The 57475-nt window shown below is 56.0% G+C and carries 56 protein-coding genes (1 of these 56 cut by a window edge); 31 read left to right on the top strand and 25 right to left on the bottom strand.

Annotated features, from left to right (window positions below):
* Positions 1-879, bottom strand: partial view of a YcjX family GTP-binding protein gene (locus H7848_RS10115; RefSeq protein ID WP_208350780.1) — the 5' portion only. It extends 540 nt beyond the left edge of the window; the window shows 879 of its 1419 coding nt (coding positions 1-879); it begins with the start codon at positions 877-879; the stop codon falls past the left edge of the window.
* A 109-nt stretch (positions 880-988) separates the two neighbouring features.
* Complete coding sequence (locus H7848_RS10110) at positions 989-1591, bottom strand: SRPBCC family protein (protein ID WP_208350778.1); 603 nt, start codon at positions 1589-1591, stop codon at positions 989-991.
* 122 nt (positions 1592-1713) lie between these two features.
* On the opposite strand from H7848_RS10110, the gene H7848_RS10105 reads away from it, so the two are divergent.
* From H7848_RS10105 to H7848_RS10075, 7 genes are all read left to right on the top strand, one after another.
* Complete coding sequence (locus H7848_RS10105) at positions 1714-2169, top strand: MarR family winged helix-turn-helix transcriptional regulator (RefSeq protein ID WP_208350776.1); 456 nt, start codon at positions 1714-1716, stop codon at positions 2167-2169.
* 302 nt (positions 2170-2471) lie between these two features.
* The gene (locus H7848_RS10100) at positions 2472-3032 is read left to right on the top strand and encodes a F0F1 ATP synthase subunit delta (protein ID WP_208350774.1); all 561 of its coding nucleotides are present in this window, start codon (positions 2472-2474) and stop codon (positions 3030-3032) included.
* On the top strand, positions 3032-4570 hold the full coding sequence (atpA, locus tag H7848_RS10095) for a F0F1 ATP synthase subunit alpha (protein ID WP_208350770.1): 1539 nt from the start codon (positions 3032-3034) through the stop codon (positions 4568-4570). The genes H7848_RS10100 and atpA overlap by 1 nt, the downstream gene beginning before the upstream one ends.
* 12 nt (positions 4571-4582) lie before the next feature.
* Positions 4583-5452, top strand: coding sequence for a F0F1 ATP synthase subunit gamma (locus H7848_RS10090; protein ID WP_208350769.1), 870 nt, complete (start codon positions 4583-4585; stop codon positions 5450-5452).
* Entirely contained in the window at positions 5453-5926 is a 474-nt protein-coding gene (locus H7848_RS10085; protein WP_208350767.1) for a DUF2939 domain-containing protein, read from the top strand.
* 16 nt (positions 5927-5942) lie between these two features.
* Positions 5943-7367 (top strand): F0F1 ATP synthase subunit beta, encoded by a 1425-nt coding sequence (gene atpD, locus H7848_RS10080; protein WP_208350766.1) that lies wholly within the window; start codon positions 5943-5945, stop codon positions 7365-7367.
* Positions 7368-7370: 3 nt separating this feature from the next.
* Positions 7371-7778, top strand: a complete 408-nt coding sequence (locus H7848_RS10075; RefSeq protein ID WP_208350765.1) for a F0F1 ATP synthase subunit epsilon — start codon at positions 7371-7373, stop codon at positions 7776-7778.
* Between the two features lie 48 nt (positions 7779-7826).
* Here H7848_RS10075 and H7848_RS10070 read toward each other — a convergent pair whose 3' ends face one another.
* Complete coding sequence (locus tag H7848_RS10070; protein ID WP_208350764.1) at positions 7827-8837, bottom strand: ribose-phosphate pyrophosphokinase; 1011 nt, start codon at positions 8835-8837, stop codon at positions 7827-7829.
* Positions 8838-8946: 109 nt separating this feature from the next.
* Between H7848_RS10070 and H7848_RS10065 the strand changes: the two genes are divergently transcribed.
* Entirely contained in the window at positions 8947-9546 is a 600-nt protein-coding gene (locus tag H7848_RS10065; protein WP_208350763.1) for a 2-hydroxychromene-2-carboxylate isomerase, read from the top strand.
* Positions 9546-10337 carry an alpha/beta fold hydrolase gene (locus tag H7848_RS10060; protein ID WP_208350760.1) on the top strand — a complete coding sequence of 264 codons (792 nt, stop codon included), beginning with the start codon at positions 9546-9548 and terminating at the stop codon, positions 10335-10337. Before H7848_RS10065 ends, H7848_RS10060 begins: the two co-directional genes overlap by 1 nt.
* Before the next feature lie 930 nt (positions 10338-11267).
* On the opposite strand, the gene H7848_RS10055 is transcribed toward H7848_RS10060, so the two are convergent.
* Positions 11268-11834 (bottom strand): GcrA family cell cycle regulator, encoded by a 567-nt coding sequence (locus tag H7848_RS10055; protein WP_208350759.1) that lies wholly within the window; start codon positions 11832-11834, stop codon positions 11268-11270.
* 109 nt (positions 11835-11943) lie between these two features.
* Between H7848_RS10055 and H7848_RS10050 the strand changes: the two genes are divergently transcribed.
* Positions 11944-12747, top strand: coding sequence for an ABC transporter permease (locus H7848_RS10050; protein WP_208350757.1), 804 nt, complete (start codon positions 11944-11946; stop codon positions 12745-12747).
* Here the strand turns inward: H7848_RS10050 and H7848_RS10045 are convergent.
* The gene (locus H7848_RS10045; protein ID WP_336512084.1) at positions 12719-13537 is read right to left on the bottom strand and encodes a DMT family transporter; all 819 of its coding nucleotides are present in this window, start codon (positions 13535-13537) and stop codon (positions 12719-12721) included. The genes H7848_RS10050 and H7848_RS10045 overlap by 29 nt on opposite strands.
* A gap of 313 nt (positions 13538-13850) precedes the next feature.
* On the opposite strand from H7848_RS10045, the gene H7848_RS10040 reads away from it, so the two are divergent.
* The 5 genes from H7848_RS10040 (at position 13851) to H7848_RS10020 (ending at position 18905) form a co-directional block, all read left to right on the top strand.
* Positions 13851-15029 (top strand): aspartate aminotransferase family protein, encoded by a 1179-nt coding sequence (locus tag H7848_RS10040; RefSeq protein WP_208350752.1) that lies wholly within the window; start codon positions 13851-13853, stop codon positions 15027-15029.
* A gap of 79 nt (positions 15030-15108) precedes the next feature.
* Positions 15109-16035 carry an ornithine carbamoyltransferase gene (gene argF, locus H7848_RS10035; RefSeq protein WP_208350750.1) on the top strand — a complete coding sequence of 309 codons (927 nt, stop codon included), beginning with the start codon at positions 15109-15111 and terminating at the stop codon, positions 16033-16035.
* Positions 16036-16118: 83 nt separating this feature from the next.
* A complete protein-coding gene (locus tag H7848_RS10030) occupies positions 16119-16772 on the top strand; it encodes a protein-L-isoaspartate O-methyltransferase family protein (protein ID WP_208350748.1) in 654 nt (217 codons plus the stop codon).
* An 87-nt stretch (positions 16773-16859) separates the two neighbouring features.
* On the top strand, positions 16860-18272 hold the full coding sequence (locus H7848_RS10025; protein ID WP_208350745.1) for a TolC family outer membrane protein: 1413 nt from the start codon (positions 16860-16862) through the stop codon (positions 18270-18272).
* A 72-nt stretch (positions 18273-18344) separates the two neighbouring features.
* Positions 18345-18905: a hypothetical protein gene (locus tag H7848_RS10020; protein WP_208350916.1), complete on the top strand. Its 561-nt coding sequence runs from the start codon at positions 18345-18347 to the stop codon at positions 18903-18905.
* On the opposite strand, the gene H7848_RS10015 is transcribed toward H7848_RS10020, so the two are convergent.
* Together H7848_RS10015 and H7848_RS10010 are read right to left on the bottom strand one after the other, a co-directional pair.
* A complete protein-coding gene (locus tag H7848_RS10015; RefSeq protein ID WP_208350744.1) occupies positions 18902-20353 on the bottom strand; it encodes a cobyric acid synthase in 1452 nt (483 codons plus the stop codon). The genes H7848_RS10020 and H7848_RS10015 overlap by 4 nt on opposite strands.
* Positions 20354-20452: 99 nt before the next feature.
* Positions 20453-20782 carry a DUF6280 family protein gene (locus tag H7848_RS10010; RefSeq protein ID WP_208350743.1) on the bottom strand — a complete coding sequence of 110 codons (330 nt, stop codon included), beginning with the start codon at positions 20780-20782 and terminating at the stop codon, positions 20453-20455.
* A gap of 210 nt (positions 20783-20992) precedes the next feature.
* Between H7848_RS10010 and efp the strand changes: the two genes are divergently transcribed.
* Both efp and H7848_RS10000 read left to right on the top strand, forming a co-directional pair.
* Positions 20993-21556, top strand: coding sequence for an elongation factor P (gene efp / locus H7848_RS10005; protein WP_208350742.1), 564 nt, complete (start codon positions 20993-20995; stop codon positions 21554-21556).
* 156 nt (positions 21557-21712) lie between these two features.
* The gene (locus H7848_RS10000; RefSeq protein WP_208350741.1) at positions 21713-22366 is read left to right on the top strand and encodes a peroxiredoxin; all 654 of its coding nucleotides are present in this window, start codon (positions 21713-21715) and stop codon (positions 22364-22366) included.
* A gap of 37 nt (positions 22367-22403) precedes the next feature.
* Here the strand turns inward: H7848_RS10000 and H7848_RS09995 are convergent, their stop codons facing one another.
* The 5 genes from H7848_RS09995 to H7848_RS09975 all read right to left on the bottom strand — a co-directional run bounded on the left by H7848_RS09995 (position 22404) and on the right by H7848_RS09975 (position 29955).
* On the bottom strand, positions 22404-23948 hold the full coding sequence (locus H7848_RS09995) for a Ppx/GppA family phosphatase (protein ID WP_208350739.1): 1545 nt from the start codon (positions 23946-23948) through the stop codon (positions 22404-22406).
* A gap of 161 nt (positions 23949-24109) precedes the next feature.
* Entirely contained in the window at positions 24110-25633 is a 1524-nt protein-coding gene (locus H7848_RS09990) for a putative bifunctional diguanylate cyclase/phosphodiesterase (RefSeq protein ID WP_208350737.1), read from the bottom strand.
* A gap of 298 nt (positions 25634-25931) precedes the next feature.
* Positions 25932-28103, bottom strand: a complete 2172-nt coding sequence (locus tag H7848_RS09985; RefSeq protein ID WP_208350735.1) for an RNA degradosome polyphosphate kinase — start codon at positions 28101-28103, stop codon at positions 25932-25934.
* 42 nt (positions 28104-28145) lie between these two features.
* Positions 28146-28832, bottom strand: coding sequence for a P-loop NTPase family protein (locus H7848_RS09980; protein ID WP_208350733.1), 687 nt, complete (start codon positions 28830-28832; stop codon positions 28146-28148).
* Positions 28825-29955 (bottom strand): AI-2E family transporter, encoded by a 1131-nt coding sequence (locus H7848_RS09975; RefSeq protein WP_208350731.1) that lies wholly within the window; start codon positions 29953-29955, stop codon positions 28825-28827. Before H7848_RS09975 ends, H7848_RS09980 begins: the two co-directional genes overlap by 8 nt.
* Positions 29956-30433: 478 nt before the next feature.
* On the opposite strand from H7848_RS09975, the gene proS reads away from it, so the two are divergent.
* Genes proS through H7848_RS09955 form a run of 4 tightly spaced genes read left to right on the top strand, consistent with a single transcriptional unit; the run spans position 30434 to position 33898 of the window.
* Entirely contained in the window at positions 30434-31771 is a 1338-nt protein-coding gene (proS, locus tag H7848_RS09970; RefSeq protein ID WP_208350729.1) for a proline--tRNA ligase, read from the top strand.
* A 7-nt stretch (positions 31772-31778) separates the two neighbouring features.
* Positions 31779-32267, top strand: coding sequence for a DUF2937 family protein (locus tag H7848_RS09965; protein WP_208350727.1), 489 nt, complete (start codon positions 31779-31781; stop codon positions 32265-32267).
* A 32-nt stretch (positions 32268-32299) separates the two neighbouring features.
* A complete protein-coding gene (locus H7848_RS09960) occupies positions 32300-33328 on the top strand; it encodes an SMI1/KNR4 family protein (RefSeq protein ID WP_208350725.1) in 1029 nt (342 codons plus the stop codon).
* Positions 33329-33331: 3 nt separating this feature from the next.
* Entirely contained in the window at positions 33332-33898 is a 567-nt protein-coding gene (locus H7848_RS09955) for a peroxiredoxin (protein WP_208350723.1), read from the top strand.
* A 390-nt stretch (positions 33899-34288) separates the two neighbouring features.
* Here H7848_RS09955 and truB read toward each other — a convergent pair whose 3' ends face one another.
* Genes truB through rbfA form a run of 3 tightly spaced genes read right to left on the bottom strand, consistent with a single transcriptional unit; the run spans position 34289 to position 36369 of the window.
* Positions 34289-35206: a tRNA pseudouridine(55) synthase TruB gene (gene truB, locus H7848_RS09950; protein WP_208350721.1), complete on the bottom strand. Its 918-nt coding sequence runs from the start codon at positions 35204-35206 to the stop codon at positions 34289-34291.
* Between the two features lie 47 nt (positions 35207-35253).
* A complete protein-coding gene (locus H7848_RS09945; protein ID WP_208350719.1) occupies positions 35254-35970 on the bottom strand; it encodes a phosphodiester glycosidase family protein in 717 nt (238 codons plus the stop codon).
* Between the two features lie 3 nt (positions 35971-35973).
* On the bottom strand, positions 35974-36369 hold the full coding sequence (gene rbfA / locus H7848_RS09940; RefSeq protein ID WP_208350716.1) for a 30S ribosome-binding factor RbfA: 396 nt from the start codon (positions 36367-36369) through the stop codon (positions 35974-35976).
* A gap of 99 nt (positions 36370-36468) precedes the next feature.
* On the opposite strand from rbfA, the gene dapB reads away from it, so the two are divergent.
* Positions 36469-37278: a 4-hydroxy-tetrahydrodipicolinate reductase gene (dapB, locus tag H7848_RS09935; protein ID WP_208350715.1), complete on the top strand. Its 810-nt coding sequence runs from the start codon at positions 36469-36471 to the stop codon at positions 37276-37278.
* Between the two features lie 88 nt (positions 37279-37366).
* A complete protein-coding gene (locus H7848_RS09930; protein ID WP_208350714.1) occupies positions 37367-37723 on the top strand; it encodes a dihydrodipicolinate reductase in 357 nt (118 codons plus the stop codon).
* Between the two features lie 201 nt (positions 37724-37924).
* On the opposite strand, the gene H7848_RS09925 is transcribed toward H7848_RS09930, so the two are convergent.
* Complete coding sequence (locus H7848_RS09925; RefSeq protein WP_208350712.1) at positions 37925-40219, bottom strand: Hint domain-containing protein; 2295 nt, start codon at positions 40217-40219, stop codon at positions 37925-37927.
* 148 nt (positions 40220-40367) lie between these two features.
* A complete protein-coding gene (locus H7848_RS09920) occupies positions 40368-41333 on the bottom strand; it encodes an alpha/beta hydrolase (RefSeq protein ID WP_208350711.1) in 966 nt (321 codons plus the stop codon).
* 161 nt (positions 41334-41494) lie between these two features.
* Between H7848_RS09920 and ttcA the strand changes: the two genes are divergently transcribed.
* The 5 genes from ttcA to yihA all read left to right on the top strand — a co-directional run bounded on the left by ttcA (position 41495) and on the right by yihA (position 47329).
* On the top strand, positions 41495-42346 hold the full coding sequence (ttcA, locus tag H7848_RS09915) for a tRNA 2-thiocytidine(32) synthetase TtcA (protein ID WP_208350709.1): 852 nt from the start codon (positions 41495-41497) through the stop codon (positions 42344-42346).
* A gap of 84 nt (positions 42347-42430) precedes the next feature.
* Entirely contained in the window at positions 42431-43954 is a 1524-nt protein-coding gene (locus H7848_RS09910; RefSeq protein ID WP_208350707.1) for a putative bifunctional diguanylate cyclase/phosphodiesterase, read from the top strand.
* Positions 43955-44121: 167 nt separating this feature from the next.
* Positions 44122-45936 carry a membrane protein insertase YidC gene (gene yidC, locus H7848_RS09905; RefSeq protein WP_208350706.1) on the top strand — a complete coding sequence of 605 codons (1815 nt, stop codon included), beginning with the start codon at positions 44122-44124 and terminating at the stop codon, positions 45934-45936.
* Positions 45936-46679, top strand: a complete 744-nt coding sequence (locus tag H7848_RS09900) for an MOSC domain-containing protein (RefSeq protein WP_336512083.1) — start codon at positions 45936-45938, stop codon at positions 46677-46679. Before yidC ends, H7848_RS09900 begins: the two co-directional genes overlap by 1 nt.
* Complete coding sequence (gene yihA, locus H7848_RS09895) at positions 46679-47329, top strand: ribosome biogenesis GTP-binding protein YihA/YsxC (protein ID WP_208350705.1); 651 nt, start codon at positions 46679-46681, stop codon at positions 47327-47329. Before H7848_RS09900 ends, yihA begins: the two co-directional genes overlap by 1 nt.
* A gap of 90 nt (positions 47330-47419) precedes the next feature.
* Here yihA and H7848_RS09890 read toward each other — a convergent pair whose 3' ends face one another.
* Positions 47420-47848 carry a hypothetical protein gene (locus H7848_RS09890; RefSeq protein WP_208350703.1) on the bottom strand — a complete coding sequence of 143 codons (429 nt, stop codon included), beginning with the start codon at positions 47846-47848 and terminating at the stop codon, positions 47420-47422.
* Between the two features lie 153 nt (positions 47849-48001).
* Between H7848_RS09890 and H7848_RS09885 the strand changes: the two genes are divergently transcribed.
* Positions 48002-48283, top strand: a complete 282-nt coding sequence (locus H7848_RS09885; protein ID WP_208350702.1) for a hypothetical protein — start codon at positions 48002-48004, stop codon at positions 48281-48283.
* Between the two features lie 16 nt (positions 48284-48299).
* A complete protein-coding gene (locus tag H7848_RS09880; RefSeq protein ID WP_237072685.1) occupies positions 48300-48959 on the top strand; it encodes a winged helix-turn-helix domain-containing protein in 660 nt (219 codons plus the stop codon).
* A gap of 54 nt (positions 48960-49013) precedes the next feature.
* Here the strand turns inward: H7848_RS09880 and H7848_RS09875 are convergent, their stop codons facing one another.
* From H7848_RS09875 to H7848_RS09860, 4 genes are all read right to left on the bottom strand, one after another.
* A complete protein-coding gene (locus H7848_RS09875; RefSeq protein WP_208350698.1) occupies positions 49014-49259 on the bottom strand; it encodes a hypothetical protein in 246 nt (81 codons plus the stop codon).
* A gap of 93 nt (positions 49260-49352) precedes the next feature.
* Entirely contained in the window at positions 49353-50045 is a 693-nt protein-coding gene (locus H7848_RS09870) for a YjbF family lipoprotein (RefSeq protein ID WP_208350697.1), read from the bottom strand.
* Positions 50042-52180 (bottom strand): YjbH domain-containing protein, encoded by a 2139-nt coding sequence (locus H7848_RS09865; protein WP_208350695.1) that lies wholly within the window; start codon positions 52178-52180, stop codon positions 50042-50044. The genes H7848_RS09870 and H7848_RS09865 overlap by 4 nt, the downstream gene beginning before the upstream one ends.
* A 67-nt stretch (positions 52181-52247) precedes the next feature.
* Positions 52248-53837, bottom strand: coding sequence for a polysaccharide biosynthesis protein (locus H7848_RS09860; RefSeq protein ID WP_208350694.1), 1590 nt, complete (start codon positions 53835-53837; stop codon positions 52248-52250).
* Between the two features lie 929 nt (positions 53838-54766).
* Here H7848_RS09860 and H7848_RS09855 point away from each other — a divergent pair.
* Positions 54767-55024: a pyocin activator PrtN family protein gene (locus H7848_RS09855; RefSeq protein WP_208350692.1), complete on the top strand. Its 258-nt coding sequence runs from the start codon at positions 54767-54769 to the stop codon at positions 55022-55024.
* A 78-nt stretch (positions 55025-55102) separates the two neighbouring features.
* Here H7848_RS09855 and H7848_RS09850 read toward each other — a convergent pair whose 3' ends face one another.
* From H7848_RS09850 to H7848_RS09840, 3 genes are all read right to left on the bottom strand, one after another.
* Positions 55103-55474, bottom strand: a complete 372-nt coding sequence (locus H7848_RS09850) for a hypothetical protein (protein ID WP_208350691.1) — start codon at positions 55472-55474, stop codon at positions 55103-55105.
* Positions 55474-55875, bottom strand: a complete 402-nt coding sequence (locus tag H7848_RS09845; RefSeq protein WP_208350689.1) for a hypothetical protein — start codon at positions 55873-55875, stop codon at positions 55474-55476. The genes H7848_RS09850 and H7848_RS09845 overlap by 1 nt, the downstream gene beginning before the upstream one ends.
* Before the next feature lie 167 nt (positions 55876-56042).
* Positions 56043-57224 carry a MobA/MobL family protein gene (locus tag H7848_RS09840; protein WP_208350687.1) on the bottom strand — a complete coding sequence of 394 codons (1182 nt, stop codon included), beginning with the start codon at positions 57222-57224 and terminating at the stop codon, positions 56043-56045.
* Between the last annotated feature and the right edge of the window lie 251 nt (positions 57225-57475).

Genomic DNA, 57475 nt, shown 5'->3' with positions numbered 1-57475 from the left:
TTGCGGACCTTTGTGAATTGCGCCAAGGGCATCGACCAGAACCACCTGCCGATCGATCCGCGCGAAGTGATCCCGGAAAAAGGGCTTCACGATCCGGGATTTATACGCCTCGAACCGGCGATCCATTTCGCGCCACAGACTTTTGCGCGGGGCGCTGTCCAGCGGGTCAAGGGGGGCGAAAGTTAGCGCGGGCGATCCCTCCATTTCGCCGGGCAGCAGGAAACGTCCGGGGGTGCAGTCATAAAACCCCTCGGCCCGTGCGGTGCGCAGATACTGCGTGAAACTGTGCGCCAGTGATTGCGCGACGGGTTCTTCCAGCGACTGGGTTCCATCGATACCGGACTGCAGTTTCAGATAGCTTTGCGCGGCATCCCGGTTTGCGATGCGGTCTAGAACGTCGGCCGACCATTCGCTATAGGTCTTGTCCAGCAACGCCAGATCCAACAGCCATTCGCCCGGATAATCGACGATATCCAGATGTACGGTACGCGGCCCCGACATCGTACCGATCAACCCGCGCGGCTGGACCTTCAGCGACAAGCGCAGCTGGCTGACGGTGCGGGTGCTGTCGGGCCATTTGGGCGTGGGTGCCGTTAGATCACCAAGATGCGCCTCATAGTCAAAGCGGGGCACGGTGTCGTCGGGCTGCGGCTGCAGATAGGCGGTCTGAATGCTGCCACTGGCCGCGCCGATCAACTGAGGCATCCGCCCGCGATCCAGCAGATTGGCCACAAGCGAGGTGATAAAAACCGTTTTCCCGGAACGCGATAGCCCCGTCACGCCAAGCCTGATCGAGGTGGGCTGAAAGGGCGATGTGACTGTATCAGTGACATTATTGATGCCGCGCAGAACCCCGTCGGCAATATCCGAGATAATCAATGACTGCCCCTTCGTCATGGTTTCAGGGCAAGATAAGGGGTTGCCGGGTGGAATGAAAGATGCCGTCGTATGATGCAGAGCCGAAGCGTGATATCCGGTCAGCTTTGTATCAATTAAGTTCAGCTTCTGCCGCTCTGGCCATCTGGTTCATCGTGTTTTCCATGAACGGCACGATGCGATTTTCCATGAATGTACTTGCGATCGGTCTGGTGAGGATGGATGTCGGTGCGATGCCATAGCTCCAACTGATCCGGGTTTGATCCGGTGTCAGTGCGGTGTATTCGATCCGACCTTCGATGTGATCGACAATGTACCGGGACGCAGCCGTGAAACCAAAAACCTGGTAATGGAACAGATCGGGATCACGATTTTCGATGATACGATCTATGGCGGTATGTCCGTTGTCCAGATTAGCATATCTGGTCGCGCCATTTTCGCCCCATATTCCCGCGATTGGCGTTGTTGAAACGACAGATGGCAAACCTTCGGTGGCGGTCATGAAACTGGTCAGACGACGATTTTCCAACCACTGCTTTGTCATAAGTTGCGGCGCGTTTATGATGCGAGTTGTGGTATGACGAATATACTGATCAGACGGCAGCATTTCAGGCGGGTGGCCGGGATCCGGTGCATCAATGCTGGCGATGAAAGCTGCCAAAGGTGTCGTGACAGCGAAAAGGATGATCATTGTGATGATGAACTTTTTTCTCATGCTAGGCTTTTCCCCGATATTGCTGCATCGTTGCGTTCGACCGATAGGTTTTAGAATTTAGAATGAATATCACGCTATTTAGAACGAATTTCGTTCTACTCAAGAGCCACTGTTGGAATGGAATGACGAAATCAACTGACACATCAGCACTCAGCCCCGAAGAACGTATGGCCGAAGCCGTCAGGGTCTTGTTGCGGGCCATCTATGTAGGCCAACAGGAAAAGGACACAGAAGAAACGCGGCTGAAACTTTCGGTCCTGGAACGGCAGCTTTTGGGCCTACTGCTGATCACGCCGGGTCTTATGTCGAAAGAGCTGGCCGCATATTTCGGGGTTCAAACAACCACCATGAAATCCATCATAGATCGGCTTATCCAGAATGGAATGATCCTAAAGCAGCCACACCCGACTGATAAAAGGGCAATCGCTGTTTTTCTGACGGACCAAGGCAAAGAGGTCATCGAAGGCATTCGCGCAAAAGACGTTGAAAACTGTAAGAATATCCTGAGCGGATTGGATGATGCGCGACAACTTCAGTTTATCGACGATCTTGAAATGATGGCGCAGCGGTTCGGCTGATAAGGGTCTTTTTCGGCATCGGGCAAACATTTCGTGTTGCATCGCCAGAATCACCGAAGCCAAATCCGCAAAAACCAAAGTTTTTCTGTCATAAATTTTGTGCAAAACGGTCGCACCTTGGCGAAAGGTCAGTGTTTCCTATGTTCTGAGGGAAACAAGTTACCAAGATGGGTGGTTGCGGGGTGCGAAAGGCTCTGCTACATGCCTCCTGATTTTGATGCCCCGCTTCAAGATGGGGTGCAGCATGCCTGACTTGTCCGGTCCACGCGGGCGACAGGGCCAAAGATATCGGAAGGGTGGACGTGTCCGAACCAGGTTCGATCTCAACTGGCATCGCAAGCCGCTATGCCACTGCCGTTTTTGAACTGGCGAAAGCCGATAAAGCTGTTGCGTCTTTGGAAAAAGACATAGATGCCCTGTCCGAGACTCTGTCAGACAGCGCAGACTTCCGCGATCTGATCCATTCGCCGATCTATTCGCGCGAAGATCAGGGCGCCGCGATTGCGGAATTGGCCAAGAAGATGGCTCTGTCAGAGCTGGTCAGCAACACGCTGGGCCTGATGGCCGCCAAGCGTCGTTTGTTCGTTCTGCCTCAGCTTTTGCAGCAACTGCGTGATCTGATTGCCGAGGACAAGGGCGAAGTTTCGGCCGAGGTCGCATCGGCCAAGGCCCTGACCAAGGCGCAGTCAGACAAGCTGGCCAAGGTGCTGAAAGCCACCGTTGGCAAAGATGTGAATATCAAAGCGACCGTTGATGAAAGTCTTATCGGCGGTCTTGTCGTTAAAGTGGGCTCGAAAATGATTGATACGTCGATCAAATCCAAGCTCAGTGCACTCCAGAACACCATGAAAGAGGTCGGATAATGGGTATCCAAGCAGCCGAAATCTCTGCGATCCTCAAGGACCAGATTAAGAACTTCGGACAAGAAGCCGAGGTGGCCGAGGTTGGCCGCGTCCTTAGCGTAGGCGACGGGATTGCCCGTGTATATGGTCTGGACAATGTGCAGGCCGGCGAGATGGTCGAATTCCCCGGCAATATCATGGGGATGGCGCTGAACCTGGAAACCGACAACGTCGGTGTGGTTATCTTTGGGTCGGACCGCGACATTAAAGAAGGTGACACGGTCAAGCGGACGAATTCGATTGTGGACGTCCCTGCCGGTGAAGCGCTGCTGGGTCGTGTTGTTGACGCGTTGGGCAACCCGCTGGACGGCAAGGGTGAAATCAAGACGAAAGAACGTCGCGTGGCCGACGTCAAAGCGCCCGGCATCATCCCCCGGAAATCGGTACACGAACCGATGGCGACCGGCCTGAAGTCTGTGGATGCGATGATCCCGATTGGCCGCGGTCAGCGCGAACTGATCATCGGTGACCGTCAGACCGGTAAGACCGCCGTGGCGCTGGACACGATCCTGAACCAGAAGTCCTACAATGACGCCGCGGGCGACGACGAAAGCAAGAAGCTTTATTGCGTTTATGTAGCGGTTGGTCAGAAACGTTCGACCGTTGCGCAGTTGGTGAAAAAGCTGGAAGAAACCGGCGCGATTGACTATTCCATCGTGATCGCCGCCACCGCGTCCGAACCTGCACCGATGCAGTTCCTGGCGCCTTATGCGGCCACCGCGATGGCCGAGTATTTCCGCGACAATGGTAAGCATGCGCTGATCGTCTATGATGATCTGTCGAAACAGGCCGTCGCCTATCGTCAGATGTCGCTGCTGCTGCGCCGCCCACCGGGTCGTGAGGCCTATCCGGGTGACGTTTTCTATCTGCACTCGCGCCTGCTGGAACGTTCGGCCAAGCTGAACGAAGACAACGGCGCAGGATCGCTGACCGCGCTGCCGATCATCGAAACCCAGGGCGGCGACGTGTCGGCCTTTATTCCCACGAACGTGATTTCGATCACCGACGGCCAGATTTTCCTGGAAACCGAACTGTTCTATCAGGGTATCCGCCCCGCTGTGAACACCGGTCTGTCGGTATCCCGTGTGGGATCGGCCGCGCAAACCAACGCGATGAAATCTGTGGCGGGCCCGGTGAAACTGGAACTGGCGCAGTATCGCGAAATGGCGGCTTTTGCGCAGTTCGGATCGGACCTCGATGCAGCCACGCAGCGCCTGCTGAACCGCGGCGCGCGTCTGACGGAACTGATGAAACAGCCCCAGTATTCACCGCTGACCAACGCCGAAATCGTCTGCGTGATCTATGCGGGCACCAACGGATATCTGGACAACATCGCGGTGAAAGATGTGGGCCGCTTCGAAGACGGTCTGCTGAACCACCTGCGCAGCAAGCATCAGGATTTGCTGGACTGGATCACGAACGAAGACCCCAAGGTCAAGGGCGATGCCGCCGACAAGATCAAAGGTGCGCTTGACGAATACGCCGCCGATTTCGCGTAAGGGGTCCCGGCCATGCCAAGTCTTAAGGACCTGAAAAACCGGATCGAGAGTGTCAAAAGCACACGCAAGATCACCAAGGCCATGCAGATGGTCGCGGCCGCAAAGCTGCGCCGCGCCCAGGATGCCGCCGAACAGGCGCGCCCCTATGCCGAACGCTTCAACGCCGTGCTCAGCGGCCTTGCGCAGTCGGTTGGCGGGTCTGACACGGCGCCGCGTCTGCTGGCGGGAACGGGTAAGGATGATGTGCATCTGCTGGTCGTCATGACCGCCGAACGCGGTCTGTGCGGCGGGTTTAATTCGTCGATTGCCCGCCTGGCCAAGACCCGCGCCGATGAATTGCTGGCCGCAGGCAAAACGGTCAAGATCATCACTGTCGGTAAAAAGGGTCGTGAGATCCTGAAAAGAAGCCACAGCGATCATTTCATCGATCATGTTGATCTGACCGAAGTCAAGAAAATCGGCTATGCCAACGCCCAGGACATCGCAAAAGATGTGCTGACCCGCTTTGACGCCGAAGAATTCGATGTGGCCACGATTTTCTTCAATCGCTTCCAGTCGGTGATCAGTCAGGTGCCCACCGAACAGCAGATCATTCCCGCCGTCTTTGAAGAAGGCGAAGGCGTCAGCGCGCTTTATGACTATGAACCCAGTGAGGAGGCCATTCTGGCCGATTTGCTGCCACGTGGTGTTGCGACGCAAATATTCGCGGCATTGCTGGAAAATGCAGCGTCTGAACAGGGCGCGCGGATGTCAGCGATGGACAACGCAACGCGCAACGCGGGCGAAATGATCGACAAGCTGACCATCCAGTTCAACCGCTCGCGCCAAGCCGTGATCACGAACGAACTGATCGAAATTATCTCGGGTGCGGAGGCGCTCTAGGTGCGCAAGCTGCTGTTCATAGCATGTCTGGGCGCACTCGCCTATGCCGCTTTGCCGTATTGGAGCGCTTATACGCTGGCAAATGGCGTGAAAGAGGGCGACCAGGCCGTGCTGGAACGGCAGGTCGACTGGGACCGTGTGCGCGATGCCCTAAGCGACGATCTGACGGCGACGATGGCCGGATCAGACCCCTTGGCCGGTGCCCTGGGCGGCGCGATGGTCGAAGGCATGGTCGACAGTTTCGTCAACCCCGCCAACGCGGTCGAGGTGATCAGACAATCAGACGTGAACGATCCGATCAATCATGTCGCCTGGGCGTTTTTCACCACGCCCAACGAATTCAAAGTGACGCTGTCTGAGTCCGAGACAGGTGGCGAAACGGCGGCCGATCTTTATTTTGAACGACAAGGGCTGCAATGGCAGCTTGTCCGTATAAAACTGCCCGATGATGTGTTATCGGGCCTAAGAAGCTAGAACCGGAGAAACGACAATGGCAAACGCAAAAGGTAAAATCACCCAGGTGATTGGCGCCGTTGTGGACGTGCAGTTCGGAGATCATCTGCCCGAGATCCTGAACGCGCTGACCACCGACAATAACGGCAAGACACTGGTTCTGGAAGTGGCGCAGCACTTGGGCGAAAGCACGGTGCGCGCGATTGCGATGGACGCCACCGAAGGTTTGGTGCGCGGGCAAGAGGTGACAGATACCGAAGGCCCGATCAGCGTGCCGGTGGGTGACGCAACGCTTGGCCGGATCATGAATGTCGTGGGCGAGCCGATTGATGAAAAGGGTCCAATCGGTGCACAGGAAACGCGCCCAATTCACGCCGAAGCCCCTGATTTCGCGGCGCAAGCAACGTCGTCTGACATTCTTGTCACAGGCATCAAGGTCATCGACCTGCTGGCGCCTTATTCCAAGGGTGGTAAAATTGGCCTGTTTGGTGGTGCCGGTGTGGGCAAGACGGTTCTGATTCAGGAACTGATCAACAACATCGCCAAAGTGCACTCGGGCTATTCCGTGTTCGCTGGTGTGGGCGAACGAACCCGTGAAGGCAACGACCTTTACTATGAATTCATCGAATCCGGTGTGATCAATGCCGATGACCTGACCAAGTCCAAAGTGGCGCTGGTCTACGGCCAGATGAACGAACCCCCCGGCGCACGGATGCGGGTTGCCTTGTCTGGTCTGACAATGGCGGAACAGTTCCGCGACCAGTCCGGCACAGATGTTTTGTTCTTTGTTGACAACATCTTCCGCTTTACTCAGGCGGGGTCTGAGGTGTCAGCGCTGTTGGGCCGCATCCCATCGGCGGTGGGCTATCAGCCGACGCTGGCAACTGACATGGGCCAGATGCAGGAACGGATCACATCGACTAAGAACGGCTCGATCACATCGGTTCAGGCGATTTATGTGCCTGCGGATGACTTGACCGACCCGGCACCGGCGACATCCTTTGCGCACCTTGATGCGACCACGGTTCTTAGCCGTGCGATTTCGGAACTTGGCATTTATCCTGCGGTGGACCCGTTGGATTCGACCAGCCGTATCCTGGATCCCGGTGTTGTCGGCGACGAACACTATCAGGTGGCCCGTGATGTTCAGGGCATCTTGCAGCGCTATAAATCACTGCAGGATATCATCGCGATCCTTGGCATGGACGAACTGAGCGAGGAAGACAAACTGACCGTGGCCCGCGCCCGGAAAATCCAGCGCTTCCTGTCGCAGCCGTTTGACGTGGCCGAAGTCTTTACCGGGTCGCCCGGCGTTCAGGTGCCACTGGAAGACACGATCGCGTCGTTCAAGGCAGTTGTCGCCGGTGAATACGACCACCTGCCCGAAGCCGCATTCTATATGGTCGGCGGCATCGAAGACGTGAAAGCCAAAGCCGAAAAAATGGCAGCAGAGGCGGCCTAAGCCATGGCAAACACAATGCAATTTGATCTGGTCAGTCCTGAACGAAGCCTTGCTTCGCTTCAGGCGACCGAGGTGCAGATACCCGCGGCCGAAGGTTATATGACCGCCATGCCCGACCATGCGCCGACCATCACGTCGCTGAAACCCGGTGTGCTGCGTGTGGTCAGCGACAGCGGCAGTCAGGACTACATTGTCACCGGCGGTTTCGCCGAAATCTCGGGCGAGGCGACGTCGGTCCTGGCCGAACGCGCCATTCCCCGGGATGAATTCACCGCAGATGAGCTGACGGCCTTGGTCAACGACGCCCGCAAAGCCCAAGAAAACGCCCCCGACGACGCCGTTGAAGCCGCCACAAAACTGGTCGCCGACCTGGTCGCAGTCGGGGATGAGATCGGGATATCGGTTAGATAAGGTCACGATAGCCTTATAAACTGCCCCGCTTTTGGCGGGGCTTTTTATTTAGCTATAAAACCCCTCGTAAATCGGGGTCAGGGTTTCGGTTTCGAACAGTGAACTGACCGACGTGCCGTTCCAGATGTTCAGGATGGCCTGGGCCAGCATTGGTGCGGTTGGCAGGATGCGAATGTTGGGGGCGGCTTTGACGGATTCGGTGGCTTCGATTGAATCGGTGATCACCAGGCTTTTCATCACAGACTTCGTAATGCGTCCCACTGCGGGGCCTGACAGAACGCCGTGGGTGATATAGCTGTGCACCTCGGTCGCGCCCGCATCTGACAGAACTTCGGCCGCCTTGCACAGCGTGCCGGCCGTATCACAGATGTCATCAACGATGATGCAGGTCTGGCCCTCGACCTCACCAATCACGGTCATTTCGGCCACTTCACCGGGTTTATTGCGGCGCTTGTCGACAATGGCCAGACCGCAGCCGATCCGCTGCGCCAGTTCACGCGCGCGGGCCACGCCGCCCACGTCGGGCGATACCACGGTCACCTTGTCAAGGTCAGAAAACTGCGCCTGAATATCCAACGCAAAGATGGGCGAGGCGTAAAGGTTATCCACCGGAATATCGAAAAAGCCCTGTATCTGCGCCGCGTGTAAATCCATTGTTAGGATACGCTCAATCCCGGCCTCAACCAGCATATTCGCCACCAGCTTGGCAGAAATCGGGGTGCGCGCCTTGGTGCGGCGATCCTGGCGGGCATACCCGAAATAGGGGATCACAGCCGTGATCCGCGCGGCAGACGACCGGCGCAACGCATCCGAGATAATCAGCAGCTCCATCAGATTGTCATTCGCCGGGTTCGACGTGGGCTGGATGATAAACATATCCTCGCCCCGCACATTTTCGAACACTTCAACGAAAATCTCACCATCATTGAACCGTTCAACCCGGGCATCGACCAACCCCACGTTGATGCCGCGATGCATCGACATACGACGTGCGACGGCGTTGGCCAGTGTCCGGTTGGCATTACCGGAAATCAGTTTCGGCTCAAGGATGGTTGGCATTTTCTTCGGTGTCCCCAGGGCTGTTCCGTTTGCAACGGATTCGTGACGTTGACACCGCTTAGCATGCGTCTAACGTGGCGCAAAGATTTTGCCACGTGGGAGGTAAACGATGGCACATATAGACTACTTTTTTGCAACGATCTCACCTTTCACCTATCTGGCGGGCACCAAGCTGGAAGATATGGCGAAAAAGCACGGCGCCACGATCACCTATAAGCCTATGGATATCATGGGGCTTTTTGCCCGCACCGGGGGCATCCCGCCCAAGGATCGGCACCCCAACCGTCAGGAATACCGCAAGCAGGACCTGGTGCGCCGGGCCAAACTGCTGGACATGCCGCTGAACATTCAGCCCGCCCACTGGCCCACGAATCCTGCGCCATCATCCTATGCGATCATTGCGGCCCAGGCTTCTGGCAGCGGCGATGTGGGCGCGCTTGTGCATGCACTGACCCGCGCCTGCTGGTCTGAGGAAAAAGACATCGCGCAAGATGACGTAATCCGCGATTGCCTGACAGCTGCCGGGTTCGACGCAAGCCTGGCCGACAGCGGTATGCTGCAGGGGGCCGAAACCTATGCCGCCAATCTGGAAGAGGCCGTGAACCGCGGTGCCTTCGGCGCCCCCTTCTACATCACTGACGACGATCAGCGCTTCTGGGGGCAGGATCGCCTGATGGATCTTGAGGCCCACCTGGAAGGCCGCATCTAGTGAAAGACATCCGTGCCGGGCATCAGGTCTTCTGGACCCAGGCCGGGCAGGGCGAAACGCCGGCGGTCCTGATCCACTGTTCACTGGCCCATCACGGGGTTTGGGCCGGTGTCATGAAGGCGTTGTCTGACACGCACCAAATGGTGGCCTTTGATATGCCGGGGCACGGGCGGTCGGGGGACTGGACGGGCCCGGGCGATTATCAGACTGAGACGACGCGCATCGCTGCCAGCTTTTGTGACGGTCCGGTGCACCTGATCGGCCATTCCTTTGGGGGCACTGTCGCGCTGCGATTGGCTTGTGAGCAACCCGAACTGGTGCAGCGCCTCAGCCTGATCGAACCTGTGTTCTTTGCCGCCGCACGCGCCGCGGGTGATCCCGCCTATGATCTGCATGTCCAGCGGTTCCAACCGTTCGTGCAGGCGATGGACACCGGCGATCACGACACCGCCGCGCGGGTTTTCATGGACATGTGGGGCGCGCGTATGCCGTGGGACGCGATGCCGGAAAAACAACGCCAATACATCATCGACCGCGTGCCGCTGATCCCGCTGCAAGGCACTGCGATCGAAGACGATACAGCGGGCCTGCTGACCTCAGGCGTCATTGAGGCCCTGCCGATGCCCGTCGACCTGATCGACGGCGGTCAGTCGCAACCGGTCGTGGGCGCCATCCTGCGCGCACTGGCCCAACGCATCCCCCACGCCCGCCGCACCACAATCCGCGACGCTGGCCACATGGCGCCAATCACCCACCCAAAACAGATCGCACAGATTTTGCGAGATTTGTGAAACAAATGCATCGCTCCTAAAAACTGAAACGCTCTGCACAATGAGTTCGCCCAATGGACTCATAAAGCAATCGTAAGCCTTGCAAAAATGACCTAGATTGCCCAGTCTATTGAAGGGATTAGAAACGGGGGGCTCGTTTTGCTATGCAATGGTGGCCTGGTCTGGGTGCATTTGGCCTTTTGGCCTCTGGCGGTTTTGCTAACGGCCATTGTTGCCGATCATAACCGATTTAACCTCAAAGAAACTCTGCTTGCAGCGATCGGTATGAAAAATTTCGATCGGACGCCTGTGATCAACGTTTTGATGGCCTTGACTTTGCTGCTGCCGCTGGCGGTGGCGATTTGGATAATGCGGACTTGCTAGCGTCATGTAGTCTATTTTGGTTTTGTGAGCCCCTCAGCGGCAATAATTTTGGCGCAGGCCAAAACAGACGTGGGCTAAAACAGATACTGCGCCGCTCACTCATATTTTCACCCAGAGTATCACGACGACACAACGTAACACTCGCCGCCCACGCAATAGCATCCTCCAGACGGTCATCGCCTCAGAACACCTCATCATCCTCGGTTGTGAAACTGGATGCACTAAAGATGTTGTGCTTTGGATAAGGGCCATCACTTTCGGCGCGATAGATTGCAACAGTTTGACAAGCGCATTCTGTTGGCGCCGCAAATCGTTAACGCTGGCGATTGGTTAACTAAACCCCGCCAAGACGCGCGCATTGACGCCCCTTGTTGCAACGGAAGAATCGTACAAACGCCATTTTCAGTTCGCACAAAACCTGCGTACAAAACGTACGAATTGTCAGAAACTGTGTATTGAAGCCATCCGAAAACATCAAAAATGTGCAATTTGCACATGCGATTTTGGCACTGAGCGGTGCGTTAACCCAGATGACGTTGCGTTTTGTTTGGAATGCTAAACTTGCGTCTACCTGCGGCGGTCGCGGCGGGTGCTCATGGGTTGAAACGCTACGCCGACATGGGCTTCGCAATAGGGTTTTCCGGCCTGGACCGGTAGCCCGCAGAACCAGAAATCTTCGGTCGCAGGGTCGCCAACCGGCCATTTGCACGTCCGCTCGGTCAGCTCCATCAGACTGATTTTCTTGGCTTTTTTCTCAACCTCATTGACCTTGGCCAGCGCCTCGGGACTGATTTCGTTGGCCGACGGCTGCGGTGGCAATGGTTGGCCCGCAGGAATGATCGCCTTACGCATGGGCACCACGGGTTTCGCATCAGTCTGCGCTGGTTTGGCCTTTTCTGCTGGTTTGCGCGCCGCTGGCTTCGCCTTCGCCTCAGCCTTTGGCGCCGCCTTATCCTTGGCCGCCGTCTTGGCCCCGCCGCCCGATCCGGCACGGTTCGACAACCCAAGGCGATGCACCTTGCCAATCACCGCATTCCGCGTAACCCCGCCTAATTCCTTGGCAATTTGGCTTGCGGACTGTCCTTCGCCCCACATTTTCTTGAGGATTTCGACGCGTTCATCGGTCCAGGACATGGGCTTTCCTTCGTAGCAAATAAAAACAGGCCGCATCGGGGTTGAGTTCTTGGCCAAGACCCTATTCTAGTCACGCAGACCAAAGATACAAGCGACTGGTGGGGGAAAGATGGCAGATTCAACACAGATGGGTGTCAGACGCTTCGGTCGCATCAACTGGATGGGGCTTTACACGCTGTCCGAACGTGAAGTTCGCCGGTTTCTGGCCGTTTGGACGCAAACCCTGGCCGCGCCCCTTGTGACCGCAGGCCTGTTCCTGCTAATCTTTAATCTGGCCATCGGACCCAGACGCGGCGAGGTCATGGGCCAACCCTTTATCGCGTTTCTGGCCCCCGGTATTCTGATGATGACGGTGATACAGAACGCCTTTGCCAACACATCGTCTTCGATCGTGATCGCCAAGGTTCAGGGCAACATCGTCGATACCCTGATGCCGCCCCTTTCACCGCTTGAGCTGGTCCTGGGCTACATCGCCGGTGGTGTCGGGCGTGGGGTTCTGGTGGCACTTGCCATCGGTGTCGGCATGCTGGCCTTTCTGGGGATCGGCATTCAACACCCGCTGTGGGCGCTGATTTTCGTGTTGCTTGGGTCCATTATGCTGGGGGCACTTGGCATCGTTGCGGCTATTTTTGCCAATAAATTCGACCAGATGGCCGCGATCACCAATTTCATTGTTACGCCGCTGGCTTTCCTGTCGGGCACCTTCTATTCGATCGACAGTCTACCACCGATTATGCAGACTCTGACCCATTGGAACCCGATTTTCTATCTGATCGACGGTGTGCGGTATGGTGTTCTGGGCGTGTCGGACAGCTCACCCTGGCTAGGGCTGGTGGTCTGTTCTGCGGCCAGTATCGGCCTTGTGGTGCTGTGTTGGTACTGGTTCAAGCGCGGCTATCGGCTGAAGGCCTGACGCGGCCTTCGCGCCACGCCATAAGGAATGCGCCAGACAGGATCGTTGCGGCCCCCAGTATCGACACCCAGTCGGGGAAAACGTCAAATAAAACAGCGTCATAAAGCGCTGCGAATACCAGTGTCGCATAGCTGAAGACGACGATGAAACTGGCATCTGCCCGGCGCATCGCGTTGACAAAACAGCCCTGCGCACAGGCCATCAACACACCGACCCCCGCCAGCGCAAGCCATTGCTGGGCCGTCGGGGCTTGCCAGACAAACAGCACCGCGACAGTGACCATGCACAACCCGATTGAGTTATTGGTCAGCAAAATCTGATAGGGTGTTTCGCGGCCTGACAGTTTCTTGATGAAAATTAGCTCAAACCCCAGGATCAAGGCTGCCCCAAGAGCCAGCAGCGCCTCGGGCCGAAAGGTATCCGGCCCCGGCCGCAGCAAGATCATCGCACCAAACAGCGCAATCACGGCAGCCGTCCACCGCCATGGCCCGACACGTTCGCGCAAGAAGAAAAACGCAAATATCATCCCGAAGACAGGGTTCAGAAAACTGATCGCCGTCGCATCGGCCAGCGGAATAAAGGCCACAGCGGCAAACATCAATGTCACACCGCCCGCCCCGCAGGTCGTTCTGGCAATATGCAGGCCCATATTGGGCCGTGTATTCAAGTGACTGAAAAGAAAAGGTAAAAAAGCGACCAACACCAACCATGCAAAGGCAAACCGGCCAAATGTAATCTGCAGGGGATGCAGCTTTGGCCCCAGCATATCCGTGCCCAGGGTCTTTGCCATCAGGGTCGTCCCCGCAATAAAAACGGTCGCTACCAGCATAAAAACGATGGCAACTGCGGGGTTGTTTTTTGAATCGACCATAATCGCGCGATGGCACAGGCTGATCGTTGGTGCAAGGCGCGTTTTGAACAGCAAACTGGACAAGCACGGAAAATCCGATATACGGACAATATGAAACACTGCGTATATATCGTTCGCCGACGTCGCTGATCGCGACGCTGTTTCTTTTGTGCTTTTGCACATTTTTTTCCTAAAACTTGACTTGGCTTGATCGCTCCGGCACTCAAAAGCCTCACTTTAAAGGACAATCGCAATGATCCCGTCTGTACTGCCGACATATACACGCGCGCCTTTGACATTCGTCAAAGGCGAAGGCTCTTGGCTGATCGAGGCGGACGGAACCCGATATCTGGACCTTGGCGCGGGTATTGCGGTGAACTGCCTGGGGCATGCGCACCCCGATCTGGTCAAGGCCGTCACCGATCAGGCCGCCGCGCTTTGGCATGTGTCGAACCTGTATCATATCCCGCAACAACAGGCCTTGGCCGATAAACTGGTGGACGCAACATTCGCTGATTCAGTCTTTTTCACCAATTCCGGGACCGAGGCCTGCGAGCTGGCGGTCAAGATGGCGCGTAAATATTTCCATGACAAAGGCCAGCCCGATCGCACCCAGATCATAACATTCGAAGGTGCCTTTCATGGCCGGTCCTCGGCCGCCATCGCGGCTGCCGGGTCGGAAAAGATGACGAAGGGTTTCGGTCCCCTGCTGCCCGGCTTCACCAATCTGCCCTTCGGCGATCACGAAGCGCTGCAGGCCGCTGTCTCGGATCAGACCTGCGCCATCATGATCGAACCCATTCAGGGCGAAGGCGGCATTCGCACCGTGCCCGACCAATGCCTGAAGGGCCTGCGCGATCTGTGCGATGAACACGGCATTCTGCTGATTTTGGATGAGGTGCAATGCGGCGTTGGCCGCACTGGCAAGCTCTTTGCTCACGAATGGGCCGGGATCACCCCCGATATCATGATGGTGGCCAAGGGCATCGGCGGCGGTTTCCCCCTGGGTGCCGTTCTGGCGACCGAAGATGCCGCCAGCGGCATGACCGCCGGCACGCACGGATCGACCTATGGCGGCAACCCCCTGGGCTGTGCCGTCGGATGCGCAGTGATGGATCATGTGGCCGACCCCGCCTTTCTGGATCAGGTCAATCGCACCGCCGGCCTGCTGCGACAAAAGCTGGAGGGCCTGGTCGCCAACCACCCCGATATCTTTGAAAGCGTGCGCGGCAGCGGCCTGATGCTGGGCCTGAAATGCAAGGCGCCAAATGCCGATGTCGTCGCGGCTGGTTATGCAAACCACGTCATCACCGTTCCCGCGGCGGATAATGTCGTGCGCCTGCTGCCCGCGCTGAATATCACCGATAGCGACATAGCGCAGGCCATAGATCGCCTTGATAAAGCCGCCGCCAGCCTGAAGCAGGTGGCCTGATCCTTTATTGTTCCCCAAATACTCCCGGGGGTGCGGGGGCAGGCAGCCCCCGCCGGTCCATAAGAAAAAGCGAAACAAAATGAACCACTTCCTTGATATCCATAAAACCGACCCCACTGATCTGCGGTCGATGATCGATCACGCCAAACAGATGAAAACTGCCCGCAATGGCCGCCCAAGGGGCACACCGGACGATGAATTGCCGCTGACCGGTCATATGGTGGCGCTGATCTTTGAAAAGCCTTCGACCCGCACACGGGTCAGCTTTGATGTGGGTGTCCGTCAGATGGGTGGGCAAACCATGGTTCTGTCAGGCAATGACATGCAGCTTGGGCACGGTGAAACCATTGCCGATACCGCCCGCGTTATGTCACGCTATGTCGATCTGATCATGATCCGCACATTCGACGAAACTGTCCTGACCGAGATGGCAGAATATGCCACCGTGCCTGTGATCAACGGTCTGACCGACCGCACGCACCCCTGTCAGATCATGGCCGATGTCATGACCTTTGAGGAACATCGTGGCCCGATTGCGGGCAAAAAGGTTGTCTGGACGGGCGACGGTAACAATGTCTGTGCCAGCTTCCTGCATGCTGCGGGCCAGTTCGGGTTTGACCTGACTTTTACGGGACCAGAAGTGCTTGACCCAGAACAGGAATTTGTCGATCTGGCCCGATCCAAAGGCGTGGATATCCGGATCGAACGCGATCCCTTCAAAGCCGTCGATGGCGCTGATCTGGTGGTCGCAGACACATGGGTCAGTATGCATGATGCCCAGTCCGCCCGCGAACGCCGCCACAACCTGCTGCGGCCCTATCAGGTGAATGACGACCTGATGGCGCATGCCAAATCTGACGCGCTCTTCATGCACTGCCTGCCCGCCCATCGTGAAGAAGAGGCCACCAGTTCCGTCATGGATGGCCCCAGTTCCGTGATCTTTGACGAGGCTGAAAATCGTCTGCACGCCCAAAAGGCGATCATGCGCTGGTGCCTTGGTGTTTAATCCCGCGGGATAGTGATCCATCATTGCTGCCCGCCTGCCATTGTGGCAAAACGCAGCAAACGTGCCCAGGACAGAGACGACAGATGAGTGATTTTGCCACCCGCCGCCGCATGATGGTTGATACGCAAGTGCGTCCCTCGGACGTGACGAAGTTCCCGATCATCGATGCGATGCTCAGCGTGCCGCGGGAACTCTATGTGCCCGATAGCCAGCGCGAGACCGCCTACATCGGCGAAAATCTGGAACTGTCCGATGACCGTGTCTTGCTTGAGCCACGCACGCTGGCCAAGATACTGGATGGCCTGAATATCGAACCCGATGAACTGGTTTTGGATCTTGGGTGCGGCTTGGGCTATTCAACGGCACTGATCGCGCATATGGCCGAAGCCGTGGTCGCCGTTGAGGAAGACAACGCCATGGCCGAAACCGCGCAAGCAACATTGCTGGACCAGGGCATCGACAACGCTGCTGTGCTGCAAGGCCCACTGGATCAAGGTGCGGTCAAACACGGACCCTTTGATGTGATCACTATTCAGGGCGGCGTCCAAGAGGTGCCTCAGACCATTCTTGATCAACTGAAAAACAACGGCCGCATTGCGGCGATTTTCATGGATGGGGCGCTTGGACAGGTTAAAATCGGCTATAAAAACGACGGTTTGGTCAGTTGGCGTTTCATATTTAACGCAGGTGCGCCCATATTAGGCGGATTTTGGAAGACCCAAAGTTTTCAGCTTTGACATCGTAAAACGCCGCAAGATATTTATATAGCAAAAATCATAAGCGTTTATAGACGTGCTCTTTTGACAGAATTGGTGGGCAGGCAAGTGAACTATATCAAGGTATTCGGCGCCACTGCTACGGCATTATGTATTTCGGTTTCTGCACATGCTGAAACCCTTACAGATGCCCTGATCGGCGCGTATCGGCAGTCGGGTCTTTTGGATCAGCAACAAGCTGTTCTTCGGGCCGCAGATGAAGATGTGGCCCAGGCCTTGGCCGGATTGCGGCCTGCTATCAGTTACTCTGTCAGCGCAGGATACGGCGGGTCATCGACCTTTGACCGTGACACAACAGACAGATGGTCATTGTCGGCCTCGGTCGGTCTTTCGGCTGAAATCACTTTGTTTGATAGTGGCCGAACACGTTTCGCCATTGACGGTGCCAAGGAAAACGTGCTGGCCACACGCGAAGCATTGGTCGCGGTTGAACAGCAGATCCTGCTTCGCGCGGTCATCGCCTTTATGAACGTCCGGCGCGAAGAACAAACGGTGGGTCTGCGCCGCAACAACGTGCGTGTGATCACCGAACAGCTGCGTGCCGCCCGTGACCGTTTTGAAGTAGGTGAGATCACGCGAACCGACGTTGCCCAGGCCGAAGCCCGTCTGGCCGCCGCCCGCAGCAATCTGGCCGCCGCCGAAGGTCAGCTGGCCCGGTCCCGTGAAGAATATCGCAATGCCGTTGGCCGTGCGCCCGGCACTCTTGCAACACCCCCCGGCCTGCCCAGCCTGCCCCGGTCCGAAGATGAGGCCGTGCAGTTTGCACAACGTAACCATCCCGATATCCGTCGCGCGCAACGCCTTGTGTCCGTGTCCGAATTGCAGATTCAACAGGCCGAAGCCGCAATGGGCCCATCGGTTAATCTGTCGGGTAATATCGGGCTGGAACGGGAACGCGGTGGTGTCTACGGGCTGGATTCAACAAATGATGTCGACACCCGCAGTCAGGGCGTCAACATCACCCTAAGCCAACCGATTTATCAGGGTGGGCGGCTGTCATCATTGGTCCGCCAGGCCATGGCCCGCCGTGATCAACAGCGCGCTGGCCTGCATATCGTCGTCAATGATGTGCGTCAGAATGTTGGTAATGCCTATGCCGACCTGCGCGTTGCCCGCGCCAGTATTCAAGCCAGCCAGCAACAGGTGCGGGCGGCGCGCGTTGCTTTCGAAGGCGTTCGTGAAGAAGCCACCTTGGGCGCACGAACCACGCTGGACGTTCTGGATGCCGAACAGGAATTGCTGGACGCGACCAACGATCTGATCGATGCCTCGACTCAGGAATATATCGCCTATTATCAGGTTCTGTCCTCCATGGGTTTGCTGACAGCCGACTATCTGAATCTGGGTATTCAAACCTATGATCCGGCGGCCTATTACAACATGGTCAAGGATGGCCCGACCAACCGCAGCCAGCAGGGACGGCAGCTTGACCGTGTTTTGCGTGCACTAGGTAAGCAATAAGATTCTCTTTACTTGCCGCAAAACGATTCGAAATGTAATATGACCCCTGAAGATTCTTGAGGTCATTTTGAAATGTCTGACGCGCTAAAAAATAATGAAATTGAAAACGTCTTGTCTTCGATAAGACGTCTTGTCGCCGAAGACCCAAAAGTGGCTGCCTCAAAGAACGCGCCAGCGGAACGTTTGCTGCTGTCGGATACGCAACGGATTTCCGAAGTGAAATCTGTTGAAGATGTCGAAGTCACTTCGGACAGTGTGTCCGAACCGGCCCAGGAAAAAACAGTGGAACGGCCAAAACTTGAGGTTGTTGATTTTTCCGATCACAAGCCGGTCGCAGAGGTCAAAACCGATACCCCCAAGATTGCACCTGAACAGCCTTTTTCGGCGAAGAAACCCGAAACGGTTGTTGAAGACGATCTTGATGACGCCATTCTTGAGAATGACGATGACGAAAACATCGACATTTTTGCTTCGGACGATGGCGGGTTTGACGAAGACGCCCTGCGTGATCTGGTTGCCGAATTGGTTCGGCAGGAACTGCAGGGTGAACTGGGCGAACGTATTACGCGGAATGTGCGCAAACTGGTCCGCCGCGAAATTCATCGCGCGCTTGCCAGCCAGGAACTGAACTAAACCTCAGCCGCCAGACTTTCCAGCATGTCCAGATCCAGGTGCTGTTCAAGATGCGCGGCCAGTGTGTCCAGTACCGTTTCGACCTTTGCACCATAGCTGGTTTGACGTCCACTGCCGCCAACAGTTTTCAGGAACGCTGTTCGGAAGGTATCGGATTGAAAAATACCGTGAACATAGCATCCTTTGATCCGTCCATCCTCTGACATGGCACCGGCGCGTTGACCGTCAATCATCAGCCATGGGCGACCACAGTCTGCACCAGTCGTCTGACCGATGTGAATTTCATAGCCGCTGACAGCGTGGTCTGTCGCGATCTCTTTTCCCTGCACCTGCCGTACGGCCTTGTCAGGTTGCATAGTGGTCTCGACACTCAGTAACCCCAGACCCGGCGTGTGGCCCGCCGTGCCCTCAAGCCCATGCGGGTCAGCAACCATGCGCCCCAGCATCTGATAGCCACCGCACAGACCCAAAACATGCCCGCCACGCCGCACATGGGCGCGCAGATCAATATCCCATCCTTGGTCGCGGAAAAATTTCAGCTCGGCCAGTGTGGATTTTGTGCCTGGCAGAATGATCAGCTTTGCATCGCCGGGCAGCGGGTGCCCGGGTTCGATAAACTGCAACTGAACATCCGGCTCTGCGGCAATCGGATCAAGGTCATCAAAATTGGCAATACGGGAAAGCCGTGGGACGGCGATCTTGACCGGACCAGTCCCTGACCCGACAATATCCAAGGCGTCTTCGGCGGGTAACCTGGCCGCATCTGGAAACCACGGCAAAACACCCAAAGACGACCAGCCCGTCTGCGCTTCGATCGCCGTCATGCCATCAGCAAAAAGCGAAACGTCGCCGCGGAATTTGTTGATGCAAAAAGCCTTGATCTGATGGCGATCTGTTTGATCCAGCACCTGATATGTGCCCACCAGCTGTGCGATCACGCCGCCACGATCAATGTCGCCCACCAGGACCACTGGAACATCAGCGGCCAAGGCAAAGCCCATGTTCGCGATGTCGCCCGCGCGCAGGTTGACCTCAGCCGGACTGCCAGCGCCCTCGACCAGGATCAGATCTGCGGTTCCCTTAAGTCGATCAAAACTTTCCAGAACGCGGGGCATCAGTGCCGTCTTCGTTTCGGTGTATCCCCTGGCGCCAAGGTTTCCGACCCATTTGCCCTGAACGATCACTTGGGCGCCGGTTTCACTTTCGGGCTTCAAAAGCACAGGGTTCATGTCAACGGTCGGTTCGATGCGCGCGGCCAGCGCCTGAAGCGCCTGGGCCCGCCCTATTTCACCGCCATCGGCTGTCACGGCTGCGTTATTGGACATATTCTGCGGCTTGAACGGGGCCAAACGCAACCCGCGATTGACAAAGGCACGGGCCAAACCGGCGACAATCAGGGACTTGCCGACGTTTGACCCGGCCCCCTGGATCATGATCGCACGTGTCATCTGTACCTCATCCGCCGATAGTCCGGATCTGCAATCCATGCCGACAAAGCAAAACGACCCCGATTGGGGTCGCTTTACTTAAACAATGGGCGTTGAACCCTAGGCAGCTTTTGCTTCCGCAGCCGCCTGGGCCGCACTTCTGCGTTCGCTTTCTTCACGGCTAAGCGCGACCGAGGTCCGAATACCCTTTGACACGAACTCCATCAGGCCGGCGACCACACGTTCATTGGGGTCAATACCGGCGCAACTTAGGACTTCGCGTCCATCCCGCGACCGGGCCCAACGTGCAATCTGCTCTGGCCCATTACCATATTTCTTGTCATCAGCAATGGCATCATCCAATGCAGCAAGCACAACTGCCGCAAACAGCTTACGCGACCGGTTGCCTTGTTCATTGTTGAATGCTGTGCCGTCAACGAAATCGTTCATCTCGCGTCCTTATTCTTGGTCTTGTTTTTCTGGCTAAAGGTTGTCTATCACCTATTTGCTGCGATTCGGGGGCACTCATTACGAATACCAGATATGCACATATTGCATAACTGATGTAAAGAAACATCCATACCATGCAGCTTGCCAGCGTATAACTCGCAAGATATAGGTGCGGTTAACTGTTCTTCAACCTTTATAAGTGGTCTTCAAATGCCGAAAATCAACGGAAACGAAATCCGGCCCGGTAACGTTCTGGAACATAACGGGGGGCTTTGGGCCGCTGTCAAGGTTGACCACGTCAAGCCTGGAAAGGGCGGTGCCTTTGCCCAGGTTGAACTACGAAATCTGCGCAACGGCTCGAAACTGAACGAAAGATTCCGGTCCGCGGACAAAGTCGAAAAGGTGCGTCTGGAACAGAAAGATCAGCAGTTTCTTTATGAAACAGACGGCATGCTGGTGTTTATGGACACCGAGACTTATGAACAGATTGAATTGCCTGCCGAAATTCTGGGCGACCGCCGTCCATTCCTGCAGGACGGCATGACGGTGCAGATCGAATATTATGAGTCCGAGGCGCTGAACGCCAGCCTGCCGCAGAAAGTCACCTGCAAGGTTGTTGAAACCGAACCCGTCGTCAAAGGTCAGACTGCTGCGAACAGCTTTAAGCCCGCGGTTCTGGACAATGGCGTCAAGGTCATGGTCCCGCCCTTTGTCAGTCAGGATGAAGACATCATCGTGAACACGGAAACCATGGAATACACCGAACGCGCCTAACTCGAAGATAACATTCTGCAAATCCGGGTGACAGCGGGACAGCTTGGGTCGGATTAGCCCGTTTTAGTCGATGATGTTCCTAACTGAACGGCAAGCTCTGGTATAACAGAGTTGAATGCGTATTTTGCAAAACAACAGACCAAAAAGGGGGAAACCATGTCGCTTCGCATAAACGATGTTGTACCGGATTTCACGGCTGAAACGGATCAGGGGATGATCCAGTTCCACGATTGGATCGGCGACAACTGGGCCATCCTGTTTTCGCATCCCAAGGACTTTACCCCGGTGTGCACAACAGAATTCGGTGTCGTCGCGCAGTTGGCGGATGAATGGGGAAAACGTGGCACAAAGGTCATCGGCGTGTCCGTCGACAGCGCCGTTGATCACAAGAAATGGAAAAGTGATATCGAAGGCTATGCCAGTGCGACGGCCGGGTTCCCCATTATCGCGGACGAAGGGCTGAAGGTGTCGAAACTGTTCGACATGCTGCCGGCCGAGGCCTATCTGCCCGACGGTCGCACACCCGCCGACAGCGCTACGGTGCGGTCGGTTTTCATTATCGGGCCCGACAAGAAACTGAAGCTGTCGATGACCTATCCAATGACCGTCGGTCGCAACTTCGGTGAAATCCTGCGGGCGCTGGATGCCCTGCAAGCCACATCCAAACACGGTATCGCAACACCCGCGAACTGGACCGTCGGCGAAGACGTCATCATCCCGCCATCCGTCAACGATGCCGATGCCAGAGAAAAGTTCGGCGACTTCGACGCCGTTCTGCCCTACCTGCGCAAGACGAAAATCCCGTCGTAAAAGATGTTTGGCGGGTCATAGAGGCCCGCCAAAAGATCTATTTTCTGACCTTAACATCCGTTTCCGCTTCCAAGGATGCGGCCAGGGATTGAAAGCGGGCTTCGGCGACCTCTCCGAACAGGGGCGCGGATTGGGGGGTCAAAACCAAATCCAACTGCCTCTTTTTCGGAAACCAGCGCATTTCGCCCATCGGCTGGTCGGCCTGCAGCCACAGCATCGCGCCAAAGCGCATGGCTTTTCCCAGGACCTCGGCATCGCGTTTGGCCGTGTCGTCGATCATTCCTTCGAAATCCTCAAACCAGCTGCCGTCGTGTTTGCTGCGATAGCGGAACAGCAGGGCCAGCCCCAGAAAAACGCGTTCTGAATGTTTCAATCCACCAAGGTTTGATCGGGTGACGCTGTCAAAACAGACCTCGGCGCGATAATCCGGATGGGCCCGCCAGCTGACGTCATGCAGCAGACATGCCGCCTTGATCAGTCGCAGCCGTTCGGGGCGGGCTGACTTGAACAAGGGGATGATAAAATTGAACAAGACGCGGCCAAAGCCCGGGATGCGCGCGTCCTTTGCCTCGGCAAAGCGGCAGGCCTCGATCAGCGGGTCACGGTCGCGCAGCCGCTGCGGCATCTGTTCGTAAAGCATACCTTCGCGGATGCCATAGCTGGAAATCGCGATATCACGCGGTTTGAATTCGCGAACAAGCTGTTTTAGCACCTCACCAGCGATCGGAACCAGTGACATCCGGGCAGACGATATCCCGCAGCGCGACCGCAGCTCATCCAGATCATGCCTGGCGATATAATCCAGCGTTTCGTTCACCGCGCGGCGGCTCATCCGGTATTCATGCAGAACGTGCAGAGGGTAGTTCTGTCGCTCCATATCGATCCGCGCGATGGCGCGCCACGATCCACCCACCAGAAAAAGTCTGTTTGATTGCGGCCCCAGCTTCTCATGCAGCTGTTTCAGCGTGTCTGTGATGTGGGCCTTGCGACCCTTTTTGCCGCCCTTGATGTCCCTTAACTTCAGCGGACCCAGGTTCGATGACACCCGTTTGCCGACGCGGCCATCGGAAATCTCGGCCAGTTCCATCGACGACCCGCCGATGTCACACACCAGCCCATAGGCCCCAGGCCAGCCCAGTAAGACGCCTTGGGCTGACAGTCGCGCCTCTTCCTCGCCATCGATGACCCACAGCTTCAGGCCTGTTTTCAGCAAAACCTCTTCCCGAAAATCAGGGCCGTCTTCGGCTTCGCGCACGGCGGCCGTGGCGACCGCCGTCAGGGGCGTGATGCCCATGCCCTCGGCAAGTCTTTGAAACCTTTGCAAAGCCGCCAATGCCCGGACGCGACCTTCGGGGTTCAGTCGGCCTGTGTCGGACAATCCTGCCCCAAGCGCGCACATGATCTTTTCATTATAGAAATAGGCCGGACTGCGCGCCGCGCCGTCGAACACAACCAACCGCACCGAGTTTGAGCCGACATCCACCACCCCAACCCGACTAAGCGCCCTGGCCGAGGCATCGTCAAACAGGGGTCTGCCAAATGGCCCCCAATCGTCATTCGCGGGCTCTGCAGTGCCGTCCATATGTCCTCACAGTCTTTGTGGGACAATGCTATGACTAACGGGCGCGCGTCAATTGTCAGGATGCAGCTTTACCAAATTTTAAATGCGAAGATCAGTTCAATTACTGATCAAGGCGCGGCACACAGTTCGGGGTTCCGTGCACCGCAGTATTTTAGCGATGTCTAGCCAGCCTGACGGTGGGCCGTATCAGCAACGTCGCTGTTGACGATCGGTTCGACTTCCCATTCGGCCCACTTTGTTTCCAGCAGCCAGGACACCTGATCCGCTGATACCGCCTTTTCAAACAAAAAGCCTTGTCCAAGCGAACAATTCAGCGACCGAAGATAATCAAGATCCTCGGCGGTTTCGATGCCTTCGGCTGTGACATCCAATTCCAGCCCCCGCGCAAGGGTCATTATGCCGGACACGATTTTCTGGTTTTGTGGTTCAGTGGCAATATCGGTCACGAAGCTACGGTCAATTTTGATCCGATCGAATGGCAACTGACGAAGACTGGCCAGACTGGAATACCCGGTGCCGAAATCATCCAATGCCACGGCCACCCCAAGATCCTTGAGCGCCTGCAGTTTTTCGCGTGCGACGTTGAAGTCGTGGATTACGGATCCTTCGGTCACTTCGATTGTCAGACGTCTGGCATCAAAATTGCATTCGGTCAGAATCTGCTGGATGTGTTCGACCAGTTTTGGATCATGAAACTGATAGGCCGAGACGTTGAACGAAATTGAAAGATGGTCCGCCCAGTCCTTTGCCGATGTGCAGGCCTGACGTAGCAAGCAAAGACTAAGTGCACCGATCTGTCCGCTGTCTTCTGCAATCTCAATGAAAACGCCGGGTGGGATCTGACCATGCTGCGGGTGCTTCCATCGGGCCAGAACTTCGAAGCCTGTCAGCTTTTTTGTGTCGATCTGGATAATTGGCTGAAACCAGGGCTCGATGTATTTGTTTTTGATGGCTTCGCGCAGGTCAGCCTCAATTTCGGCCCGCTCATGAGACTGGCGATCCATTTCAGCGTCGTACCAGGCAAATTGGCTTCTGCCCTGACTTTTCGCCATATAGAGCGCCTTGTCAGCCCGACGCATGGCCTCGGTATCTGACATGCCGGGCGTCCAGTTCACCAATCCGATACTACAACTGACAAAAATCTGCCCTGTGCCGAAGTTTATAGCCTTTTCGACGGAATGAAGCAGCCGCCGCATCATGCGTTCTGCCTGCAGAACAGTGGTGCCAGGCGCAAGAATTGCGGCAAACTCATCACCGCCCAAACGTGCGACGGTGCTGTCATTGCCGACCTCAGACTGAACGCGCTTCGCGACCACCCGCAGTGTTACATCACCCGCAGCGTGACCGTGCAGATCATTGATTGGTTTAAAACGGTCCAGGTCCAGCATCACCAGAAAACGGTTTGCTCCCTTTGCAACGGTTTCCTTTGTCTGTTTGACCTCGGTTGAAAAGGCGCGGCGGTTCATCAAGCCCGTCAGCGGATCGTGCCGCGCGTGTCTGTCCGCCAGTTTGCGCTGCTGATCGCGTTCCTTAACCAGCCTTTTAAGGCGCTGCCACTGAAAGACTACTGAAAACATGAGCGCAATTGTCAGATTGATGATCAACAGCGCAATTTCGTCGATATCCGAGTCTTCATGGGCGCGGGTGTAATAGTAAAACCGTTCAAACAATTCCAATTCAGCCATAATCGGCCACGCGATAAACGCGGACACGAAAAAAGACATCGTTACAACAAACTGTTTGGAAACCCTGCGGCGTAGACCTTTAAGAACCGACATCATCACTAACCCCAACTGATCGCCCTGATTTGCCTAAAGCAGTGGCCAAATCACGCTGAGATTCGGTAAATACAGGAACAAAGAGTGAATATTTATTGAGTTAATTTTTATCGAAGCGGGTGCCCGCACTGCTGAGATTATGCCTTATGGCCCCTAACAATCTGAATTCACGACAATATTTGGCATATATTTTTGGAAGGTGAAATTAATCCTCGGTATGGGTCAGTTTGGGCACGTCGCTGGCGCCTGCGGATCCGCGGCCGGACAGGGATGGGTTTTCCATGAAGAACCGGTGGCAGTTGAAGGCGAATTCGCCTTCGGGCATTTCGGGACGGGTGAAGCCGCCGTCGGGGGCCATGATCCAGCTTTGGGCCACATCGGCCAGGTTGGCTGCCATGATCTGGCTGACGATCTGGGCCTTCACCGTAGGGTTCGTGATATCGACCAGCGTTTCGACCCGCCGGTTCAGGTTGCGGCCCATCCAGTCGGCCGAGCTGATGTAGACCTTGGCCTTTTTACCCGGCAGACTATGACCATTGCCAAAACAGACGATGCGCGAATGTTCCAGAAACCGCCCGACAATGGATTTCACCCGAATGTTGTCGGACAACCCTTTTATGCCGGGGCGCAAGCCACAAATCCCGCGGATCACCAGATTGATTTTCACCCCCGCCTGACTGGCCGCATAAAGCGCGTCGATCACATCGCTTTCGACAAGTGAGTTCATTTTGGCCCAGATCTCGGCTGACTTCCCGGCGCGGGCGTGGTCGGCCTCGGCCCCGATCATGTCAATCAGACGTTGTTTCAGGGTAATCGGCGAAATCGCCAGGTTTTCCAACTCGGCCGGTTCGGCATAGCCCGACAGATAATTGAAAACCTTGGTCGCATCGCGGCCCAATGCGGGATCACAGGTGAACAGCGACAGGTCTGTATAAATGCGCGCTGTGATCGGGTGATAGTTGCCGGTGCCATAGTGGGTATAGGTCACTAACTGATCGCCTTCGCGCCGGACAACGGCGCTGATCTTGGCGTGGGTTTTATAGTGCATGAAGCCATAAACCACATGGGCGCCCGCGCGTTCCAGACGGCGGGACTGGCGGATATTGGCGGCCTCGTCAAAGCGGGCTTTCAGTTCGACTAAGGCTGTGACCGACTTGCCGTCTTCGGCGGCTTCGCACAGCGCCTCGACAATGGGCGATTCCTTTGAGGTCCGGTAAAGCGTCTGTTTGATCGCCACGACATTCGGGTCGCGCGCGGCCTGCTGCAGAAAACGGATAACAGTATCAAAGGTTTCATAGGGATGGTGCAGCAGCATATCCTTTTGCCGGATGGCTGCGAACATATCGCCGTCGTGATCGGTCACGCGTTCGGGCACACGGGGCGTGAAGCTGGGCCACAGCAGATCGCGCCGGTCATCAATAACCAGTTCAGACAGGTCGGACATGCCGATCAGGCCGTCGATTTCAACGACCTCCTCGGGGGTGACCTCGGTTTCTTCCATAATCACGGATTTTAATCCATCGGGGGCATTTGCGCTGATCTTCAGGCGCACGACTTCACCCCGGCGGCGGCGCTTCAGGGCAACTTCGAATTCGCGCACCAGGTCTTCGGCTTCGTCTTCAACCTCAAGATCGCTGTCGCGCAGGATGCGGAAATTGCAGTGACCCGTGGTCTTATAGCCTGGGAAAATGCTGTGTGTGTGCAGCAGCAGCAGTTCTTCCATCGGCAGGAACCGATGCTGCCCTTCGTCCGACGGCAGGGCGATAAAGCGGTTGATCTGCTGCGGTACGGGCAAGAGCGCCCGCAGCTTTGTCTTGTCCTTGATCCGTTCCAGTTGCAGCGCCAACGAAAACCCGGTGTTGGGGATAAAGGGAAAGGGATGTGCGGGATCAATCGCCAGGGGGGATAGAACGGGAAAGACGCGGTTCAGGAAGATATCGGCCAGAAAGTCCTTATCCGCTTTCGACACCCCATCGGCGGTCAGGATCTGGATGCCGTTGGTTTCCATTTCGTCTTTCAGCGCCTCATAAACCGCCTGCTGTCGCTCCATCAGGTGGCGGGCATCTTCGTTGATCAGCTTCAGCTGTTCGGCGGGCGACAGACCATCGGCGGCGGGTGTGGTGTTGCCGGCATTGGCCAGTTCGCGCAGGCCCGCCACGCGCACGGTATAAAACTCATCCAGATTGTTGGCCGAGATCGACAGAAACCGCAGGCGTTCCAGCAGGGGCACGCGGGGATTTTCAGCCTCTTCCAACACGCGCCAATTGAAGCCCAGCCAGCTGAGTTCACGGTTATAGAACCGCGCAGGGCCGCTGAAGTCTTCGTCCAAAGCAATGGGGGCGGGAAAGGCGGATTTCAGAAAATCTGTTTGTGTCATGTCTGCCCCATATTGCTGTTTTATGTGAAGGTCTTATGACGATTATGGGTCGGGGTCGCGCAGAATGTCCAGCACGTCGGCGGCCAACCCCCGGTTCAGCTTGCGACGATTGGCCAGCGCGATGCGGTCCATCAGGGCGACAACCTGTCCGGCTATGTCAAAGGACCGTTCCATATTGGACACCAGATATCCGATGACTGTCGGCGCCGGTGACAGCTGGCGGTCGGCAAAAAGTTTCAGCAGCACGGCCGCCAGCAGGGCGTCATCGGGCGGGTCCAGTGTGGCAACCGATGTGCCCTGCAGACGACTGGCCAGATCGGGCAGGCGGGTGGGCCAGCGGGATGGCGCGGCGTCGCCCGTCAGCAACAGCGTTCCGCCATTTGCCAGGATCAGGTTGTGCAGATGAAACAGGGCTTGTTCAGCACTGTTCTGCCCCGCGATATCGGGAATGTCTTCGACGACCAGAAACGGGTTTTGTGCCAGGGCTTCAATGTCACTATCCGCAAGGCCGTTGGCAGCCAGTACGTCGGCGCCCGTATCACCCGCCCAGACATGGGCCAGATGCGTCTTTCCCGACCCGCGCGGGCCGGACAGGATCATCTTGCGATTGGGCCAGTTTTTCCAGTCTTCCAGCGTGGCGACGGCCAGGGCATTGGCGGGCGATACAAAGAAATCTTCACGTCCGCGGGCGGTTTTGCTGGGCAGGTTCAAGCCAAGCTGTTCACTCATCTTCTTCGGGTTCGTCCCCGTTTGAGGCCACTTTGCGTCCGCTGACCCCGGTATAAAGCCTGCTGTCCTTGTATTCACTGATCGCAAATCGCGCCAATACCCCCAGCATCGCCGCCACGGGCACAGCGATCAGCATACCGACAAACCCAAACAGCGTGCCAAAGACCGACAGCGCAAAGATCAGCCAGACGGGGTGCAGGCCCACACTGTCGCCCACCAGTTTGGGGGTCAGAAAGTTACCTTCAACAATCTGGCCGATGACGAAAATACCGGCGACCAAGCTGATCCGCAGCCAATCTGTCTGCATCTCGCCCGTGCCGGTTTCCACCGCGCCCCAGTATTGAAACAGTGCCAGCCCTATGGCCAGCGCTCCGCCCACCAAGGCCCCGACATAGGGAATAAAGGTGATCAGCCCGGCGATGAAGCCGACGATCAGACCGAACTGCAGCCCGACCGTCATCAAGGCAAGCGCATAATACGTGCCCAGGATCAGACAGACCGTGCCCATGCCACGGATAAAGGACGCAAGTGCTTCATCCATTTCACCGGCCAGACGTCGGATCGTGGGTGCGTGATCGCGGGGCAGCAGACCATCCAGACGCGCCATCATACGATCCCAGTCCAGCAGCAGATAAAAAGCGATGACCGGTACCAGAACGATCAGTACGACGATGTTGATCACCCCCAGGGCCGAGGTCAGGACCGTATTGATCAGCTCGCCGCCGCGGGACTGGATCGCCTCGCCAATGGCCAGAAGCTGCTGACGCGCGGGCGAGTCCGAATCCAGCAGCGATGGGAAGCGTTCTGTCAGAAAAGACTGCAGATCACGGAAGGCCTGGGGTGCCACGGATATCAGATCTGTGGCCTGAGCGATCAGGGTCGGGATCAACAGGATCATGGTCAGAATAAAGATCAGAATGGAAAAGACCGTTATGATCACCGTCGCCAAAACACGGCTGGCGCCCCATTCTTCCAGCCGGTCCGCCAAAGGATCAAGGCAATAGGCAATGGCGCCCCCCAGCACAAAAGGCAGCATCACATCGCCCAGAAACCACATAAGCGCGAAGAACAGCGCAATGGCCAGGCCCCAGTATTTCGCTTGTTGTTCGACGGGAAGTGCCATGAATGTCCATAGGTATAGGTTTTTCTTTTCATCGCCGATGACAGGCGGTCATGCAAGGGACAAATCAGGATATGAGGTCCCGGTGCGGGGCCGGGACTGGGCAGATGTCTGGTATTTTGGCCGGTCATCAGCCAATGCGTACCGGCCCGTGAACGCGCCGCAGGCGCCGGGCCATCGTCGACCCGCCCCCACGGGTCGGCGATTTGTCTGCCTTCTGCGAAAAGCTGCGACACCACATGTGACTTGCTGCCATAAAGCACATCAGCGGTCTGATCACATCGCCCACCCGCGGGCCGACGACGCCCCTGCTTAGACCTGAGGTGATGCCTGCTGCTATCCTTCTTCGCAGTCCCGGACTTGATCCGGGACCTCATGAACCCAACCAAACCCGTCAGAACGGTCACCAAGGTTCAAGCTGCCGCTTGCCTGTAGGGCAACCATCGCCTAAACGGCTTGGCAGCTTACTAAAGGAACCGCCATGCGTCTGACCCGCTATTTTCTGCCTGTGCTCAAGGAAACCCCTGCCGAGGCGCAGATCGTCAGTCACCGCCTGATGCTGCGGGCGGGTATGATCCGACAACAGGCTGCGGGGATCTATTCATGGCTGCCCCTTGGGTACAAAGTGCTGCGCCGGATCGAACAGATCGTCCATGAAGAACAGATGCGCACAGGGCATATCCCGATGCTGATGCCCACGATCCAGCCCGCGGACCTGTGGCGTGAAAGCGGGCGCTACGATGCCTACGGCCCCGAAATGCTGCGCATTCGCGACAGGCATGACCGCGACATGCTGTTCGGCCCGACCAATGAAGAGATGATCACCGACATCTTCCGCACCCATGTGAACAGCTACAAGGATCTGCCGCTAACGCTTTATCACATCCAGTGGAAGTTCCGCGACGAGGTCCGCCCAAGGTTTGGCGTGATGCGCGGGCGCGAATTTCTGATGAAGGACGGCTATAACTTTGACCTGACCAAGGAAGATGCGCTGCACGCCTACAACCGCCATCTGGTCAGCTATCTGCGCACTTACGAACGCATGGGGCTGCAGGCCATTCCAATGCGCGCCGACAGCGGCCCGATAGGCGGGGATGACACGCACGAATTTCTGGTGCTGGCTGATACGGGCGAATCCGAGGTCTTTTATGACAGCGCCGTCACCGACATCCGCTTGGGTGAACGCCAGATCGACTATGACAGTGTCGACCAGTGCCGTGCCGTGATGGAAGAATTCACCGCCCTTTATGCCCGCACCGATGAAACCCACGATCAGCAGGCCTTTGACAAAATCCCCGAAGACCGCCGCCGCAGTGCACGCGGGATCGAGGTGGGTCAGATCTTCTATTTCGGCACCAAATATTCCGACCCCATGGGTGCCACCGTTCAGGGCCCCAATGGCAAACCCGTACCGGTGCACATGGGGTCGCACGGCATCGGTGTAAGCCGTCTGTTGGGCGCGATTATCGAGGCCAGCCATGACGACAACGGCATCATCTGGCCCGAGGGCGTGACGCCCTTCCACTGCGGGATCGTCAATCTGAAACAGGGCGATGCCGAGGCTGACACTGCCTGTGAGCAGATCTATGCCGCCTTGGTCGCCAAAGGGCTTGAGCCACTTTATGATGATCGCGACGAACGGGCGGGCGGCAAGTTTGCAACAATGGATTTGATTGGTCTGCCCTGGCGGATTACAGTTGGCCCGCGCGGGTTGAAGAACGGTGTGGTTGAACTGACCAGCCGCCGCACTGGCGAAAGCGAAGAACTGGCACCAGAGCTGGCCGTAAACAGGATTGCCGAGATTTATCAGGCTCCATGAGGATGATATGCGCACAATCGTTTTTGCTGTTGGACTAATGGGCGCTGTGGCCGGGTCACAGTACCCTGCCTATTCGCAGCAGTATCTGCAGCGGTTGGCGGGCGCCGTGGATGAACTGAATACGCTGGTTCTGGCTTTCGATACCAGCGCTGCCGAAGCGGGTCTGACCCGCGAACAGGCGGTGGCCGAACTGTCTGGCACGAACTTTCTTGAACAACGCCAAGGCGACGTGCAGCAGATGTTCGTTCGCTATGAACGGCTTAATGCCGACCTGATGGCGCTGCGTCAGGGCGGCCCGCTGGACCGGTTATCCAACATCTGGCGGCTGCGCGATGCGGATATCGCCCGTGCGGCATGGGATGATTATCAGCCCGGCGTGCAGCTGACCTTTGATGGGCTTATCATTGCCCTGATCGGTTTTCTGACCTTCAGCATTGGCTTTTCCGGTCTGCTGAGATTGCCCAGGCTGATGTTTCGCAGGCGGCGGTCGATCTGATCGACGTTATTGGAAAAGGATTGCACGACCAAATGAGCACAGCTGACGACAACAGCACCATGATTTCCACGCTGGCGGCGGTGTTTTCGCTGATCCTGTTCCCATGTGCGCTTTACTATGGCTTCATGGGGCGCGTGCCGCTGGTCATGGTGCCTCTGGCAGGGGCGTTCATTTTCGCAATGCTTTTCGGCAGTGGCCTGAAGCGGAACAGCAACTATGTGGACATCTGGGATATGCTGCTAGAGATTGTGGTGATCGGTGGGTTCGCCTTTCTGGGCATCGCGGCCTTTTACTTTGTGGGCTATGGCATCAGTGCTGCATTTTATCCCGAATACGAAGCTGCGGGCACCGTTCAGCGTGACATGATCGCCGCCTGTGTGGTGGCGGGGATATCGGTTCTGCTGACGGTGGCGGATTTCATGACGGAACGCCGGGATGCCACTGATGCGAACGGCACACCGCAAACCGGCCCTTATTTCGAGCTGGAACTGAGTGACATGCGCGTGTCGCCCAAGACAATTTTTGCCTATCCCGACCACGAATGGCACCCGCGTACGGCGGATGAGGCGATTGGCAAGGCCGAACGCGCGCTTGGCGTTCGGTTTCCCGATGGTCTGAGGGCGCTTTATTATGAACAAAACGGCGGCGCGCTGCGCGATGTATTGATCCCTGCGGTGCGCAACCCGCGGCCTGATGACAAGCGCGACTGGGTTAACCCTTTTCCGTCGAACCGCGAAATCCTGCCGCTTGAACAATTGGAAACGCTGCAATCAGCTGCCGCGACCAGCCACATGGACCTGCCCGGCGCACATTTTTCCGGGTCGCAGCATCTGGTTGTGATCAGTGAATTTTATGGTGAAACGATGCTGGTCGATTGCAGGCCCAATGCCTCGCATCAGGTGATCTTTGCGCGGTTCTATCATGAAGACTGGCGCAAGACCGCGACGCTGTTTACCGATTTTGACGCGCTTTGGGATGCGCTGCGGATCAGCGCGGACGAGGCCGAACAGGCCCGCCGCCCGCGTTTGGATGTCACCGTCCATCCAGATGTGCTGCATTAGAATATGGGCGATCATCTGAACACTGTCGACTGGTCCCGGCTGCCCGCGCCGGAAGATGACGGCGGGGCCGATCATCTGTCGGGGGCCGCCGTGCCGTCTGTTTCATTGGCCGCGACGGATGGCGGGTTTGTTGATCTGTCAAAGCTGGTGGGTCTGACAGTGGTGTATATCTATCCGCGCACAGGCCAGCCCGACACCCCGCTGCCCGACGGTTGGAATATGATCCCCGGCGCCCGCGGGTGCACGCCACAGTCCTGTGCTTTTCGCGATCATTTTGCGGACCTGAAAGCGGTGGGCGTGGATCATCTGTTCGGCTTATCGACGCAAGATACGGCTTATCAGAGTGATGCCGCCCATCGGCTGCATTTGCCCTTTCCGTTATTGTCGGATGAAGGGTTGAAGCTGGCAGATGCGATGCGTCTGCCACGATTTCAGGTGGACGGTCTGACCTTGCTGAAGCGTTTGACTCTGATCTTGCGCGACGGTGTGGTTGTCAGACACTTCTATCCCGTTTTCCCGCCGGATCGGAATGCGGCTGATGTTATCGATTGGCTGAATAAGCAGGACTAGAGGTCCCGGATCAAGTCCGGGACGGCGCAGTTGATCCGTGAACGACCTTGGCCCCGCATCACCTTTGGGTGGCAGGGTGTCGGGTCTGATCTGATAAGAAAGGTGGCGCCACCGTCTTGAAGGTTGGTTTAGCCAGAAAGGGGTCGCAACGCCCCCACTTTATGTCTCATGCATGATCTTTCAGGCGGCTTGTGTCTTGGGGTTCCAAGCCAAAACACAAGTTCTGGAAAACCATTTCTCTACGATATCGTGGGGTGGGGTTCTACGCCCAAGATGCTAACAGCGGCTTATAGCTGCGTACGGTGGGATTTGAGTATTTTTGCCAAGAAGAAGGGTGAGAGTGCTCTTAGTACCTTCTTCTTGGTTCAAATACTCAAATATCCCGCACCATCAGTTCGCAGACGGAAGTGTGAACACTCGGGACGGAAAAAGCTGGCCGGATTTATAGGTACCAATAGCGATGGGTTGGCCGTTAAATGACGCCCAGGCTTCATCCCCGTAGTCAGTGTCAGCGGTCAGTACCATCCCTGGGTTACCATTGCGCAAACGCGCTGCACCTTCGGCGGTGCATCTGAGTTCCGGCAGGTCGCTTAAGCCCGCTTCGAGCGGGTGCAGATAATCGTCCAGCGCCGGGCTTTTGGCGTGTTCATCCAAAAACGCCATCGACAAGCCGTCTTCGGCATTGAACGGCCCCGACCAGATGCGGCGCAGAGTGCGCACATGACCGTGACAGCCCAGAACCTTGCCCAGATCGCGCGCGATGGACCGGACATAACCGCCCTTGCCGCAGACCATTTCCAGCTCAACGTGGTCGGCATCCGGGCGGTCCGTCATGATCAGCTCTTCGACCCAAAGGGGGCGCGCCTGAATGTCGACGTCTTCCCCGTCGCGCGCCAGTTTATAGGCGCGTTGCCCGTCGATTTTCACGGCCGAGAATTTAGGCGGTACCTGCATGATGTCGCCCACGAACTGACCCAGTGCGGCTTTGATCTGATCGTCGGTGGGTCTGTCCGTACTTTCGGCGATCACTTCGCCTTCGGCATCGTCGGTATTCGTGGCCTGGCCCAACCGTATGGTGAACCGATAGGCCTTAAGTGCGTCGGTGATGTAAGGGACGGTTTTCGTCGCTTCGCCCAAAGCCACCGCAAGAACGCCGGTTGCCTCGGGGTCCAGCGTGCCAGCGTGGCCGGCTTTTTTCGCATCAAAGGCCCATTTGACCTTGTTTACGATGGCTGTTGACGTGACACCTGCCGGTTTATCGACCACCAGCCACCCCGATATATCGCGCCCTTTGCGTTTACGTGCCATCTTACCCCCATTTTGCCGTTGGCGCATAAGCGACGCGGCCGCGTTCGTCAATCAACGACACCAATGATGGGCCCCATTTGTACGCCTAGGTCAGACCGTTCCAGCTGCGGGGCGTGCAGCCGCGATATCCGCCCATCAAAATAAAGCGCGTTGGGGACTTCGAAAAACTCAAGGTACAGATTGGCGAATTCGTAAAACGTGACCGAATTGTCCGAGATCGCAAAAATCGCACGCGTTCCATCGGCGCTGGTGCCGACGCCATTGCGGATATTGCGATAGATGCTGTCGGGCAGAAACCGGTTATGGCGTTTCCCGTCAATCACCAACATGGGACCGGATTGTGTGGCGTAGATGCAATCTGGTTGCTCCTGCACGAACCGCAGGGTTTCGATCACATCGGCCCGCCCGTCGCGGATGCAGAACACCCCATTGGGCAACATCCCGAAATTGCCTGGACCCGCTTGCGGTATGACACGCATCACCTCACGTCCGTCTTCGACAAAATGCCCCACCGGCGCACGATCTTCGTGATACATACCCGCATTCATCGCAAAAGACAGGCTGCTTTCTTCGAGTATCTCTTCCAATCGGTCGAAATGACCGATGATATCCCCCTGATTGTCTTTCAGGAAAAGACGCAGATCGTCTTTCGTCAGGTCAATTTCACAGACGCTATAATCATTGCCGCTATAAGTGACTTCGCGACAGTCAACAGCAAAGGCGGGCAGCGTTATCAGCCATGTCAGAACAGCAAGCCATCGCATCGATCAGTCCTCAAGATCCCGGCGCACGGCGTCCTGGGCGAACATGCGGCGCGTGTCGTCCAGCCGATCAAAGGTTTCATCGACACGAAACCGCAGTTCGGGCGAAAACTTGAGCGTCAGGTTCTTGGACACCATCCGGCGCAGCTCGCCCTTGTTGCGCTTGAGCGCTTCCAGCATTTCATCGGTGCCCTGACCGCCCAAGGGCAGGACATAGGCGGTGGCCACGCGCAGGTCAGGCGACGTCGTCACTTCGCCCACAGTGATGGACATGCGGTTCAGGTCCGGGTCGTGCACATCGCCACGATTCAAGACATCGGACAATGTACGGCGGATCAGTTCGCCCACCCGAAGTTGCCGCTGAGACGGGCCTGATCCTGTATGAAATTTGTTCTTTGCCATTTTTTATCAGATACGCTCTTCCAGGCCACTTGCCAAGCTAGGCTTTGCCAATCCGGCGACGCTTCGCTAAAGATTGCCGCGATTTAAAGGGAGAACGGGATGAACGAACGTCCGGGCATAGTCATCGCAGGCGTATCTGGCCGTATGGGTCAGATGCTGGTTCATACGGTGATGGAAAGCGACAAGGTCCAGCTGATCGGCGTGACGGAACGGCAGGGGCACGATTGGATCGGGCAAGATCTGGGGCGTGTTCTCGGGCAGGCTGATCTGGGGCTGACTGTCACAGATGACCCGCTGACCGTGATGCCCGACGCCCGTGCGGTGATCGATTTTACCGCGCCCGCTGCGACGGTTGAACTGGCCACACTGACCGCTCAGGCCCGGGTGGCGCATGTGATCGGAACCACTGGATTTAATGAGGCTGATCTGGCGCGGATCAAGGCGGCGGCCCGCCACGCGACCATTATCCGGGCCGGAAACATGAGCCTGGGGGTCAACTTGCTGGTGCAGCTGACCCGCAAGGTCGCCGCCGCTTTGGATGAGGATTACGATATCGAGATCACCGAGGCACATCATAACCAGAAGGTTGATGCGCCATCCGGTACTGCGCTGATGCTGGGTGAGGCCGCTGCCGAGGGGCGCGGGGCACGGTTGGACGATATCTGCGACCGGGGGCGTGATGGCCTGACCTGCGCGCGCAAACCGGGTCATATCGGGTTTTCGGTGATCCGCGGTGGCGATATCGTGGGGGAACATGATGTGCTGTTCGCTGGTCCCGGTGAACGGATCACGCTGCGCCATGTCGCCAGTGACAGACGTGTTTTCGCCCGCGGCGCCCTAAAGGCCGCCATCTGGGGCATGGATCAGCCCCCCGGCGAGTACGACATGATGGATGTGCTGGGGTTATAAGCGGTCGCAGTTAACAGATATTTGATCGCGGTGATCCAGAGCCAAGGCCATGCCGTATCACGAATATAAGTTCTGCAAGAGGTACATCATGCTTAAGGCATCACTGATATCCGCAGCCGCCCTGGTGATGACATCGGGTCTGGCTTTGGCCGATCTGGCCCCTGTGAAGGAGAAAGACCAGTTCATCGGGCTGGTCAACGGCAAGACGCTGTCGCGTCCCTTTATCCAGTTGCAAGTGACACCCGATGGCAGAATTTCGGGCACTGGTGGTATGCGACAGGTGACCGGCACCTGGAGCTGGGAGGCAGGCTATTTCTGCCGTGATATGAAATGGGGCAACCGTGACATTGCCTATAATTGTCAGGAAGTCCGCGCGAATGGGTCCGAGATAACATTCACGTCCGATCGCGGCAATGGTGACTCGGCCAACTTCCGCATCCGTTAAGTTTCCTTTTAGAAATAAAAAGCGCTCTACCTGACCACTTCGCCCGGTGGGCACTACCGGGCATCTCCCGTCCGCCCTCCGTCACGCCGAAGGCGTGCTTTCATCACGATGGCGGGCGCTTCACGCCCACCTGCGGACGGTCGCTGCCCTTCTCTGTCCGCTTCTATGGCAGTAATAGATTTCCGGATGATTTTCTAAGGATCAGACTTGCGCCAAGACCCGCGCCAAGCTGTGTTTGATTGAGGGGCGGGCGGTCATGCCGTACCCCTGAACGCCAGCCCGCAGTTGGGGGAACAGGTCAAACAGTTCATTGCGCGCCTTTGTCTCAAGCGCATCCAGGCTATAGAGACCGGGGTTATAGCTTTCGGTCGGTGTGCCGTTCGACATGACGATCTGATGGTCGTCGAACAGGATATGGTGATACGTGACCAGCCGCTTTTTCTGCTGAATGACCGTCTGGCCGTCGATCAGGCTTTTTGCGGGCACCAGAACCTCATCTTCGCCGAAATACAGCTGGGCTTTATATCCCGCAATCAGCATGCGGTGTTGGGGCGACACGACCAAGGGCCGATCGTTGCCCAAAAGACTGCCTGGATTGAACTGAACAGGCGCCAGGTGATCGGGGGCCAGCAAGGTGCGGCTGGACTTCCACCGGATGGGTTGGACGCCGTTATCCATCGTGACCACCGGATCGTCGACGCGCAGGTCTTCGACGGCAACCTCGCCCCGCGGTGTCAGGATTTTAGTGCCCTCGGCAAAGCATATGATCGTTTCGATATTCTCAAAATTGACAACGGTACCATCCAGCAGCGTCGCGGTGCCAGACAGCCCGCCCGAATTATCGTCGGGGTTTGAGATAACAAGCGTACCGGCATCAAGCTGTCCGTTGAAATCCAGTGTGTCGCCGTTGGTTTCACCGCCTTCACCGCCCGAGATAAAGATCGTGCCGCCGCCAAGTTGCGTATCGTCGATCAGGAACGTGTCATCGCCGTTGCCACCGGTGGCGCTGTCACCCGAACCAACGTTCAAGACATCTGCACCGCCGCCGCCGTCCAGTGTGTCGGCACCTGCGCCACCGGTCAGCGTATCCGCACCGGCACCGCCCGATAGAAAATCGTCGCCATCGCCACCATCCAGCGAATCCAGCCCGTTTTCCCCAAGCAGTGAATCCGCGCCCGTTCCGCCGATCAGAACATCACGACCGCCCCCACCAAGCAGAGTGTCATCACCACTGCCGCCGTCCAGCGTATCGCGGCCCGTCCCGCCCAGAACGCTGTCGTCGCCCAAGCCCGCCTCGACCAGGTCATTCCCGGCGCCCGCATCGACGACATCGTCATTGCTGCCCTCGGGAATGGTTTCGAAATGGATGTCCGAGATATTGACGATCTGGCGAACAGTTCCGCCGTTGTCGTATTCAATTATAATCTGAGCGACAGGGCCCGGAATTTCAATTAATGCTGACCCGTCCGCTTCATCCGCATTATCGCGGTTCAAAGCCCCCAGGATCGTATCACCATCTAGCGTGTCATCGCCTGAAAGCGTAATGTTAACAGGTACAGGATTTCCGTCTGCGTCAAAGGCGGTGATTGTGACGATATCCTGAAATCCGGCGTTGCCTAATCCGGTGCCATCGATATCGTTGATGCGAAACTGAACGTTCTGGACTTCATCTTCAAAACCCGAACCTGTTACAGAATCGAAATCCACCGTGACGATTGAATTCTGCTCGCCACCGTTTGATTCAAGAAATGCAGATGAGGTCGTGCTGAAGGGCTCATCAGTTTCAGTATAAAGGGTTGTATCGTCCTCAGCCGTAAATTCGTTCTGAGGCCCGCCGGGTCCATTATAACTGACCGATACGTTAATACCGCCCGTGTCCTGGGTGACGCCACCACTTAGGTCGGCTTCATCACCAAAAGAGGACCAGTTGAGCGAAAGCTCTTGTGGTGGCGGGGTTTCCGGGCTGTCAGTGTTGTCGATCTGGTCGCCGTGCGGGTCGCCGGTGTAATCTGCATCGATGACGTCATTGCCATCGGTCCCTTCGACAATGCCGTCGGTGAAGTCTGTATAGGTAAAGACCGGATCACCATCACTTGCGTTGGCGGCGTTGGTGTATTCCACTGTCGTATATTCACGGCCGGGAACAAGAGGTGTTTCCGAAATCAGGTACCGACCGGCAAAGGGGCCGTCTTCGATATCAAACCGCGCAATCTGAAACTGTTGGCCGGTGACAGGGTCTTGCAACGTCCAGACGGACTCGGCGTCGACGTCGGAGGTGGCTGTTTGCCCGTTCAGCGTGACAACCGCAGTTGCCGTTTCGTTTCCACCGCCGCTATCATCTTCCAGTGACTGGTCTTCGGGGGGCGTCTGGTTGTCAGTGATGATTGCTATGCCATCCGGCGACGTGGGTCCATTGTAGGTGGTCGTACCACCAATGGATGTCGAGAAAACACCAATTGGGTCGAAATCATAAAACCGAACGTCAAAGGTTGGCATTTTCGTACATCACTCACTACAGATTTCTAAACTTAACAATTCCTTAACAACAAAACTGTGCAAATCAATGTTCGAATTATGATATCCTTAACGAAAATGGCCTTATTTTGCTGATATTAAACGTAAATAGACGTGCTGGTCGGGTGGTTTACATCTTTAAAGCAAGTTTTGGGCCAAAACCGGTATTCGCGTGGAAGCGGGTTTTGATCACATTCCGATCGACCTGCCCCCTGATGGTTTCATGGACATCTTTCATGAAAGTCGCGTCCTGAAAATACCATGAATGCCCAGGATATTCCAGATTTTGAAACTGATCACGGTTGGCATCAAAATAGGGGCCGGTGTCGACATTCACCGCTTTTTCAGGGGCATCATCGGGTAATCCGACCCGACCGACCCTTGGGGCCACGCCCAGGCGTTTGATGCCCGACAGCGACAGGATGCCGTCGTAGGGGTTTGAATAATTCGTCAGCCGGTTGCAATGCCGGTAAAGCGATGATGACTTCGGATTGCCCTCGGACATCGAAGCTGCCGAGACATCGGCGGATGCGAACATGATCTGGCTGACCATCCAGTTGGCCGAGGCCAGCGCGCGGCGGTCATCTGCATCATCAAAAGCCTCGCGCACGACATAGGCGCCCATCGAATGGGCCAGGATATGGACATTGATCTGGCAGTCTTCCTCTTGCATCTGGGCAAAGATCGCGATGCCTTCATCCACCAGACGGCGTGCGCTTTCCTTGGCATCGCTTCGATCTTCCAGATAATTAAGCGCCTTATCGGCCGAGGGCCAGTCAAAGCTGACCAAACCGCCCTGATAACCCTGCGCGTGCAGGCCCGATTTGATCAGCCGGTGCCGCGACAGCATCGTTTGTGTCGACACGTTGAAGCCATGGACATAGACCAGCAGATCACCCTGATCTGACGGGCTTTTGGGCTTTGCTTCGCGCAGTACAGCATTCAGCCATTTCTTGGGCATCCGCCCGGGCCGCCCAACAGTTTGCAGTGGGGAAAGATCGTGCGCGTCCTCGGGCACCGCCAAAAAATAAGTGCTGCCCGGTTCATTATCGAAAACATCCTTACGCACACGCCGCACCGTAAAAATGTAATCCATGCCAATCTCCGAAATATAAATTGTTTGATATCATTCAGAAAATCCGAACCGGGATGGATGTGCAAGTCAGGTTTCTCTTACCCGGCAACAGGTTGCGCAGAACGATTGAATTGAAGCCTCATCGCGGGCATAAGGCGGCCACTGGGTTTTGGACAAAAGTGATGCTGGACGATCAAGACGACATACATCCGCTGTTTCACGGCGCGCCTGATACGACCGAATTCAAGAAGCTGCGCAAGCGGATCGTGCGTCAGGTGAACGACGTAATCCAGACCTATGGTTTGATTGAACGCGATGCACGTTGGCTGGTCTGTCTGTCGGGCGGCAAGGACAGCTATACGCTTTTGGCGGTGCTGTATGAGCTGAAGTGGCGCGGCCTACTGCCGGTCGATCTGCTGGCCTGCAATCTGGATCAGGGGCAACCCGGCTTTCCGGCGACCGTTTTGCCCAAGTTCCTGAAAGATATGGGCGTGCCGCACCGGATCGAATATCAGGATACTTATTCCGTCGTTGTCGATAAAATCCCGCAGGGGCGGACCTTTTGTGCGCTGTGTTCGCGGCTGCGGCGCGGACATCTTTATCGTATCGCGCGCGAAGAAGGCTGCAGCGCGGTGGTGCTGGGCCATCACCGGGATGATATCCTTGAGACCTTTTTCATGAACCTTTTTCACGGCGGTCGTCTGTCGACCATGCCGCCGAAGCTGCTGAACGAAGAAGGCGATTTGTTCGTTTATCGCCCGATGGCTTTCGTGGCCGAGGCCGATTGCGACAGGTTCGCCCGGGCCATGCAATACCCGATCATTCCCTGCGATCTATGCGGCAGTCAGGATGGTCTGCAGCGCCAGCAGGTCAAACAGATCTTGGATACGTGGGAAAAAAACAGCCCCGGCCGCCGCAATGTCATGTTTCGCGCTTTGATGAACGCGCGGCCCGGGCGGCTGCTGGATCCAGGGCTATTTGATTTTTCCAGCCTGCAGCGCGGGTCGGTCGAAATTGATAAAAATACGAACTAAATTGCGATGCCGCGTTAACGGATCGATGACCAAAGCCGGATAACCCTTACCCCTGCAATAAACAGGTATCAGGGGTTAGGGACGATGTCGAAACGGCAGGCGAACAATGCCAATTCTGTATTTGAGATGGCCTTGTCGTTCGGGTTCCTGTCCGCGTGCACGGCGGCTTCATATGCTTTTGCGGGCGAAAAGGCGCTGCTGATCGCGGGTTTCGCGCTGCCGATTGTATTTTTTGCCTTTTATGCATTTCGATTGGTCTGGCAGCGGGCGGGTAAGCCCAAGGTCATGCCGGGGGATCCCCGCGACAATCTGATTTCAATGTTGGACAGTGCGCTGGAAACGGGTCACGGCGTCGACCAAAAGACCTTTTGTATGGTTGTCGAACTGGATGACGCGGACGTGGTCGTGCGCAGATATGGCAAAGCCATTCTGCACAAGTGTCTGATCACGATGGCCGATCGGATCAAAGACGCGATGCGGGACGAGGATCTGGTTGTCAAGCTGGATGGAAACTGTTTTGCCATCGGACTGGGGCCCATGCGCCATCTTGATATCGAGATGGCGTTGCAGATCGCCAAGCGCGTTCAGAAATCTGTCGAAGAGCCTATGGTCATTGATACGCATACGCTGCATTTGTCGGTGTCGATCGGTGTTGCACTGCCGGGGCGTATCGAAAGCCCCAATGGCGAACGACTACTGGATGCAGCCGAATGCGCCTTGCTGGATGCCATGCAAAATCAGCCTTCTGGCATTCGGTGTTATGTACCGGAAATGCGCAACAGGATCGAAAACCGAAATGCGTTGATCGACGAAATCTCGGTCGCGCTGGAAAATGGTGAGATCGTGCCATGGTTTCAGCCCCAGGTGTCGGCCAAAACCGGAAAGCTTGCGGGTTTTGAGGCTTTGGCGCGCTGGATGCATCCCAAGCGCGGGTTGTTGCAACCGGCCGATTTTCTGATTGAGCTTGAGCAAGCCGGATTGATGGAACGTCTGGGCGAGGTCGTCATGTATCACGCCTTTGCGGCCTTGCGCGCGTGGGATCGCGCAGGTTTTGAAGTGCCGACAATCGGGATCAATTTTTCCGGAATGGAGCTGCAAAACCCCAAACTGGTCGACAAGTTGAAATGGCAACTGGATCGGTTCGAACTGACGCCTGATCGGCTGTCGGTTGAGGTTCTGGAAACCGTTATGGCGCGGGGCGAGGATGATATCATAACCCGAAATGTGCGCGCCTTATCGGATTTGGGCTGCAATATTGATCTGGATGATTTTGGAACAGGAAATGCCTCGATTTCCAATGTTCGTCGTTTTGCGGTTCAACGTATCAAGATCGACCGGTCTTTCGTCACCAAGCTGGATGAAGACCAGGATCAGCAGCGCCTTGTTTCGGCTATCATCACGATGGCGCAAAGGCTTGGCCTTGATACCGTGGCCGAGGGCGTGGAAACGGTCAGCGAACACGCTGTATTAAGTGAACTGGGTTGTACCTATGTTCAGGGCTTTGGAATTTCGCGAGCGATGCCGGTTGAGGAAACCGTCATGTGGATGCGGGACTATATCAGGCGCACCGATCCCGCGGCCGAGCGGAAATTACGATCCGTCATATAACAGTCGTCCCACGTAAAACATTGTAATTTTCAAGATCGGGTCCAAATTGGGCAGTGACGTAATTGCACGATCTATTGTGGTGACGTGAAAACAGGGAAAATGGCTTGACCTTTTACACTGCAATCTGTTGAACCCTTCTGACTAAGCAAAAGCGGTGGCAAAGCCTGATGGACGATCAAAACAAGAACCTCATTCTTGCATGTGTTTTAAGTTTCGTGGTCATTATAGTCTGGGCTGTTTTCTTTCCACCCCCCGAACAGCCTGTACCATCGGAAACGGATCAAACGGTTGAACAGGGCGTTCAAACACCTGTGGCCGAGGCCCCAACAGGGGCCGATCAGCCTGCATCGGTTGGTGATCAGGCGACCGCGGCTGCGAGTGATGCAAACATCGAACGGATCGAAATTGATACGCCCGAGCTAAGCGGTTCAATTTCCCTTTTGGGTGGCCGGATCGATCAGTTGGCGCTGAAAGGCTATCGCGAAACGATTGACCCCGACAGCGACATCGTTCGACTTCTGTCGCCGGTGAATTCGAATGATCCATACTACGCGCTATACGGTTGGGCGCCGCTGTCTGGTGTCGAACCTGATGCCGTTCCCGGCCCCAACACTGTCTGGACACAGGTTTCAGACAATCCACTGACGATAAGCACGCCGGTCGTTCTGCAATGGGATAATGGTCAGGGCCTGACCTTTCAGCGACAGATTTCGATTGATGACAAGTTCATGTTTTCGATCGATCAGTCGGTTACCAATACCTCGGACAGCGCTGTTTCACTTGCCCCTTACGGGATCATCGCGCGGCACGGCGAACCTGATACGATCGGGTTCTTCATCCTTCACGAAGGTGTCGTGCGGATGACCGATGGCACCTTTGATCGCATCAAATACAACGACATGCCCGACATCGAGTTCAACGCACGCGAACGCGCGCAGGCCGATGTTGCGCAGGTCGAAGAAAACGGATGGATCGCGTTTACTGGTAAAAACTGGATGACGGCGATGATCCCGCCACAGGGCGACCGCTTCAAATCTGTCGCAAAATACGATCCCGTCCGCGAAATCTATCAGCTTGAGACCGTTCTGCCGTCACAAACGATTGAGGCAGGGGCGCAAACCACTGTGACGACCCGGCTGTTCGCGGGCGCGAAGGAGTGGGAGGCGATCCGCAGCTATCAGAACGATGGCGGCATCCCCAGCTTTATCGACAGCATCGACTGGGGTTGGTTCTTTTTCCTGACCAAACCCATCTTCTGGATGCTGCACGAGTTGAATTTGTTGATCGGCAACATGGGCTGGGCGATCATCGGTCTGACGCTTATCATCAAGGCGCTTTTGTTCCCGCTGGCCTATCGGTCCTATGTGTCGATGGCGAAGATGAAAGAGCTTCAGCCGGAAATGGAAAAGCTGAAAGAGTCTGCGGGCGAAGACAGGCAGAAGCTGCAAAAAGGTATGATCGAGCTTTACAAAACGCATAATGTAAACCCGGCAGCGGGATGTTTGCCGATTCTGCTGCAAATTCCGATCTTTTTCTCGCTCTATAAAGTGATTTTTGTAACGATTGAACTTCGGCACGCGCCCTGGTTTGGCTGGATCCGCGATCTTTCGGCGCCTGACCCCTCATCCATTCTGAACCTTTTCGGGCTGTTCCCGTGGGATACACCGGACCCGACCAGCATCTTCTTCATCTTCTCACTGGGTATTCTGCCGATCATCCTGGGTGTTTCGATGTGGTTGCAGCAAAAGCTGAACCCGGCCCCGACGGATGCAACACAGGCTATGATTTTCGCGTGGATGCCGTGGGTCTTTATGTTCATGCTGGGCACGTTTGCCTCGGGTCTGATAATCTACTGGATCGCGAACAACCTGATCACATTCATCCAGCAGTACCTGATCATGCGAAGTCAGGGCGTCAAACCGGATATCTTTGGCAACATCAAATCCAGTTTCAAAAAACGCCCTAAACCGGATGCCAAATAGTGGCACATGTCGCTGAACTTTGGCGTCATCCGATCAAGGCGCATGGGTGTGAGGCGCTGACGACCGTCGACCTGCAGGCTGGTCAGACCGTGCCGTGGGATCGGACCTGGGCCGTGGCGCATGAGGCGTCGAAAGCGGATGGTTCGGATTGGACACATTGTTCGAACTTTTCGCGGGGGGCCAAGGCGCCCAAGCTGATGGCCGTGCAGTCCAGCTTTGACGAAAAGACCAACCGCATCACGCTGTCACATCCCGATTTGGCCCCCATCACTTTTGATCCGGATGGCGATACCGATGCTTTTGTTGCTTGGTCTGCACAGCTGATCCCCGACAATCGGGCCGCGTCCAAATATATCGTGCGGGCACAGAAACACGGCATGACGGACGCCCCGTTTCCGTCGATCAGTATTCTTTCGAAAAACAGTCTTGAGGTTTTGTCGCAAAGGGTGGGTCAGCCGCTGTCAACAAAGCGGTTTCGGGGCAACATCTGGCTGGAAGGCCTGCAGCCCTGGGAAGAGTTTGACTGGATCGACAAGACGCTGCGTATTGGCCGGGCCGAATTGAAGATCATTGATCGCAACACACGGTGTCTGGCGACCCATGCTGATCCCGAAACCGGTGAGCGCGATGCCGATGTGCTGGATGCGCTTGATCGGGGGTGGGGGCACAATGATTTCGGTGTTTATGCCAAGGTCACGCTATCAGGTCGTATCAGTCTGGGCGACACGGTCGAGATCGCGTAATGGACGTGCCCTTCACCCTTGCCCAGGACCCGGACGAACCGGCCAAAGAAAAAGGTCGTTTGCTATTTGCCGGCCCTATCGATTTTCTGAAGGGCGTCGTTGCAATGGATGGTCTGCCTGCGGACGATCGGCTTGAGGTCTGCTTTGCAGGCCGGTCCAATGTGGGTAAATCCAGCCTGATCAATGCGTTGACGGGTCGCAAGGCACTGGCGCGCGCGTCCAACACACCCGGCCGCACGCAAGAGATTAACTTTTTCACGCTTGGCGATCAGCATTACTTGGTCGATCTGCCTGGATATGGTTTTGCCAATGCGCCTTTGCCCGTGGTGGAAAAATGGCAGCGTTTGCTGAAGGCCTATCTGGCCGGGCGTGCGTCGTTGCGCAGGGTTTTTGTTCTGATCGACGCGCGACACGGCATCAAAAAGGTGGATCAGGATATTCTGTCACTGCTGGATCGGTCGGCCGTGACATTTCAGTGCGTGTTGACCAAGGCGGACAAGGTCAAGGCCAAAGACCTTGAAAAAGTGCTGGATCAGGTGCGCAGTGCATTGGCCAAGCACCCCGCAGCTTATCCCGAAATTGTCGTGACCTCATCGGAAAAGGGTGAAGGCATCGCCACTTTGCGCAGCATCATTGCGGCCATTGAATAGCGCTGCAAATAGAAAGGGGCGACGGTTTTTCCGCCGCCCCCTTCCGTGGCGTGGAGAGAAGGAAGGGCGCACCCTCTCTCGCTGCTCGACCTAGTAACGGGAACGGCCGATGCGATATCCTTCGTTGCGAAGGCACCGAGCTTTGTAGTAATGGCGCTTGCCATTGATCGTCCGCGCGCGGCTGAGGCAATTCCGCGGCAAACGGTCGGCATGGTCATAGTGGCGGTTCAGACAGCGGCGGGCGAACCCACGGCGCAGGCCATCGCGCGTTTCATAGGTGCGAAAGCACCGATGCGGCAGAACTTTGCGCCGGTCGTCCCGCCAATCCCGACGATCGTCATCATACCGCCAATAGGCTTCGCGCCGGCGGTCATCATCGTCGTCGCCCCTGATTTCCTTTCCGAAGAATCCGGAAAGCAGTCTGGCGATGTCTTCATCCGACGGTTCGGCGGCTGCCTGTGCGGCACCTGTCAATGCAAAGCCGATTGCAAGACACAGTGTCATTATCATTCTGCTCATGGTTTCCATCCTTTCATCCGGCGCCTTTACGAGGTACGGACATGGTGCCGAGGCATGAGCGATTAGAACAATATCAGCCTGATGTTATCCAATATCGGCGCCCGGGTTGAACAATGCTATTGAATATCAGGCCCAGATCGGGAAGGTGGATACATGCGTATCCTGATCCCCATACTTGTTGCTGTCAGCCTGTCATCTGCGCCGGTCCATGCCGAATGCTATGCAGATTACAAGGCAAAGCAGGACAATCCGCTTCGTCTGCATTATGGAGTTGCAGAATTGCGCGGCGACTGTTCAAAACGCAGTGCTGAGTCGGAACTGACCGGCCGTTTGCGTGACGTTGGCTGGCAGCTGCTGAATGTATTATCCGTGTTCGACGAAAACGGATTGGGTGAAAGGAAAGACAGTGCCGGAGAATTCTTCCTCCGTTACTAGGGCCCGCACGTCGGGAATGCGTCTTGTTGTGGGTGGAATGGCTGCGATTGTCGGCATTCTGCTGCTGGCGTCGATCTTGTTGTTCATCTCGTTGCCGGATGCCAATGCGTTTAATGAACGGGTTGAGCGGATCTTTATCGAAAACGATGACCTGACCAGTCAGGCCGAGGTCAAGCTGCTTGAGATCCTCGCGCAGTCGGGCACCGCCTTTTCGGATACGCTGGCGTCCTATCGCGTTGTGATTTTCGTTTTGCTGGTTTTCGCGACCGCCTTGCTGGTCGCCGCGCTGGTCTTTTTGATCATGTTGCTGTTGTTGAACCGGCGGATCGCGCAGATCGAAAAGTCGGGCATTCAGGTGTCGTCATTGTTGATCAGTCGGGATCAGAATGCGGTCTATCTGAACAATATGGAATTCAAACTGACCGAGGCTGCAATTGAGACGATATCAGTTCTGGCCGAAGCGCGGATGGATGGCGATGTGCTGACCGGTGCCCAGATTGAGGCGATGATTTCGGGCAAGGACGTGACGGATTGCGACGAAGCTGCGGGCGCGACACGCATAAAACGCCTGCGCGATACCCTGGGCAATCAGATGGTCAGCGAGCTATTGGTGCGCAACATAGCCCGCCGCGGCTATATGCTGGCCATTGATAAAGACGTGATTGAAATGGTCTGACAACAAAAAGCGCCCACTTTTGCAGGCGCCTTTTTGTTCAAAAATAGATTTGGATTAGTGGTCGGACGATGAGTCGTTGTCGTCAGACGCAGCTGCAGCAATAGCAAGAAGTGCGACCGCACCCAGTATGACTGCGCCAGTGCCCAGACCACCAAGGCCTTGCGCTTGGGTGTTCGCATTGTTGTTTTGCCCAACGACTGGCTCGCCCTCAACATCGGCACCACCAACGCTACCCGCAAATGAGGGGGCGGATGACATCACAAGGGCTGTTACCATTGCCAATGTGGTTAATTTTTTCATAGTCCGGTTCCTTTGATCCGATTACATTTGAATTTTAGCATAAAACATAAACCGTTTACAGCTTATTCTAAGCGAATAACTCTTTAGATCAACCTACGGTTTCATTAGGTATGTATCAAGGTATCCTACGTCTTCACTAACCCATTGGCGTGTTTTCAGCAACACAGTGTTTCCGTTTGCCGTCCAGAATGTATTCTGGATGGTGCGATTTTCCGCCGCGCAGGTTTCTGAATACCGGTCCGAGCCACGTGTGGTCTGTGCGATTGTAATCCGTTCCTGCCCGACGCGACGCATCGTGCAGTTCAGCTGAACTGTGACGCGTTGCGATGTGCCATCCAGAAAAGTCACCCGTCTGGTATATGTTGACTGGCCCCGATTATTCAGCGCCCGTAGGGTCGGGTTCGGATTAGCAACCAGAACGTCATCGCCTAGCCCGCGTGTTGCGACCAGAACGCCGCGTCTCAGGCTGATTGAAATCGCGTCTTCGGTCAGATAGGTCAAGACATCGCGGTTCTGTCCAAGCAGCGCCAGTGTGCCCCAGGCCTGCCGTTCCTCAAGATGCGCCACCCAGGTTCGGCCCGGATAATTGGCCGCCTGAACCGCGGTGACTGAGGTCGCGGGGTCAAAGCCCGGGTTGGTCGGCCCGGACATGGACTGACGCACGGCCTCGCGCAGGGTCGTCGTCAGACCCAGAAGCGGCGAGGTTTCAACGCCCGTCCCGCCACTGCATCCCGTCGCGAAAACAAGCGCTGCACAGACTAGGTATCGTCGGATTTTCGTGATCATCTGATGAAACGCCCCCATGTCTCGCTGAGTTTGGGTTCGTGATAGTCGCGGACGATGGGATACAGGCGATCCTCGATATTCAATCGCGCGCCGCCGTCGCGTTGGAAGGGGCGGATCAAAAGATCGGCTGTTTGGCGTGATGGTTTACTGGTCACAGCGGAAAGGGGAACGGTGATGGTGATGCCTTTGTCGAATGACCCGTCGCCGAAATCTTCGAAAGACACATCGGTGAACGTGGCAAAGGCACCAACACGCCAGCCGTTTCGGAATTCGCGGGTCAGTGTGAACGTGCCCCCCTTGTCGCCTGCCAGATAGCGCCCGACATCGATCTGTGCCTGATATCCGTTTTCAAAATCGTAATATCCGGACAGGAAAGCCGTGTAGGTGTCGAATTCCAGAAAATCAAAATCCTGATCGTAGTCGCGCTTGCGGGCATAGTTGACTTCAGCGCCCAGGGCCAAGCGGCTGTCGACGGGCTTCCACAGCAGCTCGGCCGATGTGCCGCCATACATCCGTTCCAGATAACCGACGGTGAAGCGGCCATAGAGGTTTGTGCCGGGCCGGAACAGATAATCCGCCGTCAGACGTTCCAGGGCCGGGTCACCTTCGCGGTCATAAAGCGGGCGTTCGGTGCGAACGGGGTCCAGTTCCGAGTCGCTGACTTCGACCCCATCGCTAAGATTGCCGATGACCTTCTTGCGGATCGAGCCGCTGAACGACAGACCCGGTGCGGCGTCATAACGGGCGGCCAGCCGAACGCCGACATCCGCTTGCACCGGGTTTTCAAGACCAAACAGCAGGGTCGAGACATAGGGTCCGATTGTGTAGTTGAACCGCGGATAGATGTCGTCGACCCGTGTGCCGTCCAGCGGCATGCCCGCCGCATCGCGAATGGCGGCCTGCTGAAAGCTGCGCTGTCCGCCATCCTGAGCGAACTCGGCCTGGACAAGATCACGCCGGTCAATTTCGATACGGCTCAGCGGCATGCCGCGATAGGTGGGGATCAGAACAAACCGGCGTACCTGATCAGGCATCGAATAGGTCAGGGCCCGCGCAGCCCGCCCGATGGCCTGTGCTTCGATGTCATAGGTCAGGTTTCGGAACCAGACGGTTGCTGTGCCATCTTCGATCTGGATCGCCTCTAGCTCAAGCCCCTGTTCGCGGAAAACTGCGGCGGTGGCCTGGGTGATGCGTTGTTCCTGTGCCGGGCTAACATCGGGCAAATCCCCCCAACTGTCGCGGGCCTGCAGATCACGTTCGGTCACGCGGACGGGCAGCGGGGCGGTTTCGGTGCCAAGGGCGGACTCTTTGGGATTGAAGGTAAATGAAACCTGCGCGCCGACCTCGGTTCCGTAAAGGTAATATAGTCCAAAGGCCACGCCATTGTCCGCGCGGTATTGCGCACCAAAATTCAACGGCGATGCGCGGTCGATGATATCGCGACTGGTTTCTTCGACATAATCGTCTGATGAATATTCGGCCTGAAGCGTTATGCGGTCGGTGACATCCCATTCAACTCCGCCAAACACGGCCATGGGTCCGCGAAACCACCGGCCTTCGTTCACCGTTCCGCCCGTTGGTTCGAAATCGGTGGGCCGGTCGTCCGATCCCAGCAAACTGTCAAACTCACCATAAGTCGCCAGACGGCCCCAGCCCACACCACCAGTAAAGCGCAGATTGGGCGCAAAGCTTTTGGTGGCCACGATGTATTCTGCGGAATTCAAGCCCGTGCCGATAAAGTCCTGCAGGCCGATGGTGATATCAGGCCAGATCGGGCCTTCGTCCAACAGCTTGAACCTTAGGTCAAAGCTGCGGTCGTAATAGGTTTCAAAATCGTCGTTCGGCCAATCCTGCGTCGCGCTATAGCGAAAACTGCCCGACAGTCGATCGGCCAGCTGGAAGGTCAGGGTGTTGCGCGTGATGCCCCCGAAATGCGACACCGCCAGGCCAAGTTCCCCATCGGGCAGGCTTTGCCCGCTTGGCATATCGATGATGCCGGGAACGCCCTGGAAATTGAGCGTGACAGGCGGTTCGTCAGACTGCTGAGCGAAAGCGACACTTGCCACAGACATGGCCGTGATCACACCGAACATCACACGATGCGCGCCAGAGTTCGAAACCAACACTACTTTCATCCTGTCACACGTCCTGCCCGTATATGTGCAGCCAAACGACGGTCGGTCGGGTGGCCATTGTTATCTTTTATTGCGCGGCGGTTTCTGCCTGGCTGTCGAAATCGTAAATCCATTCAGCCAGGATCAATCGCGCTTCGTCGGCATCGTTGTGCAATACGGCCTCGTTCAGCGATTTCAGGATGCGGGCAACTTCGATCTGTGACAGCTGACCTTCCCGAACGCGGAATATCTTGTCATGGGCGGTGACCAGATCACCCTGGTTGATCATCAGTTCTTCGTGCAGCTTATCGCCGGGACGCAAGCCAGTGATCTTGATTTCGATCTCGCCGTCAGGGGTGTTAACGTCTTTCACACGGTATCCTGCCGCCTTGATCATCTGGCGGGCCAGATCGATCACGCGAACCGGTTTGCCCATATCCAGAACAAAAACATCCCCGCCGCAGGTCAGACTGCCCGCTTTTAGAACCAGCCGGACGGCTTCTTCGACGCTCATGAAAAAGCGGGTGATTTCGGGATGGGTGACCGTAACGGGCCCACCTTTTGAAATCTGGTCTTCGAACAATGGTACAACCGACCCCGACGACCCCAGAACATTACCAAATCTGACAATCGAGAACAGAGTGCGCCCGGCGCGTTCGGCCTGATCCTGCACAATCAATTCACTCAGCCGTTTCGAGGCACCCATGACATTGACTGGCCGCACAGCTTTGTCGGATGAAATCAGTACAAAACGTTCAATATCATAGTCGCTGGCGGCATTAGCCAAAACATGCGTGCCGAACACATTATTGGCCAGGCCCTGGATCGGGTTGCTTTCGACAAGTGGTACATGTTTATAGGCTGCGGCGTGGACAATCACATCTATCTGATGGGCGTGCATAACCTGATCAACAAGCCTTTTGTCCGCCACTGATCCCAGCACGGGCACGATCCTGATGGTCTGATCCGAACTCAGGTCATTCAGTTCCTGATGTATGGAATAGAGCGCCAGTTCGCTGAGTTCGAAAAGAACGATTTTTCGCGGACGCATTTCCAGTATTTGGCGGCATAGCTCTGACCCGATTGAACCGCCAGCACCTGAAATCAGAACCGATCGCGCTTTGTAGTCGTGGGTGACGGAAAAATCTGCCTCGGTATGTACCTTACGTCCGATCAGCTGTGAAATCCGGCGCGGCGACAGCTGGCTGATCGCAATCTCATCACCCATCAACTGTGCGTAACAGGGCAGCGCATAGACCTGCAGATCAAGATTTTCCAGCTGCCGCGTGATCTGCTTGCGGTTGGTTGATGACAGCGATGGCACGGCCAGAATGGCACGGCTGACATTCATTTTTGACACAGTTTGCTGCAAACCTACCGTGCTATAGACCGGAAGGCCGTCGAACCGGCATCCGGGCAGCATAACGTTGTCATCAATAAAGCCCACCGGCCGCATATGCGGATGTTTTTGCAAGGCTGCAGCCAATTGCAGACCCGTTCGACCTGCACCGTATATCAGCACGCGATGCACTGGCGCGTTACGGCGATATATTCCGTGCAGCACCTGCAGCAAAAGAAAACGGCTACCAATCGAAAGCAGGAAATAGTTGATCGCGAAGGATGCAAAAACGGCGGTGGGCAATTCTGTCTGACCAAGCTGGACCAGCAGGAAAGACAAAAATGACAGTCCGACTGCAAATATCGCGGTCCTAAAAATCGTGGTTGGACCATATTCACGCAAGAAAACGCGCGACACTCCAAGTGCATGGGACAGAAATCCGGTTGCCAATATCAATATTGGAACAATTGGCCACAGGTTCGTGTAATTGCTTAAGGGCGATAGCGCACTCAGATGGATAAGAGTAGTTAAAACAATCGAAGGTAGTATTAGAATCACATCAATTAGTATAAATATTATTGTTTTATTATAATTAGTTAAGGAATTGATGTATTGAATCATAATTTGACACATCCACAGGTAGTAATTTTCTACACGCAATGGTGGTTTGGAGTCAAAGATATTAAATTTTTAAGATATAATTAGAGAGGCTTATGCTCATAAGAATGTTCGTTTTATGAAAGCCGGGGCGCAGTATTTCCATGTACATAAAATACTTCTTTTCGAAATTCCCCGCAGAGAAACCCGAAGTCATCGCTATACCGTTTTGGCCCTTCTAAACGGCAAATAAATCGATGAAGTATAGAAGAAAGATACAGAGAAAAATTATATTAAAGACAATTGCACATGGCCAAAATTGACAAGACGATCTAGCGTCGTGGGTGACGTAATTTTGAGGCACCTAAGCGATGTAAATCTTTCTATGTTAGTGATGGCATAAAAATTGAACCAAATGGACAACTCAAAACTAAGCGTCGCGCCCATGATGGATGGGAATGGGCTTTTCTAAAAGCCTATCTTTTCCAGGGCTTTAGCTCTCTGCCAGATGCTTCTGTAGCACTTCTGTAGGACCGAAATTCGAAACCATCGTCGTTGAGACGTTGATCATACCTCCGCTGACCGTACCGTCCACCGACTATTTTTTTCTCATCGCGGAAGTCGAGCCAATATCCCGCTCAGAGCCGCTTAGGCCACAAGATGGATTGAGGATGAACATGACAACGATGATGATGCTGCTCGTCAGCTACAATGGACGGCCTGACCTGGACACAAAGACAGTCGCCGCCAATCACTTCAACTTGAGCGAGGGCAACTTTCTGCGGAAGATTGAGTCCAGAGAGATTGACTTGCCCGCCGTCCGGCTGGAAGACACGTCGCAGAAGGCCCGGCGAGTGGTAATGCTCAGCGACCTCGCCGAATACCTCGACAAGAAAGCTGATGAAGCCCGGCGCGCGATCCGCCACTAGAGTTGCCTCTGCTGGGGTTCGGCAAGATCGATCGAAGGGCGCGCCAACTCACGCGCCCTTAGTTTTTTGTTACATCGCTTACGCAAGCGTTTCAGCCCGCTGGAAGCCATCTGCCGCATCCAAAAGTAGCTTCTGCGCCTCTTCAAACATAACGCCGCGAACAGACGTGGCAGAGTGGAGAGGTGTCTTTTCAACCTGCTCGGCTGGTTGGAGACGGTGCGTTGTGGCCTCGAGTTGATGAAGCGTGGCGTGTTTGGAAACAACTTCGCCCAGTTTGCGGCAGGTGTCGATCAGCTCTTCTATTGGCGTTTCGACGTCTTGCATTCGAAGGTAGCCGATGTATCCCGGCCCGAACGTGGCTTCAGGGCTGAAACGCAACCTCGCCGCACGCAGAAGTCGGACTGCGCGAAACATCGCATCGCGGGCGAGTTCGAGATCACCTTGGCCCATTATGCCGCCTCCTGCTGGATGCTGTTCGGAACAACGGCACGGATGGCGTTGAGAGACGGAACAACAAGGTCGAGCGCCTCGTAAGCAAGGCGTGCGGCGTGGGCTTCGTCTGAGTCGGGATGCAGGGCCTCAAATCGCCTTGCTTCCACTGATCCAAGGTTCTGAACAAAATCGAGACGGAAGAGTCGTCGCAAGGCTTTGAGCTCTGCTGCCCGTAGAAATGGCGGCGTTCCCAGAACGACAATCGCGCGCACGACTCCTTCAGCCATTGACTTCCATTTGGGGCCTCCAAGAGCGTCTGCTGCCTCGATGAATGACGTGCGCTCCGTGTGCAGCCAATCAGCAAATCGTGCCGCTTGTTCCGTGTGAAATTCAAAGTTGGGGGAAATGGACATGTCCATCGGTTTTTCCTCGGTTGGGGTAGGTTTCTGAGGCCGCCGTTGGTTTTGAGCGATCTCATGTGCCGAGAGCTCAGAACCAACGGCGGCCTCACGGCTACCCCAGCCGCACCTTGATCTCAGCCAAAGCTTTTCCGACAGAAACAATCCGAAGGACAAGCTGTTTTGGATCACCGACCGCGTTGGTGTGCCCGCGGCTTTCGGCTTCGATATGTCCGGTTCTCTGGCGTGCTTACCGACAGGCCCTTTGCTTCGAGATCGATTAGCTCCTCATCGTCATTCACGGCCGCCGACCACGTACATTCTGAACGCGCAGCGGCCATGGCTTGAGTGAGCGAATCGTCTGATCTTACGGCGTGAATACTCGATGAATTCTTAAGGGCCTCGGCTACCTCTTGTGCAGTTCTTGCAGTTCGAATTCGCTCTTTTTCAAGCTCGGCCTGACGCCGTCGAGCCGTCTCTCGTTCCACTGCGATACGCGCTGACTGTTGCTCGCGGTCTCTCTCTCGTTGGAGATCGCGGAGGTGCTGCCATGCTTTCATGACGTGACGGTTGAACGCCCGGGCTTGCTTCAAAGCGACCAGCTTTTTTGAGCGATGTGTGGTCGCTTTTGCCGCCGTTTTCTTTCTTAAGACTGCTGTGAGCCGGGGCCCCAAATGAGGTTCTGGGCTCAGGAGCTCCGCGAGCTCGGGTTGCGCGAGCTCTGCGCCCTTTTTCGCAAGGCAGATGTTTTGCTTCGCGCCGACGCACTTCATGGCTGAGTTAGCGCGTTTCTCCCATTCTGCGCGCATTCGCAGCAAAGCGGCAGGGCCAGTTTTTCTGTCATCGAGTTCACGTGTTTTTGCACCAAATGTTCCGCGCTCCACTTTGCGGGTGGTGAACAGGATATGCACATGAAAGTTGCGGTTGGTGAGCTTGGGATCCTTCAGCGCACGCATGTAGTTATCCTGTTCCGCAGAGCTGTGGTTTTTCTTCGTAAACTGCCGCTCATCTGTCTTTCTATGAAAATGAGGCGCGTGAATATTTGTCTGTGACGCAACGCCAAACTCATCGCGTAGCCACAGCGCAAAACCACGCACGAGTTGCTTTTGTTGCTGCAGTGGTAGCTCGGCAGGCAAAGCAATGTGCAGAGAGCGCGCTGTCACAGAGTTCTTGCGCTTCTCGGCGGCTTCCGCGGCGTTCCAGAGCTCTGCGGCTGTGCCGTCCCAGTTTACGACTTCATGCGAGAGGAGGTCGGTCCGCGAACGGTAGTTGAACGACCGACCGACGCGATCATCTTTCATTCGATCGCGCGCATTGTAAGCAGCTTTCGCAATCGCCGATTGCCCCGCGCCGCGTGATACTTTTGCCATTTCAAAATGTGCTGCAGCATGTCTCATGAAAGAGATGTCGTGCTGCGAGCGGTAGCTCGCTCAGAAAAGCCCGCGGCAGGCGCGCATGCAGACGGAGTTTGCGTAATTGCGCCCTCTAGAGCAAGATGAGATCAGGTTGAAGCGTATCCTGAGTTGACAAGGTAATTCGCACATTCCTGCGGGGTGAAGCGGTCGAGCAGCTTACCGATCCTGCGCCATGTTGCCTCTATCGTGCGTTCGGCGGCGTCTCG

The organism is Pseudaestuariivita rosea, assembly GCF_017592335.1.
GTDB lineage: Bacteria > Pseudomonadota > Alphaproteobacteria > Rhodobacterales > Rhodobacteraceae > Parasulfitobacter > Parasulfitobacter rosea.
Note: the sequence above shows the minus strand (reverse complement) of the source record. Positions and strands in the feature narration are given on the sequence as shown.

What these genes read in the sequence shown, in the direction of transcription:
- H7848_RS10045 (WP_336512084.1), bottom strand. Translation starts at nt 13,537, where the DNA reads ATGGCAAAGACCCTGGGCACGGATATGCTGGGGCCAAAGCTGCATCCC.
- H7848_RS09930 (WP_208350714.1), top strand. Translation starts at nt 37,367, where the DNA reads ATGCTTAAGGCATCACTGATATCCGCAGCCGCCCTGGTGATGACATCG.
- H7848_RS09865 (WP_208350695.1), bottom strand. Translation starts at nt 52,180, where the DNA reads ATGAAAGTAGTGTTGGTTTCGAACTCTGGCGCGCATCGTGTGATGTTC.
- H7848_RS10110 (WP_208350778.1), bottom strand. Translation starts at nt 1,591, where the DNA reads ATGAGAAAAAAGTTCATCATCACAATGATCATCCTTTTCGCTGTCACG.
- atpD (WP_208350766.1), top strand. Translation starts at nt 5,943, where the DNA reads ATGGCAAACGCAAAAGGTAAAATCACCCAGGTGATTGGCGCCGTTGTG.
- H7848_RS10065 (WP_208350763.1), top strand. Translation starts at nt 8,947, where the DNA reads ATGGCACATATAGACTACTTTTTTGCAACGATCTCACCTTTCACCTAT.
- H7848_RS09995 (WP_208350739.1), bottom strand. Translation starts at nt 23,948, where the DNA reads ATGGACGGCACTGCAGAGCCCGCGAATGACGATTGGGGGCCATTTGGC.
- H7848_RS09885 (WP_208350702.1), top strand. Translation starts at nt 48,002, where the DNA reads ATGCGTATCCTGATCCCCATACTTGTTGCTGTCAGCCTGTCATCTGCG.
- H7848_RS09845 (WP_208350689.1), bottom strand. Translation starts at nt 55,875, where the DNA reads ATGGACATGTCCATTTCCCCCAACTTTGAATTTCACACGGAACAAGCG.
- H7848_RS09875 (WP_208350698.1), bottom strand. Translation starts at nt 49,259, where the DNA reads ATGAAAAAATTAACCACATTGGCAATGGTAACAGCCCTTGTGATGTCA.
- yidC (WP_208350706.1), top strand. Translation starts at nt 44,122, where the DNA reads ATGGACGATCAAAACAAGAACCTCATTCTTGCATGTGTTTTAAGTTTC.
- H7848_RS09920 (WP_208350711.1), bottom strand. Translation starts at nt 41,333, where the DNA reads ATGGATTACATTTTTACGGTGCGGCGTGTGCGTAAGGATGTTTTCGAT.
- H7848_RS10040 (WP_208350752.1), top strand. Translation starts at nt 13,851, where the DNA reads ATGATCCCGTCTGTACTGCCGACATATACACGCGCGCCTTTGACATTC.
- H7848_RS09850 (WP_208350691.1), bottom strand. Translation starts at nt 55,474, where the DNA reads ATGGGCCAAGGTGATCTCGAACTCGCCCGCGATGCGATGTTTCGCGCA.
- ttcA (WP_208350709.1), top strand. Translation starts at nt 41,495, where the DNA reads ATGCTGGACGATCAAGACGACATACATCCGCTGTTTCACGGCGCGCCT.
- H7848_RS09870 (WP_208350697.1), bottom strand. Translation starts at nt 50,045, where the DNA reads ATGATCACGAAAATCCGACGATACCTAGTCTGTGCAGCGCTTGTTTTC.
- H7848_RS10030 (WP_208350748.1), top strand. Translation starts at nt 16,119, where the DNA reads ATGAGTGATTTTGCCACCCGCCGCCGCATGATGGTTGATACGCAAGTG.
- H7848_RS09965 (WP_208350727.1), top strand. Translation starts at nt 31,779, where the DNA reads ATGCGCACAATCGTTTTTGCTGTTGGACTAATGGGCGCTGTGGCCGGG.
- H7848_RS10020 (WP_208350916.1), top strand. Translation starts at nt 18,345, where the DNA reads ATGTCTGACGCGCTAAAAAATAATGAAATTGAAAACGTCTTGTCTTCG.
- proS (WP_208350729.1), top strand. Translation starts at nt 30,434, where the DNA reads ATGCGTCTGACCCGCTATTTTCTGCCTGTGCTCAAGGAAACCCCTGCC.
- H7848_RS10050 (WP_208350757.1), top strand. Translation starts at nt 11,944, where the DNA reads ATGGCAGATTCAACACAGATGGGTGTCAGACGCTTCGGTCGCATCAAC.
- H7848_RS10070 (WP_208350764.1), bottom strand. Translation starts at nt 8,837, where the DNA reads ATGCCAACCATCCTTGAGCCGAAACTGATTTCCGGTAATGCCAACCGG.
- H7848_RS09985 (WP_208350735.1), bottom strand. Translation starts at nt 28,103, where the DNA reads ATGACACAAACAGATTTTCTGAAATCCGCCTTTCCCGCCCCCATTGCT.
- dapB (WP_208350715.1), top strand. Translation starts at nt 36,469, where the DNA reads ATGAACGAACGTCCGGGCATAGTCATCGCAGGCGTATCTGGCCGTATG.
- H7848_RS09980 (WP_208350733.1), bottom strand. Translation starts at nt 28,832, where the DNA reads ATGAGTGAACAGCTTGGCTTGAACCTGCCCAGCAAAACCGCCCGCGGA.
- rbfA (WP_208350716.1), bottom strand. Translation starts at nt 36,369, where the DNA reads ATGGCAAAGAACAAATTTCATACAGGATCAGGCCCGTCTCAGCGGCAA.
- H7848_RS09890 (WP_208350703.1), bottom strand. Translation starts at nt 47,848, where the DNA reads ATGAGCAGAATGATAATGACACTGTGTCTTGCAATCGGCTTTGCATTG.
- H7848_RS09960 (WP_208350725.1), top strand. Translation starts at nt 32,300, where the DNA reads ATGAGCACAGCTGACGACAACAGCACCATGATTTCCACGCTGGCGGCG.
- H7848_RS09880 (WP_237072685.1), top strand. Translation starts at nt 48,300, where the DNA reads ATGCGTCTTGTTGTGGGTGGAATGGCTGCGATTGTCGGCATTCTGCTG.
- H7848_RS09945 (WP_208350719.1), bottom strand. Translation starts at nt 35,970, where the DNA reads ATGCGATGGCTTGCTGTTCTGACATGGCTGATAACGCTGCCCGCCTTT.
- truB (WP_208350721.1), bottom strand. Translation starts at nt 35,206, where the DNA reads ATGGCACGTAAACGCAAAGGGCGCGATATATCGGGGTGGCTGGTGGTC.
- H7848_RS09955 (WP_208350723.1), top strand. Translation starts at nt 33,332, where the DNA reads ATGGGCGATCATCTGAACACTGTCGACTGGTCCCGGCTGCCCGCGCCG.
- H7848_RS09855 (WP_208350692.1), top strand. Translation starts at nt 54,767, where the DNA reads ATGAACATGACAACGATGATGATGCTGCTCGTCAGCTACAATGGACGG.
- H7848_RS09910 (WP_208350707.1), top strand. Translation starts at nt 42,431, where the DNA reads ATGTCGAAACGGCAGGCGAACAATGCCAATTCTGTATTTGAGATGGCC.
- H7848_RS10075 (WP_208350765.1), top strand. Translation starts at nt 7,371, where the DNA reads ATGGCAAACACAATGCAATTTGATCTGGTCAGTCCTGAACGAAGCCTT.
- H7848_RS10015 (WP_208350744.1), bottom strand. Translation starts at nt 20,353, where the DNA reads ATGACACGTGCGATCATGATCCAGGGGGCCGGGTCAAACGTCGGCAAG.
- H7848_RS09975 (WP_208350731.1), bottom strand. Translation starts at nt 29,955, where the DNA reads ATGGCACTTCCCGTCGAACAACAAGCGAAATACTGGGGCCTGGCCATT.
- efp (WP_208350742.1), top strand. Translation starts at nt 20,993, where the DNA reads ATGCCGAAAATCAACGGAAACGAAATCCGGCCCGGTAACGTTCTGGAA.
- H7848_RS10105 (WP_208350776.1), top strand. Translation starts at nt 1,714, where the DNA reads ATGACGAAATCAACTGACACATCAGCACTCAGCCCCGAAGAACGTATG.
- H7848_RS10010 (WP_208350743.1), bottom strand. Translation starts at nt 20,782, where the DNA reads ATGAACGATTTCGTTGACGGCACAGCATTCAACAATGAACAAGGCAAC.
- H7848_RS10055 (WP_208350759.1), bottom strand. Translation starts at nt 11,834, where the DNA reads ATGTCCTGGACCGATGAACGCGTCGAAATCCTCAAGAAAATGTGGGGC.
- argF (WP_208350750.1), top strand. Translation starts at nt 15,109, where the DNA reads ATGAACCACTTCCTTGATATCCATAAAACCGACCCCACTGATCTGCGG.
- yihA (WP_208350705.1), top strand. Translation starts at nt 46,679, where the DNA reads ATGGACGTGCCCTTCACCCTTGCCCAGGACCCGGACGAACCGGCCAAA.
- atpA (WP_208350770.1), top strand. Translation starts at nt 3,032, where the DNA reads ATGGGTATCCAAGCAGCCGAAATCTCTGCGATCCTCAAGGACCAGATT.
- H7848_RS10000 (WP_208350741.1), top strand. Translation starts at nt 21,713, where the DNA reads ATGTCGCTTCGCATAAACGATGTTGTACCGGATTTCACGGCTGAAACG.
- H7848_RS10090 (WP_208350769.1), top strand. Translation starts at nt 4,583, where the DNA reads ATGCCAAGTCTTAAGGACCTGAAAAACCGGATCGAGAGTGTCAAAAGC.
- H7848_RS09990 (WP_208350737.1), bottom strand. Translation starts at nt 25,633, where the DNA reads ATGGCTGAATTGGAATTGTTTGAACGGTTTTACTATTACACCCGCGCC.
- H7848_RS09840 (WP_208350687.1), bottom strand. Translation starts at nt 57,224, where the DNA reads ATGGCAAAAGTATCACGCGGCGCGGGGCAATCGGCGATTGCGAAAGCT.
- H7848_RS09925 (WP_208350712.1), bottom strand. Translation starts at nt 40,219, where the DNA reads ATGCCAACCTTTGACGTTCGGTTTTATGATTTCGACCCAATTGGTGTT.